Here is a 44,104-nt window from a genome sequence, read left to right as displayed (position 1 = left end):
CGGCGGAAGTTTTCGATGGCATCATAGTCGCTCATGCCTAGACACAGCAGACCCAGGTAGCTCTTGACCACGTCGCTGGTGCGCATACCCAGCGTGGTGGGGAAGCGGCCGTCGATGCTGTCGACGCCGGCGATCTCGATGCACTGCCCGATGATCGACAGCCCGGAATGGCTGGTGAGGGTGCGGCGACTGGCGCGGAACTTTATGTTGGGCATGGCACTGTCTGGGTGAATGGCGATAATGGCTATATTGCCATGCAGGTCAGTGGGTTAGAAGTGCTTCCGGGGGCCGGTCTCACGGATTCAGGTGATAATGAACCTGGTTCAGCTGGAGACGGTCATCGCCTCCAAGGCGGTGCGCGTGGTGCTGGCGGCCCAGGGGCGGCCGGTGATGGACTTCGGGCTGCGCCGCATGCACGGCATCGATGCCACCGTGCGCGGGGTACGCGCCTATCGCACCGCGGGCCTGGCCGGCACCAGCAATGTACTCGGCGGATTGCGCCACGGCATGCCACTCTCCGGCACCATGGCCCATAGCTATATCCTGGCCCACGATGACGAAGCGGCCGCCTTTGCCGCCTTCGCTCGCCATTATCCGGACACGACCCTGCTGGTCGATACTCACGACACCCTGGAAGGGGTGCGCAAGGTGGTCGAGCTGATGCGCGCCGAACCGAGCCTGCGAGTGGGCGCCGTACGCCTCGACTCCGGCGACCTTGGCCAGCTGGCTCGGGAGGCACGGGCCCTGCTCGATGCCGCGGGCCACCCCGAAGTGAAGATTGTCGCCAGCAGCGGTCTGGACGAGTGGCGGATTGCCGCTCTGGTCGAGGCCCGTGCCCCCATCGATGCCTTCGGGGTGGGCACCGAAATGGGCGTTTCCTCCGACGCCCCGGTCATCGACCTCTCCTACAAGCTGGTGGAGTACGCCGGGACACCACGACTCAAGCATTCGCCGGGCAAGACCAACCTGCCCAGTCGCAAGCAGCTCTATCGACGCCACGACGCCGAGGGCCGCTACATCGGCGATACCATCGCGCTGCGCGACGAGCCCGGCATCGAAGGCGAAGCCCTGCTGCGCCCCATGGTGCGCGGCGGTCAGCTGGTCCAGGAGGAAATGGCCCTGGCCGTGGGGGCTCGCGAGCGAGTCATCGACAGCCTGTCCCGCCTTCCCGATGCGCTGAAGCGTCTGGAGGCGGGCCACGGCGACTATCCGGTTGACCTCTCCCCGGCCCTGGAGCGCCTGCGCTCGACCCCCCGAAACGCCATCTGACAACGCCACCGGCAATATGACATCTTGGCGTCATGGGGAACTTCGGGACCCGCAGCGGCTTCTTACACCATGGGTCCTGCGGACCCTCCCTGTTCTCATGATGGAGAGTTGTCATGCCCAAGAGAGCCATGCGGTGGGCACGATCCAGCGGCATGATGGCCGCTCTCGCTCCCTGGCTATTCGCCTGCCTCCCGTTGGTATCCCTGGCCGATGCGCCGGCGACTCCGGCCTCCGGTGATTCCAGCATCGAGGACCGAGGCGCCGCCACCTCGGCTGCCCCACACCCCTTCACCGCGCACTACCGGCTCAAGGTCGAGGGGTGGCCCGCCGCCTATATCGAGCATCGGCTCAGTCGGGACGGTGACTACTGGGAAAGCCTGATGGAAACCGATATCCGTGTCGCCCGGGGTAGTGAACGCAGCCGCTTTCTGCTGCAGAACGAGGGGGTACAGTCGCTGTTCTATGCCAGCGGCTACTCGCTGATGGGCATTGGCGATAGTTATCGGCTCGACGCCGAACCTCTCGAGGCGCTGCCTGACCGCCAGACGGCGCTCTTCTCCTTTTCCCGGCGCATCATCAATGGCGACTGCACCAGCGACACCTGCGATATTCATTACCTGGACCACAAGGGCCGCGAAGAGCTCCTCAGGGCCCGGGTCCAGGGGAATTCACGCGTCACCCTGCCCGCCGGCACCTTCCCGGCGCTTACGGCAGAAGCCTGGGAAGCCGACAAACCGGACCGCCGGCTGTTGTTCCGCTTCCACCCCGAGGTCCCGGGCCTGTTGCTCTCGGTCGACTATCAGCGTGACGGCAAGCGCCACAGCCATTTAGTGCTCAGCGAACTGACCGTCCAGGAGTAGCCTCGCCACTTGGGAACGCCCCGGCCGGCTGCTAGAGTAACCGCTTTTTGCCGTGTCGCTCCCCGGCGGCCACAGAGAAGGGAACCTCCATGCTGAGTGGCCTGCTGATCGTATTGCTGCCCCTGGTGCTGGGTTATCTGGTACCGGTACGTCATGCTGCCGTGCTGACGGCGATCAATCGGGGAGTCAATGCCTCGGTCTACGTGATCCTGCTGCTGATGGGATTCAGCCTGGCCGGCCTCGACAACCTCGCCGGACAGCTGTCGCGCATGGGCGGTCAGGCACTCATGCTGTTCGTGGTGACCTCGGCCTGTAACCTCGCCGGACTCTGGTGGCTATCTCGTCGCCTGGGGCTCACCGCCGATCCCGCTCGCGTGGTACCCGGCGCTCCCACCAGCAAGCTCGCCGCCATGGCCGGCTCGCTGGCACTGGTCGGCGTGGTCGTGCTTGGCGTCGCGCTGGGGCTGGCCGCCGGCCAGCTGGCGGCCACCTCCCTCCATGCCGGGGCCGAGACCCTGGCCGAATGGGTGCTCTATATCCTGCTGGCGCTGATCGGCTGCCAGCTACGCAACTCCGGCATGCCGCTGCGCCAGATTCTGCTCAACCATCACGGCCTGGCCATCGCCCTCACCCTGGCGGCCACCTCACTGGTCGGTGGCCTGATCGCCGCCCCGTTACTCGAACTGCGCTGGAACGAGGGGCTGGCCATGGCCGCCGGCTTCGGCTGGTACTCGCTTTCGGGCATCCTGGTAGGCGACACCTTGGGGCCGGCGCTGGGCGGCGTGGCCTTTTTCAACGACCTCACCCGCGAGCTGGTCGCCTTCGTGCTGATCCCCCTGGTGATCCGCCGGCATGCGGCGCTGGCCATCGGCTACGGCGGGGCCACCTCCATGGACTTCACCCTGCCGGTGATCCAGCAGCATGGCGGGATCGCCTGCGTGCCGGTAGCCGTGGTCTCGGGCTTTCTGCTCTCACTACTGTCGCCACCGCTGATTCTCTTCCTGCTGACACTATGAGTCGCGTCTTGCACACCACTTGCACATTGGGTGTCAATTGACGCCATCTCCCGAGCCCATACTGTCGACTCATACTGACCGTGGCGAGACGACCATGCGCCTGACCCTGCCTCGCCCCGCCATCTCGCGGCTGGGCATCAAGCTGTTTGCGGTAATTCTGGTGGTGAATGTCGCCATCTCCGGCCTGGTGTTCCTGGCGGTATCGAGAAGCCTCGATCAGGGCTTCATCGACTACCTCGACAAGACCCAGACTCAGCGTGCCGAGACCCTCGTCGAGGGCCTCGCCGATGAGTGGTCGCGACGCGGCGACTGGCAGTGGCTGCGCGCCTCGCCCCGTGCCTAGCACCGCCTGGTCCGCCAACAGCTGTGGCCCGGCGCCGGCCCGGCGCCGATCAGCATCGAACACCAGCTCGGCGACCCTCGGGACTTCGTGCTTCACGATGCCGAGGGACTCCCCGTCATCGGCCTGCCACCGGACGATGACGAGGAGGCCGCCACGCTTCGCTGGCTACCCATCGAGCATCAGGGCCAGCGCGTCGGCACCCTCGGCTACCGCCCGCCGGAGCAGCTGATGGCACGCATGGAGCACGTCTTCCTGACTCGGCAGCAGCGCAACCTGAGCATCATCATCGGTGCCCTGGGCCTGGCCTCCCTGCTGCTGGCCGGCGGCCTCTCCTGGTGGCTGGGGCGGCGCACCCGCGGCATGGCCCTGGCCACCCTGCGCCTCACCGAAGGCGACTACGGGACTCGCCTGCCGGAGCGCGGCCGGGATGAACTGTCGCGACTCTCCCGCGACTTCAACGTGCTCGCCGCCACCCTGGAAGCCAGCCGCGAGGCCCGCAGCCGCTGGGTCTCGGATATTGCACACGAGCTGCGCACCCCGCTGGCGGTGCTGCGCGGCGAAATCGAGGCGATGCATGACGGCATTCGCCCTCTGGATCACGAGAGCCTGGACTCGCTCTCCCAGGAGGTGAAGCAGCTCGAGCGGCTGGTGGCCGATCTGCGGCTGCTTTCCCAGAGCGACGCCGGGGCCCTGGAGGTCCAGCTGGCGCCCCTGAATGTTGCCGATAGCCTGCGTCAGCGCCTCGACGGGGCCAGCGGCTGGCTGGAAGATAGCGACCTCTCCCTGGAGTGCCGCATTCCCGACGCGGCCTGGATTCGTGGTGACGCCAGCCGCCTGAGGCAGCTATGGAGCATCCTGCTGGACAATACCTGCGCCTATACTCACCCCCCTGGCCGGCTGCGCGTCGACCTGGAGAACGCTGCCGACGGCATCCGGATTCGGTGGGATGACTCCGCGCCGGGCGTCCCGCCCTCCCAGCTGGCACGGCTCACCGAGCGGCTCTATCGGGTCGAGGGGTCACGCAACCGGGCCAGCGGTGGCAGCGGCCTGGGACTCTCCATCGCCACCGCTCTGGTCAAGGCTCACGGCGGCGACATGACCGCTGCCGCTTCACCACTGGGTGGGTTACGCTGGACGCTACGCTTCCCGCCCTTCGATGACGCCATGCTCAAGGAGGAGACCGAATGACACAGGCCGAACATCCCCCACGGATCCTGATCGTCGAGGATGAACCCAAGATCGCCCGGCTGGTGGCCGACTACCTGGCCGGCAGCGGCTTCGAGCCCCATCACCTGGATCACGGGGACAGCGTGCTGCCATGGCTGGAAGAGACGCGTCGGGCCGATGAGGGGCCCGCCCTGGTGCTGCTCGATCTCATGCTGCCCGGCACCGATGGCCTGACCCTGTGCCGCGAGATACGCCAGCGGTGGCCGGCCCTGCCGGTGATCATGCTGACCGCACGCGTCGAGGAGGTGGATCGCCTGCTGGGGCTCGAGTTGGGCGCCGACGATTATATCTGCAAACCGTTCAGCCCCCGGGAGGTGGTCGCCAGGGTCAAGGCGGTGCTGCGTCGCAGCCAGCTGGCCCGGGAGCCCGACGCTATCGGCAGTGACCTGGTGCTCGATGAGGAGGGCTGGCGAGCCCTGGCCGATGGCCATGATCTCGCGCTTACCGCCGTGGAGTTCAAGCTGCTCAAGGTGATGATGCATGCCCCGGGGCGGATCTTTTCCCGGGAACAGTTGATGGACCATATGTACCGTGATCATCGCATCGTCTCCGAGCGCACCGTCGACAGCCACGTCAAGAAACTGCGCCGAAAAATCGCCGAGACATGGCCGGAGAGGGAAGTGATTCGCTCCGTCTACGGAGTCGGCTACAAGTACCAGCCTGAGGAGTGACCTGCACCACCTTTGCACCTTCGCTGCATGGCCCTTGCACACGGCCGGCACATAATAGTAGCTGTCAACCCGAGATAAACAGGAGCTTTCTCATGCAGACCCGCCTCTCTCGCAAGATCCTCGCCCCCGCCCTGCTCGCCATGGCCATCGCCCCGCTGGCACTCCAGGCCACTGCTGCGCCCGGTGATGGCGAGCGTGCCGAGAATCGTCAGCAATGGCAGGAGGCCCGCGCCGAACGCCACGCCGAGAAGCGTGCGGCGCTTTACGAGCGCGCCGGTCTCGACGCCGAGACGCGCGAGGCCCTGGACAATGCCTACCGCAAGCATGGCGAAGCCATGATGGAGTTGCGCGACGAACATCGCGAGCGCGTCGATGAACTGCTCAGCGATGACCAGCAGGCCGCCCTCGACGAGGCCCGCCGCGAGATGCACGAGACGTATCGCACCGAAAAGCATCAACGGCATGCCGGTGCCCTGCAGAAACGCATGATCGAGATGGTCGACGGCTGGGATCTCTCCGATGAGGACCGTGAGGCTCTGGGCGACCTCCGCCGGGAGCACTACGCCGATATGGCCGAACTTCGCGATCGCGACTTCGACTCCCGTGAAGAGCGCCGCGAGGCTCATCAGGCCCTGCGCGACGAGCATCAGGAAGCGCTGGGCGAGCTGCTGAGCGAAGAGCAGATCGAGGAAATGCAACAGGTCGCCCGTCAGGCCTTCGACAGAGACAGGGGCAACGGCCCCCGCTCTGGCAACGCCAAGGACTGATACGCCAGGCTGATTCAGCCGCTGTAGCGAAAGAGGCCGGGGACTCCCGGCCTCCTTGCGTTGTACCATGGATACCGATCCACATGCACAAGGGCTCGGACACAACCATGAAGACTGATCGCAACCATCAGGGGCTGGCCTTCAAGGTGGCGCTGACCGGAAGCATTCTCGCCATCCTGGCGGCACTCTCCATAGCCGGGTCTGGCCCGGCCTATCGCCTGGACCTGCTGACGCTGGGAAATGCCTTCACCCTGCTCCGCTATGGCGTCTTCGTCGCCCTCGGCGCCGCCGGGCTGGGCCTGGTGGCCCTGATGATTGCCGCCGTCACTCGCCGCCCCCTGCCTGCCCTGCTCGGCAGCCTGGCGATACTGGCCGGCGGCGCCCTGGCCGCCGGACCCTGGCTGCAGCTTCAGCAGGCCCAGGAGGTCCCGCCCATCCATGACATCACCACCGACATGCAGAGTCCGCCCGCCTTCGAGGTCCTGGCCGATGCCCGCAGGGCCGCACCCAACGCGCTGGACTACCCCGGCGAGGCAACCGCTCAACAGCAGCGAGAGGCCTATCCGGCGATCCAGCCACTGGTGGTCGATACGCCTCTCGAGACGGTGCGAGGCGCCGCAGAGGCCGTGGCAAAGGACGCCGGCTGGAAGATCGCCGCACTCGATGACACCCGTATCGAGGCGACCGCCACCACCCGCTGGTTCGGCTTCAAGGATGATGTGGTGATCCGCCTGACCGACGCGGATGGCGGTACACGCGTCGATATGCGCTCCGCCTCTCGGCTGGGCGCCAGCGATGTCGGCACCAACGCGGCGCGCATCCAGGGCTTTATGGAAGATCTGGTACGACACCTGGAGTCAGCTGGCTAACCGGCGTTGGCTCGCCCCGGCGACCCCTGAAATGACCACGGACTCTCCGTCAGGAGAGCCCGTGGTCAATGACGAAGGGGATTGCGCCCTTCACTGCCAGACTATTGGCATGATCCGCAGCAAACGCCATCTTCTCCATGCTTAGGCTTCTTCTCGGCAGTATCGGCGACGGAGTCGGTGGCTGAGTCGACCTCCGCCTGTTTTGCCTCAACGGGCTCATGTGTCTGTACCACCGGTTTTTCGGCACTATCTTTCTTGAATAGATTCTTGAGCAGTCCCATCGAGATGACCTCGCAGCAGCATTAAGATTCATTACACATGCATCTTATTTCGGCCCGAGCATGCCGTCAATGCCATGCGCCGCCTGGCCGAGGAATATCGATCTGCTGTGCTTATCGACGGCCGAGCCCCGGATGCCTCTCAGTCGACGGTCGACGATCCTGCTCGGGTTCGCCGGTCGGCCGGCCCGACACTGCCGGGCCGGCCGAACCGCCTCAGTCGAAGGTGGCGCAGACGTCGGTCTGCTCCTGGGGCCGGTGGGTGTCTTCATGGGTCAACGCCTCGCCGGTCGTGTCCAGCGAGACATTCCACTGATGGTCGGTACCCTTGGGATCACAGACACCTTCGCTGCCGCCGCCGAAGTTGGAGTCGATCCAGTAGTGCACCGCGTAGCTGCCGTCCTCCTTCAGCACGCCGGGAAAGTCGAACGCGAAGGCCGGTGCCTCATCGGCGGAGACGGTGCCGGACTGTGTTGCGGCCACATCGCCGGAATCGGCATCGACAACGGCCACATGGATCTCCTGGCCACCATGCGCGCCATTGAAGCTACCATCCCCCTTGAAGGTGAGGTCATGGCCGTCGGCGGCCAGGGCCAAGGGAGCGGCGAGCAGCAGAGAGAACAACAGGTACCGCAGCGGCGTCGTGCCGGGTAGGATTGACGTTGTCATTTCGCACCTCTTGAACATATTCAGATGGGCGATCGGGTCCGATGGACCTACGCCCAGCGTAGACCATCCTCGGCCCACCAGGCCTCCAGACCCGGTCACGCCCGGCGAAACTCACGCCATCACTGACAGGATACTCCCTGATGCCACGACTTCGCCCCCGGCTCTCCCGCCTGCTGGCCCCTGCCATGGTTCCCCTGCTCCTTGCCGGCTGCGGCAACGACTATGAAGTGGGCGATGTCTCACTGGGCCTGTTCACCACCAAGGACATCAAGATCGAGAGCCTCTCGGATCCCAAGATCCCCGGGGTGACCTGCCATCTCAGCAATGTCGAGGCCGATCTGGACTTGGCCGATCCTTCCGACAGCAGCCTCGCCTGCCGCCAGACCGGCCCCATCACCCCGGCCATGCTGGCCGATATCGACGCCTCGGCGAGCGGTGAACTACTCTACCGCCGCTCCAAGAGCGTACTGTTCAAGAGCCTCAAGGTGCGCCGCATCTTCGATGCCGACAACCAGACGCTGCTGTATCTGATCTACAGCACCAAAGAGAGCAGCGGCAGCTTCAAGCATGCCCTGAGCAGCGTGCCACTCTGGAATACCCAGGCCTGGCAGACGCCCGCCGGCGAGTAAGGCAAGAGGCGTGGCCGGCGGGGAGACCAGGAGGGAAGCTGTCCGGTATGGCACGCCAGAGGCCTTGCGGCACCGCAACATAAAAGCGTAACGTAATAGCCTCGCTCTATTACAAGCCAAGGAGTTGCCATGTCCCGCTCCTCCGACGATGGCGTCGGCTACCGGATTCCGCTTCCCGGCAGCGCCCTGGTGGCCGCCTGGCGCCAGGGGTACGGCCTGGCCGAGCTGCGCCGCGATCTGCTCGCCGGCCTGACCATCGGCATCGTCGCCGTACCACTCTCCATGGCGCTGGCCATCGCCACCGGCGTGCCGCCCCAGCACGGCCTCTACACCGCCATTGTTGCCGGTGCGATCATCGCGCTGACCGGCGGCTCACGCTTCAACGTCTCCGGCCCCACCGCCGCCTTCGTGGTGATCCTGTTTCCCATCGTCGCCAACCACGGCGTCGGCGGCCTGCTGATCGCCACCCTGATGGCGGGAATGATCCTGGTGGCCCTGGGGCTGGCACGACTCGGCAGCCTGATACAGTTCGTGCCCTACCCGGTCGTGCTGGGCTTCACCGCCGGGATTGCCGTGGTCATCGCCTTGCTGCAGCTGCCCGACTTCCTGGGCCTGGAGGTAGAGCTGGGCGAAGGCACACTGGGCAATGCGGCCAGCATTGTCCGGGCAGTACCCCAGCTCGACCCGGCCGAGCTGGGTGTCGGCCTGGTCACCCTGGCGACCCTGATTCTGTGGCCTCGCCTGCGCCTGCCGATACCCGCACCGCTGGCAGGGCTCGCCGTGGGCACCCTGGTGGCCCTGGCCGTCATCCCGCTGGGCATCGAGGTCGATACCATCGCCTCGCGCTTCAGCTGGAGCCTGGAGGGTGAAAGCGGCAGCGGCATTCCGCCCTTCGCCCCCAGCCTGACGCTCCCCTGGCAATTGCCCGGACCGGATGGCACGCCGCTTACGGTGGATTTCGCATTGATTCGTGAACTGATGGGCCCGGCACTGGCCATCGCCATGCTGGGAGCCATCGAATCGCTGCTCTGTGCCGTGGTGGCCGATGGCCTCACCCGCACCCGACACGACCCCAATGCCGAGCTGCTGGGCCAGGGCCTGGGCAATATCGTTGCCCCCTTCTTCGGCGGTATCACCGCCACGGCGGCCCTCGCCCGTACCGCGACCAATATCCGCAGCGGCGCCTTCTCGCCGGTGGCCGCCGTGGTCCATGCCCTGGTGGTACTGCTGGCGGTGGTCCTGCTGGCGGGTGTGCTGGCCCTGGTACCCATGGCCGCCCTGGCCGCCCTGTTGTTCATCATCGCCTGGAACATGAGCGAGGCGCGTCACTTCGTGCATACCCTGAAGAGTGCGCCGGGAAGCGATGTGACAATCCTGGTCATCTGCTTCGCGCTGACGGTGGTGTTCGACATGGTGCTGGCGGTGGCGGTCGGCATGGGGCTGGCGGCGGCACTCTTCATTCGCCGCATGGCCGAGGTGACCCATACTCGCCGACTGGACGAGCAAGGCCATGATGGCAGCGATGACTTGCCCCACGGGATAGCGCTCTATGATATCGACGGGCCGCTGTTCTTCGGTGCCGCCGAGAAGGCCGTCTCCTCACTGCAGGTCGTGGACCCGGACATCCGTGTGATGCTTCTCGATATGCACGACGTGCCCAGCCTGGACGCCACCGCCATCGTCGCGCTGCAGACCCTCGCCGAGGATCTTCACGGCCGCGGCATCGGCCTGGTATTCGTGGGGTTGCCGGCGCGGCTGGTGCTCAAGCTTCGCCGGGCGGGGCTTCGCCGCGAAGCCGGGCAACTGGCGGTAGTGGCCGACCAGCACCGGGCCTTGCGCCTGGCCGAACGCTGGCTGGCCGATGGATCATGCTGAAAAAGGGGGCGCGACATCCGTCGCGCCCCCTTGGCGTGGTCCTGAGCAAGACACCCCTCAGCTCATGTCGAGTACCACACGCCCCTCGATCTTGCCCTCGATCATGCGCTGGAAGATATCATTGATGTTCTCCAGCCTGTCGGTTGCCACGGTAGCTCCCACCTTTCCTTCACCGGCGAAGTCCAGTGCCTCCTGCAAGTCCTGACGGGTGCCGACGATGGAGCCGCGTACGGTGATACCGTTGAGAACGGTATCGAAGATAGGCAGCGGGAAATCACCCGGCGGCAGGCCATTAAGCACCAGGGTACCACCGCGGCGCAGCATGCCCTGGGCCTGATCAAACGCCTTGGGCGACACGGCGGTAACCAGTGCGCCATGCGCGCCACCGATCTCGCGTTTCAGGAAGGCCGCGGGGTCGGTCTTCAGGGCATTCACGGTGACGGCCGCACCGAGCCGTTCGGCGTGGGCCAGCTTGGCGTCATCGATATCCACCGCCGCGACATTGAGCCCCATGGCGCGGGCATACTGAACCGCCATATGACCGAGCCCACCGATGCCCGAGATCACCACCCACTGACCGGGGCGGGTGTCGGTCATCTTGAGGCCCTTGTAGACCGTTACACCGGCACACAGCACGGGGGCGATCTCGAGGAAATCCACATTGTCGGGCAACCGCCCCACGAAACCGGCATCGGCCAGGGTGTAATCGGCGAAGCTGCCGTTCACCGAGTAGCCGGTATTCTGCTGTGATTCACACAGGGTTTCCCAGCCACCCAGGCAGTGCTCACAGTAACCACAGGCCGAATAGAGCCAGGGCACCCCGACACGATCCCCTTCCTTGACGTGGCTCACACCGTCACCCACCGCCACGATATGGCCAACCCCTTCATGCCCCGGAATAAAGGGCGGCTCGGGCCTGACCGGCCAGTCACCGTGGGCGGCATGCAGGTCCGTGTGGCAGACACCGGTGGCGGCCACCTTGACCAGAATTTCGCCCTGCTGCGGCCGAGGTATCGCGGCCTCTTCGATGGCCAGCGGTTCGCCGAACTTGCGCACTACCGCGGCTTGCATCGTCTTGTCCATATCGGTTTTCCTCAGTTGCCGGGCAGCCGGGTGCCGCCCGTTACGCTCAGGTGTCAGGGGAAGAAGTACGGGGGAAGCCGCCCGGATCGGCCGGGCGGCCAGGCCTCAGAAGAAGCCCATGGGATTGATGTCGTAGCTGACCAGCAGGTTCTTGGTCTGCTGATACTGCTCGAGGGCCATCTTGTGGGTCTCGCGGCCGACGCCGGACTTCTTGTAGCCACCGAAGGCGGCGTGAGCCGGATACTGGTGGTAGCAGTTGGTCCATACGCGGCCGGCCTGGATGCCACGCCCCATCCGGAAGGCAACGTTCATGTCGCGACTCCAGACGCCGGCGCCGAGGCCGAACTCGGTATCGTTGGCAATCGCCAGCGCTTCCTCTTCGTCCTTGAAGGTGGTCACCGCCACCACCGGACCGAAGATCTCTTCCTGGAAGACGCGCATCTTGTTGTTGCCCTTGAGCAGCGTTGGCTCGATGTAGAAGCCCTTGTCATAGGCCGGGTCGAAGCTTGCCTTGTCGCCACCGGCGAGAAACTCGGCTCCCTCCTCTCGGGCGATGTCCATATAGGACATGATCTTGTCGAACTGCTCCTGGGAGGCCTGGGCCCCCACCTGGACGTCGGTATCCAGCGGGTTGCCGCGCTTGATCTGCCCGACCTTCTCCATCACCTTGGCCATGAAGGCGTCGTACATGGATTCCTGGATCAGCGCTCGGGAGGGGCAGGTGCATACCTCGCCCTGGTTGAAGAAGGCCAGCACCAGGCCCTCGGCGGCCTTGTCGATAAACGCCGGCTCGGCGTTCATGATGTCGGCGAAGTAGATGTTCGGTGACTTGCCACCCAGTTCCACGGTCGAGGGAATGATGTTCTCGGCGGCACACTTGAGGATGTGCGAGCCCACCGGGGTCGAGCCGGTAAAGGCGATCTTGGCGATGCGCTGGCTGGTGGCCAGTGCCTGGCCCGCCTCGGCGCCATACCCGTTGACGATATTGACCACGCCCGGGGGCAGCAGGTCACCGATGACCTCCATCAGCTTGAGAATCGAGGCCGGCGTCTGCTCGGCGGGCTTGAGCACCACGCAGTTGCCCGCGGCCAGGGCCGGGGCCAGCTTCCAGACGCCCATCAGCAGCGGGAAGTTCCAGGGGATAATCTGGCCCACCACGCCCAGCGGTTCATGAAAGTGGTAGGCCACGGTATTGGCGTCGATATCGGCGGCGGTACCTTCCTGGGCCCGAATGCAGCCGGCAAAATAGCGAAAGTGATCGACGGCCAGCGGAACGTCCGCATTGAGGGTCTCACGAACCGCCTTGCCGTTGTCCCAGGTCTCGGCAACCGCCAGCAGCTCGATGTTCTGTTCGATGCGCTCGGCGATCTTGAGCAGGATGTTGGAACGCTCGGCGGCCGAGGTCTTGCCCCAGGCCGGCGCCGCGGCGTGGGCAGCATCCAGTGCCTTGTCGATATCCTCGGCCCCCGAGCGGGGAATCTCGCAGAACACCTCGCCGTTGACCGGGCTGACGTTGTCGAAGTACTCACCCTTGACCGGCGGAACGAACTCGCCGCCAATATAGTTGCCGTAGCGCTTCTCGAAGCTGACGGGGGAGCCGGGCTGGCCGGGATTAGCGTAGATCATTGAGTATCTCCTGGCTGTTGTGGTTGTGGCGATACACGCCTAGTGTTGGCCAGTTACGCCCGGTGCGACATACTACGGTGGTATGAGAGGGCCTCCTCCTTCGGGAGGAGGTGGAGAGCTCAACGAGATATTGCCCATGCATACCCTGATGGTTGCCGATGACCACCCGCTGTTCCGTGAGGCCATTGCCGCCGTCATCGAGGCAGGCCTGCCCGGCAGTCGTCTGTTGGAGGCGGAGAGCCTGGGCGAGGCCCTGCGGCGCGCCGAGGCCTGTGATGAGCTCGACCTGGTGCTGCTCGACCTCGGCCTACCCGACTCCGAGGGGCTCGAGGGTCTGCGAGTATTGCGTGACACCCTCCCCTGGCTGCCGGTGGCCATCCTCTCCGCGGACCAGGAACGGCGCACCATCCTCGACGCCATCAACCTCGGGGCGGTGGGCTATATCCCCAAGTCGACGCCGCGTCGGGACCTCCTCGCGGCACTGAACCAGCTATTGGAAGGACAGCTCTACCTGCCCCCGGATATCATGCGTCGTCCTCCCCCGCCACGGCCGCCTCCCGTACCGGAGCAGAGCTCCCCCTCATTACGCCTCCACGAGCTCACCGACAAGCAGCTCGAAGTACTGCTGCGCCTGCGCCACGGGGCCTCCAACAAGGTGATTGCCCGGGAACTGGCTATCGCCGAGACCACGGTGAAGTCCCATGTTTCGGCGATCCTGCACAAGCTCGGCGTACCGGGCCGAGTCCAGGCGATCCTCGCCGTGGGTGAGGCCGACCTCGAGGGCCTGCTGGCCGAGCGCCATGGCGTATCACCCTGAGCGACTCCCCAGCAGGTCCAGCAGGAGCATGCGCAATCGCAGCGGCTTGAGGGGCTTGAGCAAGCAACCATAGCCCAGCTGACGGGCCAGGCCCTTGATCGCCGTATCGTGGTTGGCGGTGATCACCACGACCGGGAGCCCAGGTTGACGCTCCCGTAACCTGGCCGCTGCCGCCAGGCCATCAATACCCGCTTCGGCCAGGTGATAATCCACCAGCAAGGCGTCCGCTCGCTCTCCGGCCGCCTTGTTCTCCAGGTCGCCCAGCGAAGTCGCGGTCAAAGTGCGACACCCCCAACCCTCCAGCAGTGCGGCCATCCCCGAGCAGATGCCGGGATCATTGTCGATTACCCAGATCCGCGCCTGCTCCAGAACGCTGGCTTGCCCGGGCCCGGATACCGCAAGAGGCTGGTGGACGACCGGCGACAACCGGCCATGGGGAACCAGGATCGAGAAGAGCGCGCCGCGGCCCGGCACGGTGGTCAGCCGCAGGGGATGAGCGAGCATTCCCGCGATGCGATCGACGATGGCGAGACCCAGTCCAAGGCCACGATCCTCGGCGTCGTGATGGTCGCCCAGGCGCTGAAACTCCTGGAAGATCGTCTCGCGCTGCGCCTCCGGGATCCCTGGCCCGCTGTCCGCCACCAGGACTTCGATTCCCTCGGGGCGGCGACGGCAACCCAACAGGATCTTGCCGCGCCGGGTGTAGCGGAGGGCATTGGTCAGGAAGTTACGCACGACCCGGGCCAGCAAGGCCAGGTCCGAGGCCACTACCGCGCTGCTGCCCACATAGTGCAGTTCAAGCCCCGGAGACGCGACCATCTGGCGATACTCCTCTGCCAGTACGTCGAGCAGCCGGGCGACGGGGAAGGCGGTGATATCCGGCTCGAGCACTCCGGCATCGAGCCGCGAGATATCCACCAGGGTGCCGAGCAGCGCCTCCACGTCCTTGAGTGAACGGTCGATATTGCCGACCAATCGGGTCGAAGGCGCCGGCAGGCGATGCTCTTCCAGGGCACTGGTGAATAAGCGCGCGGCATTCAGCGGCTGCAGCAGATCATGACTCACCGCGGCCAAAAAGCGGGTCTTGGAAAGGTTGGCCGCCTCCGCCTCTGCCTTGGCGGCATGCAGTTCGGCGAGGGTGTGCTGCAGCGTCTCGGTGCGCTCACGAACCTGCTCGGCGAGCAGCACCGCATGCTCGAAGGCTGCATAGGGGGCATCACCCGCCATTCCCGCCGACTCCACACGCTCCATCAGCGCCGTGACGATCCGATGCAGTCGAGCGTTCTCCTCCAGCAACGCCCGCTCCCGCGGGCCGGCGTTATCAGGCGCCTGACGCGGCTGGCCAAGATCCAATGGCAACCCCGGTGAAGGTCTGGTTGATGTGCATGCCATGGTGCTGCTCCCCGTAGGTGTTAAAGCCGATCACCCGCGAACGGGCCAACAGCTGCGAGGCCTGAGCCACCAGCCCCATGGACTCCAGCTCGAGTCGACGCAGGAAGCAGTCACAGCCGATCACCAGCACCGGCTCGCCAAGCCGCGCGGTGAGGCCGGTGAGGACGGCGTCGAGGTCCCCTAGCAGCGGCGCCGGCTGCATGGCGGTAAGCACGATACCGTTCTCCACTGCACAATAGAAACTGAGGCTGGCGTCTTCATTGACCCGCTGAATGGCGCGCACGAAATGGGCATCGCCCAGGCGTACCGCCAGTGGATGGCGGGCAAAGACCTCCGGCGTCAGGGCCTCGACCGGCAGACCCACCAGCCGGGCGTACTCCTCGGCGGCGGGCAAGGCGTTGAGCTCGAGCACCCGGCGGCGTTCGCGGTCGGCACGCGTCACCACCAGTTTCTCGCTTCGTGGCCGAAGATGATGCGTGGTAAAGACCTCGAACGGAAGCCGGGTATTGATCATCACCACCACAGCCGCCTGGCCATGAAAGCGGCCATCGGCATGGACATGGGTGTGGGCCAGGCAGTTGTCGTCGCCAGCGGAGCCCCCGAAACTGGGAATACGTCCCAGGGCGGCATCCAGGGTTGCCAGTACCTGCTCCTCGCAGCTGGAGAGGCCATCGAGAAGAGTCAGCGCGAAGCTGCTTTCCCCCACCGAACCCCGGGCCCGGTCGCGACACTCGTCAAGCAGGCCATCGACCAGCCCCTGGGCCCGGATCAGGTCGAAGCCCGTCAGGTCCTCGATCAAGGCGCAGGAAACGGCGAAGTGGCGACGGTCGAAACCGATGGCAACGATACAGCCTCGTTCGTAGCCCTCCGGTGCGATCTCCCCGGCGGTAGTACAGCCCGCTACCGCCACGCTGTCGAAGGCGTCGTTGAGGGCCGTGGAGAGCTCGTCCAGAGGATATTCGGCACTGCAGAAGAAGAGCACGAAGCCGAGCTCGGCGTGCCCAAGCGATGCGGCCAGCTCCCGCGCCGCCCCATGAGGGTCCTGTCGTCGGCTGATCGCCGTGCGCAGCGGCTGTTCCGTCTCGAGGGAGCCAGGGGCGACGGAGCGGACGGGAGAGAGATCGAACATGTCGGCCTGCCTGTGACGTTTCGGGCAGTGTATGCCACCGCAACAAGCGGCGACAACGCCGGCCTGTGTCGGGAATGGAGATCCGGTTCGGCCCGATCACGCCAGCGCCAGCCTGGGCGCCAGGCCCTCCTTCCCGAAGGACTCGAGCGGGCATGCCGAACCCACGAATAAAGGGCGGGGGCATTGCTGCCCCCGCCCTGCTGCCTGATCGAAGGCGACATGCAAGGCGGGTCAGCGATCGGGTTCCTGCCCTGCGGCCTTGGGCTTGATGATCACCAGGTCTTCATAGGCATGCCAGCTGGCGAAGCCCAGCACAGGCAGGATGAGTGCCAGGCCGATATAGAAGGTCAACACCCCGATCAGCACGCAGCCGGTGAGGATGGCCGCCCACAGCAGCATCGGGCGGAAGTTGACGCTCACGGCCTGAACGCTGGCCTCGATACCTTCCATGAAGGTCAGATCCTGATCCATCAGGGTCGGGATGGCCACCACGCTGATGGTAAAGGCGCCGAACGCCAGGATGGCACCGATCACAGTGCCCACCGCGATCATCGTCAGGCCTTCCCTGGTGGTGATCAGCGCGGCATAAAGCGTCGCCGGATCCGGGGGCTCGGCACCGAAGAACAAGGCGAAGAGCACCATGGCAATATTGAACCAGGCCATCAGCATCAGCGTCAGCATGACCCCCAGCATTGCCAGCTGACCGGCATGAGAGCGCCAGGCACCGAAGGCATCGCCCAGATGCGGGGCGCGACCGGCCTCCAGGGCACGGCTGATGCCGTAGGAGCCTACTGCCACCAGAGGGCCGATAAACATGAATCCCGCCACCAGCGGCAGCAGCCATTGCCACAGTCCCAGATAGAGGGCGCCGGCGGTAATGGCGATGCTCAGCCCTACCCAGAACATGCCATAGGCAAGACTGACGGCGGCGGCCTGCCGAAAGTCCTCGATACCGGCGGCGAGCCAGACCCTGGGACGTTCCATGCCGACCGGCTGGATGGTGATCTTCACGCCGGGCCCTGCCGACGCATCACGTGCTTTCGCGGTTGCCGCACTCATGTGTCACCTCTCTTCCCGATTGCTGCCCGACCGGCTCGGGCGCCGCAAGGATGGTTCCGGCTCGCGTCCGGCCCATCGAGAAACGTTGACGAAGGTTTTCCCCGTTAACTTCCCCTTAATCTAGTTGATCCGCGTCAACCCTGCAGGCAGCCCCTCGGTGCCCTTTTCCACGCTCTGTTCACAGCCCCAACGGCGAAGGGCCCCGACATCGAGTCGGGGCCCTCCACCTGGCCGATTGATACGAGAGAACGTCTCCCTCGTCAGCGCACGATCATCACCGACACCTTGGAGTGGTGCACGACATGTTCCGCATTGGGGCCGAGCACGTAATCGGCGAACTTGCGCTTGCTATGGGAGGCCATCACGATCAGATCCACCTCGAGTTTCTTCGCCGCCTTGACGATCGCCTCCCAGGGCGAGCCATCGACGATGACGCTCTGGACCGCGATGTCCTCGGGCACGTTCTCACGAATGAACTCGTGCTGGGCATCACCGATCGCGGCCCGGGCCTTCTTCGCAAAGTCCTTGGGAAAGTAGGAGCCGACCAGCGGCATGCGATAGTCCGGCAGCACCGTTACCACATGCAACGACGCCCCGAAGCTGCGACACAGCGCCACCGCGGTCGGCAGCGCCTTCTCCCAGGAGGCCTCCTCGTTGAGGTCTACCGTCAACATGATCTTCTGGTACATGTCTCTCTCCCTCAAGCCGAGGCCACGGCGGCACCACGGTCCCGCCGCCGACGCTGCATCATTATGATCAGGCCTAATACCAGGAAGGCCGGAATCCACATCAGTTCCTTGGTCCAGCGATCCACCGGCGCCAGCACCTGGATGATCTCCTGATCGAAGTCGAAGCCCAGATCCGAGGCCTGACTACCGAAGGCCACCATGTCGACCACGGCGGTCTCATCCTCGATGATCAGCTGCAGCCCCAGGTTGTCCAGTCGCTCCTCGCCGGTCTCGCCACTCGGCACCGGCAGCTGCATGTAGGTGGTCAGCGGATCACCGAAGTCATCTTCGCCCAGGATCTGCAGGCGCAGGGTGCTCTCGGCATCGACGTTACCCAGCGCCTCGACGAACTGTGCCGGCGGGATCTCCTGGTAGGGATCATGAATCTGATCCATCCAGAAGCCCGGGCGGAACAGGGTAAAGGCCACCAGCAGCAGCACGATGGACTCGTACCAGCGATTACGCGCGAGCATGAACCCCTGGGTGGCGGCGGCGAAGATCAGCATGGCAATGGTCGAGACCACGAATATCAGCACCCCCTGAAGCCACGAGACATCAATCAGCAGCAAATCGGTATTGAAGATGAACAGGAACGGCAAGGCGGCGGTACGCAGGCTGTAATAGAAGGCCTGGAAGCCGGTGCGGATCGGATCCCCGCCCGACACCGCCGCCGCGGCAAAGGAGGCCAGCCCCACCGGCGGCGTAACATCCGCCATGATGCCGAAGTAGAAGACGAACAGATGGACCGCGATCAACGGTACCAGCAGGCCGTTCTGTTCGCCCAGCTGGACGATCACCGGTGCCAGCAGCGCCGATACCACGATGTAGTTGGCCGTGGTGGGCAGGCCCATGCCGAGAATCAGGCTGAGCACCGCGGTGAAGATCAGGATGAGCATCAGGTTGCCCATGGAGAGGATCTCCACCACGTCGGCCAGCACCAGACCGACGCCGGTCTGGGACACCGCGCCGACGATGATGCCGGCCGTGGCCGTGGCGATACCGATACCGATCATGTTCCGAGCACCGGTGATCAAGCCGTTCCAGAGATCCAGGGCACCCTCACGGAGGTCCGCCGCCGGTGCGCTTTGCCCGCGAAACATCGCCGTGATGGGGCGCTGGGTCAGGATAATGAAGACCATGAACACCGTGGCCCAGAACGCCGACAGCCCGGGCGAAAGGCGCTCCACCATCAGGCACCAGATCAGCACGACCACCGGCAGGATAAACTGCAGGCCAACCATCACCGTGGGTCGGGTCTGAGGCAGCTGGTAGATGGGGGCATCGGGGTCATCGAGCTCCAGCTCGGGATAGTGAGAGCCCACCTTCAGAAGCCCCACATAGATCACCGCCAGCCCAGCGGCCACCACCCAGGGAGTCGCATCACCCAGTACCGGCTTCAACCAGCCCAGGCCGTTGTAGACCACGAGTGCGGTGATCATCATCAGCAGCAGGCCACCCAGGAAGCCGATCGCCTTGCGCACCAGCGGCTTGGGCGGATTACTGCTCTCCAGCCCCTGAAGACCTGCCTTGAGGGCCTCGAGATGAACGATATAGATCAAGGCAATATAGGAGATCAACGCCGGCAGAAAGGCATGCTTGATCACTTCCACGTAGGAAATGCCCACATACTCGACCATCAGAAAGGCCGCAGCCCCCATGACCGGCGGCATGATCTGGCCATTGACCGAGGAGGAGACCTCCACCGCGCCGGCCTTTTCCGAGGAGAAGCCGACACGCTTCATCATCGGCACGGTAAAGGTGCCGGTCGTCACCACGTTGGCGATGGAAGAGCCGGAGATCAGGCCGGTCATGCCCGAGGCCACCACGGCGGCCTTGGCTGGCCCACCCTTGTAGTGCCCCAGCAGCGAAAAGGCGACCTTGATGAAGTAGTTGCCCGCCCCTGCCTTGTCGAGCAGCGCCCCGAACAAGACAAACAGGAAGACGAAACTGGTGGATACCCCAAGCGCGATGCCGAAGACACCCTGTGTCGTCAACCACTGGTGGTTGACCAGGCCGAAGAGGCTGACGCCGCGATGGGACAGGATGCCCGGCATGTAGGGCCCGGCCAGGGAATAGATGATGAAGATCGAGGCGATGATCATCAGCGGCGGACCGAGCGCCCGTCGCGTGGCCTCGAGCAGCAACAGGATACCCGCCACCCCGATGATCACGTCCTGCAGGATCGGCGCACCGGGGCGCTGGGCCAACTGTTCATAGAACATGAACATGTAGGCGCCACAGAAGGCGGCGGCCGTCGCCAGGACCCAGTCCTGAACGGGAATACGATCGCGGGGCGAACGCTTGAGCGCCGGATAGGCCATGTAGGCCAGGAAGAGCGCGAAGGCCAGGTGAATGGAGCGGGACTCGGTGGCATTGAAGACCCCGAAGCCCAGCATGAACGGCAGCGGGGACGCGATCCATAGCTGGAAGAGCGACCAGGCGGCGGCAATGCTGACCAGCAGCTTGCCCGGCGCACCGGCCGGCTTGCGAGCGCCGGTATCACTCGAGGCGACCATATCCTCGAGATCCACCTCATGCCCCGCGGCCCTCTTGTTGTCCTCAGTCATAAGCGTGCCCTGCTCTGTAACATTTACCCTGAGAGGGTCCGGAATGGGGTCTTCCGGTATCCCAAACAGAATGCGCGGCCCCCTCGGGTGACCGCGCATTCCTCATCGAGGGGAGATCCCTCGTATCACTCGATCCAGCCCTGCTCGCGATAGTAGCGAGCCGCCCCTTCGTGCAGCGGTGCGGAGAGGCCGGCAGAGACCATCTCTTCCGGAACGAGGTTCTCGAAGGCCGGATGCAGCTGCTTGAAGCGGTCGAAGTTGTCGAAGATCGCCTTGACGGTCTGGTAGACGATTTCCTCGTCAGCCTGGGCGGTGGTCACGAAGGTCGCCGCCACACCGAAGGTCTCGACATCCTCGTCGTTGCCCTTGTAGAGCCCGCCGGGAATGGTCGACATGAAGTAGTAGGGATACTCGTCGACGATCCCCTGGATCGCTTCGCCATTGAGCGGAACCAGCCGAGAATCGACGGTGGTGGTGGCCTCCTGGATGGAACCGTTGGGGTGACCCACCACATAGGCCATGGCGTCGATATTGTTATCCGCCAGGGCCGAGGCCATTTCGGCGGCATCCAGCTGGGAGGCCAGCGAGAAACTGTCCTCGGTCCAGCCCTTGGCATCCATCACGACTTCCATGGTGTTGCGCTGACCGGAACCCGGGTTACCGATGTTGACGCGCTTGTCTTCCAGGTCATCGAGGGTTTCGATGCCCGAGTCGGCGCGGGCCAGAATGGTCAGCGGCTCCCCGTGGGCACGGAACACCGCACGCAGGTCTTCAAAGGCTTCGTCTTCGAAGTTGCCGGTACCGTTGTAGGCCTGGTACTGGACATCCGACTGCACCACACCCATATCCAGCTGACCGGACTTGATGCCGTTGACGTTAGCCACCGAGCCACCGGTAGAGGGTGCATTACACTTGATGTTGGCGTCGTCCAGACGGTTCACCAGGCGACAGACGGACTGGCCGACCACATAATAGACGCCGGTCTGACCGCCGGTACCGATGGTGATGAACTTCTCTTCGTCCTGGGCCATGGCCGGTGACGCGAACATCGCGGCCCCCAGGATCGCGCCGGTGAAGGCAGCAGCAGAGAATGCATGACGTTTCATGAACATACCTCGTTGACGTTGTCGGCAAGAGAGCGGAAGAGTCGCAACCGCAACGGACTCCAAATTTACCACTCCCCTCTACTTTAGCGAAAAAATTATTCCGGGGATAATAACCGGAGGCAAGGCCGGCAGCTCATGGCCGACAGGTCGATCCATCTTCTGATAATCCATGACCTAGTCTAGCCGCGCCGAGCGTTTATGAAGCGTTAATTTTATGGCGCAACACGACAAGGATGGCACGCGAAGGCTCTTGCCTCCTCTCACGACGCCTTCATGATCAGCGCCTGCTTGTCGTCCTTCATGGCGGCAAACTCGGCCTCATAGAAGAACTCGCTCTCGCCGAAGGCCGGCTCCAGATGGTTGAGCCAGGTGGCTCCCTCGTCGTATTTCGCGAAGAAGGGGCGTTGCACCCAGTCGCTGTCGCGCCCCTGGATCAGGCGCAGCACGAAGACCTTCTCGCCCTTGATCTCGGTGACGCCCTGAATTTCCACCTTGCCGGGATCGGCGGACATCGACGGCCCACGAGCCGTACGCGCCAGGCCCGGCACCTGCTTCATTGCCTCGCGATAGATCTCCCAGGCCCTCACCAGCGGCACCTCGAAGTAATGGCGGGCACCGGTGTCGCGCTCGACAAACATGTAGTAGGGAATCATCCCCAGGCGCACCTGGGTGGTCCACATCTTCGCCCACTGGTCGGCATCGTCGTTGATATGACGGAGCAGAGGCGCCTGAGTGCGAATCTCGGCGCCGGTGGCGCGGATGCGACGGATCGCCTCGCGGCAGATGGGGGTATCCATCTCCTTCCAGTGGTTGAAGTGCGCCATGAAGGCCACGTGCTTGCCGGCCGCGGTCAGCTCGCGGAACAACTCGAGGATATCCTCGGCGTCGGGGTCGGTGACAAAGCGGTAGGGCCAGAAGGTCAGGCTCTTGGTACCGATGCGGATGTCCTGGACGTGATCCAGCTCCGGCGTCATCAGCCCCTCCAGGTACTGACGCAGGTGCTTCGCCTTCATCACCATGGGATCCCCGCCGGTCAGCAGCAGATCGGTGACTTCCTTGTGCTCGGCGAGATAGCGATGCAGGGAGTCGGCTTCATTGGAGGCGAACTTGAGGTCCTTGTCGCCCACGAACTGCGCCCAGCGGAAGCAGAAGGTGCAGTAGCTGTGACATACCTGTCCCTGGCTGGGAAAGAAGAGCACCGTCTCGCGGTATTTGTGCTGCATGCCGGGCACTGGCTCGTCGTCGAGCAGTGGCAGATTGAGATCCATCTGCCCCGCCGGGTGGGGGTTGAGCTCCGAACGGATGCGCTCGACCACCGGCTTCATCTCGGCCACGGCGGCCTCGCGACGCATCAGCTCGGCCACTTCCTCGAAATGCTCGGGTAGCAGCATGCCGCGCTGGGGGAAAGTAAGCTGAAAGACCGGATCCTCAGGCACATTGTTCCAGTTGATCAGCTCCTCGATGACGTACTCGTTGACCCGGAACGGCAGTACCTGGCTGACGACCCGCATATCGAAACGCAGATCGTCAGGCAAGTTCTGGATCGCCTCGATCCTGTCGAGCTGACGATGAGTATAAACCTTGAACTGGCGGGCCTCGAAGGCCTCGGCCGCGGGGCTGCCAAGCTCGATGTTGACGCTCTGGTTCATCTCGCCTCCTCCTGCTGTCACATCCGGCGTACCCAGGCACAAGGGGCCGGGGCTTCCGCCTCGGAAGGCGGTGCCGGCATCGGTTATAAGGGGGAGGCCATTGGTACAGCGGGGAGGCGAAAGTTTCAACTTTCTGCCGCTTTTTGCAACGAATGTCGCGTAAAAAGGGAAAAACGCAACATTTTGTCCAAATATTATCTTCGCTGTCCGACGGGCCGACGAACAAGCTTGGCCGCCAGGCGCTGCAGGCGTGGCGCCCCCACCAGGATCAGCGCAAAAGCGACGGGCCAGGCGATATAGAAGGCACGCCACCAGCGGCCGATAAAACCTTCGCCCAGGCCGGTATTGACCCAGGTAATCACGCAGGTCATCAGGGACACCATATAGAGCGACATCAGCACGGCAAAGACGAAGGGGGCAAGGCGCGGCGGGAAGAACATCGAAACTCCTGATAGCCTGTAAGGAGAGAGTGAAGAGGGAAATGGCGCCGATTATAATCCGTCCATCGCGAATCACACCCGCGCCCCATCGTCGCTTATCTCAGGAGGCAGGATGATCGAGTGCATTCAGGGGGATATCGCCCATCAACCCGACATCGATGCGGTGGTCAACGCCGCCAACGCCCAGCTGCGAACCGGTGGTGGAGTCGCCGGGGCCCTGCATCGCGCCGCCGGCCCGGAGCTCGATCGTGCCTGTCGATCGCTGGCGCCGATCCGACCCGGAGAGGCGGTGATCACCGAAGCCTTCGCCTTACCCAACCGCCATGTGATCCACTGCCTGGGGCCGGTCTACGGCGTCGACAAGCCCGCCGAGGTGCTGCTCGCCGACTGCTACCGGAACGCCCTGGTGCTGGCCGAACGCGAGAGCCTGCGCTCCATCGCCTTCCCGGCACTTTCCGCCGGCGCCTTCGGCTATCCGTTGGAAGAGGCGGCGCGAGTAGCGCTCGAGACGGTGATCGCTACCCTGCCCGACTGTCCTCACATCGAGCGGGTACGCTTCGTGCTCTTCGACGCCGAGAGTACCGTCCTCTTCCAGCGTACCCAGGCCACCCTGCAGAACGAGGGCTGATCCCTTCCCTGGACATCCTACCCCACGTTGTATCCCAGGGTTCGCGGCAGCCACAGGGCGATTTCCGGAAATACGGCGACCAGCCCCAGGGCGGCGGCCATGGCGACCACGAACAGCAGCGCCCAGCCTACGGTCTGTTCCAGGCGAATCCTGGCCACCTCGGTGGTCACCATCAGGTTGACCGCTACCGGTGGCGTAAACTGGCCGATGGCAATATTCATCGCCAGCAGGATCCCGAACCATACCGGGTTCCATTCGAAATGCTGCATCACCGGAATCAGGATCGGCATCATGATCAGATAAATGGAGATGGCATCGAGCAACATGCCGGCGGCCAGTACCGCCAGCATGATCAGCACCAGCAACACGACCCCGCTGTCGGAGAGGGAGATGATCCACTCCGCCAGATGGCGGAAGGTGCCCAGCATGGTGCCCGCCCAGGCGAAGATGCCCGCCAGCGCGATGATCAACATCACCACCCCGGAGATCACCGCCGCCTCGCCGAACAGCGCCCAGAGGTCCTTCATCCCCAGCTCCCGGGTCACGAAGAGACCGACCACCACGCCGTAGGCCACCGCCACCACTGCCGCCTCGGTGGGGGTAAAGAGCCCGGAGCGTAGCCCACCCAGGATCAATACCGGCGCGAACAAGGCCGGTATCGCCTGCTTGAAGGTCTCGCCTACCCGCAGGCGCTCGACGCCCGCCTCCGCAGCGCCGCCCACCCGGCCACGTCCCTCCCAACCATAGCGACGCGAGACCAGCAGCGCGGGGACCAGCAGCGCCAGGCCGGCGAGGACCCCCGGGAAGAGCCCGGCGGCGAACAGCGCCCGCAGATCGACCCCCGGCACGACGATAGAATAGAGAATCAACGCCACCGAGGGCGGAATCAAGATCGCCGTGGAGGCCGAGGCGGCGATCAGCGTAGCGGAGAATGGCTTCGGATAGCCCGCCCGGGTCATGCTGGGCAGCATCACCATCGCCACCGCGGCGGCATCCGCCGGCCCCGAGCCACTCATGCCTCCCATGATCATGCAGACCAGCACCGCCACCAGCGCCAGGCCACCGTGGCGCGGGCCGATCATCGCCTGGGCGAAACGCACCAGGCGCAGCGCGACCCCGGAGCGTTCGAAGATCAGCCCCGTGAGGATAAACAAGGGTATGGCAATCAGCGGATACTTGGCGATGCTGTTGTAGGTATTGGTGCCAAGCGTCGCCAGCATCGCCGGCGACAGCCCGGCCAGGATGCCCGTGGCGCCGGCCAGCCCCAGGGAGAAGGCCACCGGCACCCCGGCAATCAAGAGCCCGGCGAAGGCCAGCAGCATCCACAGGTCAGGACTCATCCTCGAGACCCCCACGCAGTCGGTCACGAACCTGTTGCAGCTGGCGAACCAGCATCAACGCCGCCAGCATCGGCAGCCAGACGATATACCACCACTGCGGCAGCCCCAACCCCGGCGAGAGGGTCTCCCACTGGTACTCCTGCCAGGCCAGCCTGGCGCCGAACCAGGTGATCAACCCCAGTACCGCGACCCCACAGATACCCTGGAAGAGCACCAAAAAACGACGTGGCCCCGATGGCAGGGCACGCTCCAGCATGCCGATGCGAATATGGCCGTCGCGCCGCAGCGCCACGGCGGCGCCGCCGAAGGTCAGCACCACCAGCAGGAACACCGAGAACTCTTCGGTAAAGGCCAGCGAGCCACCGGTAATGTAACGGGTCACCACATTGCCGAGACTGATCAGCGCGATGACCACCAGGGCCAGGCTCGCCAGCCAGCGCTCCGGCCTGGCATCCGGGAAAGGCGTCATGCGTCACCTCTCAAGGCGGCGGCCGGCCACGCGGGCCGACCGGTAACGGGAAGGACAGGCGGGAATCAGCGTGACTCGACGGCGACGCGAGCGGCCTCGACGATCTCCGCCCCGATCTTCGGCACCCATTCATCATGCACGCTGGAGGTGGCCTCGACGAAGGCATCGTACTGGGCATCCGAGAGTTCCGTCACGGTGACGCCACGCTCCTGGATGGCGGCCAGGCGCTCGCTCTCTTCCTCCCGGGTCATGGCCATCTCCCACTCGCCCGCCTCCACGGCGGCCTCGCGCAGCATCGTCTGGTCGCCCTCGTCCAACGACTCCCAGACCTGGCGATTGACGGCGAAAATCAGCGGATCGTTCATGTAGTTCCACAGGGTCAGATGCGCCTGGCCCACCTGATCGATGCGCGCCACGTCGAATACCGAGAGCGGATTCTCCTGACCATCCACCGCCCCGGTCGTCAAGGCCGGCTTGGCATCGGCCCAACTCATCTGGGTCGGATCGGCCCCCAGGGCATCGAAGGTATCCTGAAACAGCGGCGAGCCCACCACTCGAATCTTCAGCCCCTCGAGGTCCTGGGGCTCATCGATCGCGCCACGCGAGTTGGAGAGCTGGCGGAAACCGTTCTCGCCCCACCCCAGCGGGATGACATCCCTGGATTCGATGGCCGCGAAGATCCTCTCACCCGCCTCACCGCCGGTAACGGCATCCACCGCCGCCTCGTCGGGCAGGAAGAAGGGCAGGGAAAAGAGATTGAGCTCCGGCACCTGGGGCGACCAGTTGATCGTGGAGCCCACCGCGGCGTCGATCAGCCCGGAACGCATGGCGGAAAACTCCCGGGTCTGATCCCCGTTGACCAGCTGGGAATTGGGATAGACGCGCATGGTGATGCGCCCATCGGAGCGCTCCTTCACCAGCTCCGCCCACTTCTCGGCGGCCTGGCCCCAGGGGAAGGCATCGGAGAGCACGGTGGAAACGGCGATTTCGCGCGCCTGGACAGAGAGCGAGGCGGTGAGTACGGCGGCACCGGCCAGGGCGGCGGCCAGCTTGGCAAGCGATCGATACGTTGTCATGGCGTGTCCTTGCAGCGACGCCCCATCCGGCGCGGCGCGGTTATGGTTATGAGTAACACGATGTGTCGGCGCGGTGGGCCGGCAGCCGTGGACGAGCCTGTCGGCAAGCCTGACGCCACCCCAGCCCATTCTAAGGGGCCCAGCGTTGAATATCAGCCCGAACACTCATTCGCAGCGTGCCTCGTGGCCCGGCCAGGCGACACAGTCCCCGGCGCCGATGCCATGCGCTTCGAAGAGGCCGGCATTGACCTCCAGCGCGGCCCGATAGGGCATTCCCGGCCGCGTCACCGGACACCCGGCAGGAGCATCCGAGCCGCAGGGCGTCATGGTATGGGTCGAGACGATGAGCCCCTCCCCGTCGATAAAGGCGATATCCAGTGGAATCAGGGTATTATACATCCAGAAACCGCTGCTGCCGGGCTTCTCCGTAGCGTAGAGAAACAGCATTCCTGCGTCCTCGGCGAGTTGCTCGCGGCCCATCAGGCCACGGCTGCGCTCGGCCGATTCGTCCGCCACCTCAACGCGGAATTCGTGTGGCCCCGTGTCGGTAGAGACGGTGAGCGGCAGGCGCTCCACGCCCGTCTCGGCAACGCTTGCCGAGACGGGCGAGAGAAGAGCCAGGGCAAGGATGGCGGTAGTCACGCAATTCTTCATGGCAAACTCATGGGTCATCGCCGGAGATGGTGGCGTCCGGCATCAGGTGGATCCCCGCGGCGAGCAGCGAGACCTGTACCGCCTCCCCCCGGGCCAGGCCATTACGGCGGGCGGCATGGGTGGCGATCTCGAAGCCGAGCCGCCGGGGCGTGTGATCGAAGGCCAGGGTAACCGAGGCCATCCCGCCGAGCACGACCAGCTCCTCGACCCGGGCTTGCACCGGATTCTCGCGCTCGCCCAGCGAGGGACGCCCCCGACGGTGCAGCACCACATCCGAGGACGGCAAATACCAGGCCACGCGGGTGCCCGGCGCCAGTGACTCGAGTCCCTCGGCCACCTCCAGGCGCCAGGGCCCCCAGGCCAGACGGCGCTTGCCGCCTACCGCCACCACCTCGCCTGCGAAGACATTGTGGCGATCGAGCAGCCGGGCCACCTGGGGTGAGGCGGGGCGCCGAAACAGCGACTCCGGTGGGCCGGCCTGAAGCGTGCGCCCGGCGTGCAGCACACAGAGGCGGTCGGCCAGCGCCGCCGCCTCATCGAGGTCATGGGTGACCAGCACGATGGGGATGGCGATCTCCTCGCGCAACAACGCCAGCTCGCGCTGCAAGCGGCGCCGAGTCACCTGATCCACCGCCGAGAAGGGCTCGTCGAGCAGCAGCACCCGGGGCTCGCGTGCCAGCGCCCGGGCCAGCGCCACCCGCTGACGCTGGCCGCCGGAGAGTTCGCTCGGATGACGCCCGGCCAGCCCTTCCAGCCGCACCCGGGCCAGCCATTCCTCGGCCCGATGGCGCCGCTCGGCGGCCGGCAGATGATGCAGGGCCACCATGACGTTACCCAGCGCCGTGAGGTGGGGGAACAGCGCATAGTCCTGGAACACCAGGCCCAGGCGGCGACGCTGGGGCGGCAGTGCCAGTCGTCTGTCGGCATCGAACCAGACCGCCTCGCCACAGGCGATGCGCCCGGCGGCCGGGCGATAGAGGCCGGCGATACTGCGCAGCAGGGTGGTCTTGCCGCTGCCCGAGGGCCCCACCAGGGCCAGCAGTTCGCCGGCCCCACAGCGAAAGTCCGCCGCCAGCGGGATGGGGCCCGACTGATGCAGGCTGACATCCAGGGGAGCCGGGGCCGCTGTGGACTCAGGCACGACGCCACCTCCTGCGTCCCGCGAGGCCGTAGACCACGCCAATGGTGATGAAGGACACCAGCAGCAGCATCGCCGACATGATGGCCGCCCCACTCTCGTCGAAGGCCTGCACTCGATCGTAGATGGCGATGGCCAGGGTGCGGGTCTCGCCATCAATGGAGCCACCCACCATCAGGATAACCCCGAATTCCCCGAGGGTATGGGCGAAAGTGAGCGCCATGGCCGACACGATGCCCGGCCAGACCAGCGGCAGCTCGATGCGCCACAGGGTGTGCAACGGCGACAGGCCGCTGCACCAGGCCGCCTCGCGCAGGTTGGCGGGCACCGCCTCGAAGGCACGCTGGACCGGCTGGACCGCGAAGGGCAGGTTAGCCACCAGGGAGGCGAGCAGGATGCCCTCGAAGGTGAAGTTGAGCCCCTCGCCGAACCATCGTGCCCAGAGCCCCCCGAACGGGGCTTCGCTGCCAAAGGCCTGCATCAGATAGAACCCCAGCACCGTGGGCGGCATCACCAGCGGCAGGGCGATCAGCGCCTCCCCCAGGGGCTTGGCGCGCAGGCGGCTGGCGGCCAGGGAGCGCCCCAGCCATACGCCCACCGGCAACAACAGCAATGCCGTGAGGCCAGCCAGGTGCAACGAGACCGAGAGCGCCGTCCAATCCATCAGCGTGGCTCGGCCTCGGCGATACGGAAACCGTAGTCGGCCAGGATCCGGCGCGCCTCTTCCCGCTGAAGCCAGGCATAGAAGGCCCGCGCGGTCTCACCGGCCCCTTTCACCAGCGCCATGCGCTGCACCAGGGGCCGATGCCACTCGGCCGGGATCATCACGAACTCGCTGCGTGCCGCCACGGCCGGCGCCAATGCCTGGGACCAGGCCACCAGGCCGCCGCGGGCATCCGCCGAGAGGGCAAAGCGGGTCGCCTGGGCGACGTTCTCCCCCAGCACTCGCAGTGGCTCGCTGGGCTCCCAGAGCCCGGCATGGGCCAGTGTCTGTCGTGCCGCCACGCCGTAGGGGGCATGCTCGGGATTGGCCAGGGCGATACGCGCCCGCCCCTCTCCGGCGGCATGCGCCGCGACCGCCTCTCGCACCGCCGCCAGCGAGTCTTCCTCGCTGGGCAGGCGCCCCGGTTCCTGCTTTCTCTGCAGCCAAACCAGCCGCCCCTCTGCATAGACCCGCCCCGCGTCCTCGAGGCGGCCCGCCTCGTGCAGCGCCAGCACATAGGCCTCATCGGCGGAAAGGAAGAGCTCGAAGGGAGCGCCCTGGCCGATCTGGCGGCGGAAATTACCCGACGAGCCGAAGTTGACCCGTAGCGACTCGCCTGTCTCGGCTTCGAATGCCTCGGCGAGGTGCGGAAAGACCGCCTGCAGGGAAGAGGCCGCCGCCACGATAGGTGGCTTGGCCAGAGTCGGTGTGGACAGCAGTAGCGCAAGGCCCATCAGCAGGGCGCAATATCCTGAGCGTATAAAGGGCCGCATGGCGGGGCTCCGCAAGGCATGAGTGGACGCATTGTCCGACAGCCCGCCGGTGCCCACAACCCACACCACCGTGAAGCCCAGTAACGATGGGGGTCAGATGCAAGCGAACCAGCCCCACCCGGGACAGGCACGGCACTCAGCTCGTGGCAACACCGGCGAAGATGCTGTGCAGGTCCGTCTCTTCCTCGCGAAGACCGAGGTCGAGCAACGCCTCGAGACTCGCCAGGTGCGCAACGATAGCCTCCCTCGCTCCCTCGGCATCGTCCTTGCCCTGCCGGAGGGCAGCCAGCAGCGAGGGATGATCTCCCTTCAGGTAGCAGGTGCCGAGATTCGGCCGCTTGTAGAGGGCAATCACGATGGAGGTGCGCAGGATCAGGTCGGTGAGCATCGTGCCCAGTACGCGATTCGGTGACTGGTCCGCCAGCAGGTGATGGATCGCCAGGGAGTGCTCGATACGCGCCGGCTCATCGCCGCGCTCGTGGGCCTCGATCTCGCGTTCGATCTCGCGCTCGAGGCGCGCCGCCGTGACGGTGTCGAGGCCACCGGCCAGCAACGCGGCCACCTCGCCCTCGACCAGACGCCGGGCGGCGAAGGTCTCGCGGGTTTCCTCGATGCTCGGCGCGCGGACCCGTGCCACCTGGTTGGGGCGCTGGTCCACCACGTGCTCGGAGGCGAGACGAGTCAGGGCCTTGCGCACCACCGACCGACTGACCCCGAAGACCTCGCCCAGCGTCACCTCCGGCAGACGCGTGCCCGGAGGGAGGCGCTGCATCAACACGGCGCGACGCACCTGGTCGACGATAAAACGATCGCTGATCCGATTGCCGGCCCTGGCGGCGGCCGCAACCTCTTCCTGCCAGGCACTGCTCATGGGCGCGCCCCTCCCGCTGCGTGACGAAAGGCCTCAGCTTGGCATGTTTTCCCATGGTGGACCACAGCCTGCGGGCATTCTGTATACAAAAATAATATAAGCCGGCGCTAGCCATCACGCGACAGTTTCTTCGGGACCTCGAGGCACCTGAATCGATCCGCAGCATTCACTTTCGAAACCAGCGCCGGGCGAGTGTTGCATTAAGAACATCTGTATCGCAGTCTTCCCTGCAGAATACTCCGTATCGTTCATACTGGGAGATTCTATCGCACCATCGATCGGGAAGAGCCCGATAGAAGCGTCGAGCCCCGGGCCTGCTCGCCGTGGTTACGCTTGGCGCAAGCATGGGGGCCTGGGGTCCTCACAATGACAATATGGAGACAATGCCATGGCTGCAAAACGCATCCTGATGCTGGTCGGTGACTTCGCCGAAGACTACGAGGTAATGGTTCCCTTCCAGGCACTGCTCATGGTAGGCCATCGAGTGGACGCCGTCTGTCCCGGCAAGGAGGCAGGCGACAAGATCAAGACCGCCATCCATGATTTCGAGGGTGATCAGACCTATACCGAGAAACGAGGCCATGATTTCATCCTCAACGCCACCTTCAAGGACGTGGAGGTAACGAACTACGATGCCCTGGTGATCGCCGGCGGGCGTGCTCCCGAGTATCTGCGCCTAGACCCCGAGGTCCTCGCGATGGTTCGCCACTTCGCGGAGGAAAACAAGCCACTCGCCGCCGTCTGCCACGGCGCCCAGGTACTCGCCGGGGCGGAAGTGATCGAGGGGCGGCGCGTGTCGGCCTACCCGGCCTGCGCTCCCGAGGTGCGACTCGCCGGCGGAATCTACGCCGACATCGCGATCGATGCCGCCGAGACCGACGGCAACCTGGTCACGGCACCGGCCTGGCCTGCCCACCCGGCCTGGCTCGCGGCCTTCCTGGAGGTACTGGGCACCCGCATTTCCCCTTGATCGCTCCCTGTCATCAGCTCCGCGAGCGCCGATCATCGGCGCTCGCGGTCGCTCCTGCCCTCCTCCTCAACGGCCACCGCGCCAGCGACACTTCCGGCTCACCAGCCATGCCAGCCGCGGATCCGAGCCCTCTCTTGACTTCCTCCCATTCCCTCGCACGACTCGAGACCTCATGCGAAGTTGTCAATCGAACAAAGAGCGCCTTTTGACTTTCAAAAAAGCAGAAAAGCGCTAATACCATGCCAGACGGCTTAGCATTAAACGAAAGCATAACCCTATAAAAACAGATTTAAAACAATACTTTAAACACAGAAACGATTGACGGCCGAGAAAGATATTGCAATGTTCGCTACCAACTCTTAGTTTTCAAAAACGAACTACACTTGCTCCCAAAACGACAATCCAAGGAACCATCATGACTCCCTTACTAGGCGAAGTCTTAGGCACCATGATCCTGATCATCTTCGGCGGCGGCGTCGTCGCCGGGGTGGTTCTCAAGCATTCCAAGGCCGAGGCAAGCGGCTGGATCGTCATCACCTTCGGCTGGGGCATGGGGGTCGCCATGGCAATCTACGCGGTCGGTCAGTTCAGTGGTGCCCACATCAACCCCGCGGTTACCATCGCACTGGCGATCAACGGTGATTTTCCCTGGTCAAGGGTGCCGGGTTATGTCCTCGCCCAGCTGCTCGGCGCCTTCATCGGCGCGATGGTGGTCTGGCTGCATTACTACCCTCACTGGGAAAAGACCGATAACCAGGACGCCAAGCTGGCCGTCTTCTCTACCGACCCCGCCATCACTCATACGCCTTCCAACCTGATGAGCGAGGTCATCGGGACCTTCGTGCTGGTGCTGAGCGTTCTGGCCATCGGCGCCAATGACTTTACCGAGGGACTCAACCCCCTGATCATCGGCCTGCTGATCCTTGCCATCGGCCTGTCACTCGGCGGCACCACCGGTTACGCCATCAACCCGGCCCGAGACCTGGGGCCGCGCCTGGCTCACTGGATCCTGCCCATCGCCGGCAAGGGCGGATCAAACTGGAAGTATGCCTGGGTCCCCGTCGTGGGGCCATTAATCGGCGGCGCTGCCGGCGGGCTCTTCTATCGCTACGTCTTTATCGAGGGAAGCTCACTGGCACTGGCGATTGCCTTGTCCGTGGTCCTGGCATGCCCGGTCATCGTGTCCCTCTTCGCGCAGCGCCGCAAGAAGCTGCATTCCCTCCCCGAGATGCCGGCGACTGGCGCCCTTGGCGCCGCCGATGTTCATCACCAGGGCTGATGGATAGCGCCACCGCAAGACGACAGCAACCGATATCCAACAAGAGCAAGGAACACATCATGGAACAACGCTATATCATGTCGTTCGATCAGGGCACCACCAGCTGCCGTGCCATCCTCTTCGACCGAGATGCCCAGATCGTGGGCATCGCCCAGAAGGAATTCAGCCAACACTACCCCACACCCGGCTGGGTCGAGCACGACGCCATGGAAATCTGGGGCAGCCAGATGGGCGTGGCCCGTGAGGTCCTGGAAACCCAGGGCATCAAGCCTTCCGAAATAGCCGCCATCGGCATCACCAACCAGCGCGAGACCACCGTCGTCTGGGATCGTCACACCGGAAAGCCCATCCACAACGCCATCGTCTGGCAGGATCGCCGCACCGCGGCCCTATGTGACGAGCTCAAGGCGCGTGGACTGGAAGATTATATTCGCGAGACCACCGGCCTGGTGGCGGATTCCTACTTCTCGGGCACCAAGATCCGCTGGATCCTCGACAACGTCGAAGGCGCTCAGGAGCAGGCCGAGCGCGGCGATCTTCTGTTCGGCACCATGGACACCTGGTTGGTGTGGAACCTGACCCGCGGCGAGCGCCATATCACGGATGTCAGCAATGCCTCGCGCACCCTGCTCTATAACATCCATAGCCTGGAGTGGGACCAGCGCATGCTCGAGGAGCTGAACATTCCGGCCGCCATGCTGCCGGAGGTGCGGCCCTCGAGCGAGGTCTACGGCACCACGGGGGCCGAGATGTTCGGCGGCGCCCGGGTGCCCATCGCCGGCATCGCCGGCGACCAGCAGGCCGCCCTGTTCGGCCAGACCTGCTTCGAGAAGGGCATGGTCAAGAATACCTACGGCACCGGTTGCTTCTTGCTGATGAATACCGGCGAGACGCCCGTACCCTCCAAGTCCGGCCTGTTGACCACCATCGCCTGGGGAGTGGACGGCAAGGTCGAATATGCCCTGGAGGGCGCCATCTTCATCGCCGGGGCGGCCGTGCAATGGCTGCGCGATGAACTCAAGCTCATCGACTCCGCCGAGGACTCGGAATACTACGCCGGCAAGGTGGAAGATGCCGGTGGCGTCTATGTGGTCCCGGCCTTTGCCGGGCTGGGGGCCCCTTACTGGGACATGTACGCCCGGGGGGCGATCTTCGGGCTCACCCGCGGTACCCGCAAGGAACACATTACCCGGGCCACCCTGGATTCCCTGGCCTACCAGACCCGGGATGTCATCGACGCCATGCAGGCCGACTCCGACATCACCCTGAAGTCCCTGCGGGTGGACGGTGGCGCCGTGGCCAACAATGTCATGATGCAGTTCCAGGCCGACATGCTCGGGGTAAACGTGGAGCGTCCCGTCGTCACCGAGACGACCGCCCTGGGAGCGGCCTACCTGGCCGGCATCGCCGTCGGCGTGTGGACCAAGCCTGAGGTGGTCGGCAAGGGCAGGCTGGAGCGCACCTTCGAGCCACACATGGACGACGAGCTGCGCGAGCGTAGCTACAAGGGCTGGAAGAAGGCCGTCCGCCGCAGCATGGAGTGGGAGCGGGAAGACGCGGAATAAATGCCGCGCCCCCTGCGCTTGCCGCGGGGGGCAGCCCAACCTCAAGGCCAGCCCCTTCCCCGCAGGGCCTCGGCTGTGTCCGCCGACCGGTGCAGAAAGCCCCATATACTCGTGATTGGAGCCCCCATGAAACTGCGTGACAGCAATATCGATAAACTGGCCAACGAGACCTTCGACGTGCTGATCATCGGCGGCGGCATCAACGGTGCCTCCGCGGCGGCGGCGCTGGCCGGCAAGGGCGTCAAGGTGGCACTGATCGACCGCGGTGACTTCGCCGGCGCCACCAGCATGCACTCCTCCAACCTGGTCTGGGGGGGCATCAAGTATATGGAGAGCTATGATTTCGCACTGGTCCGCAAGCTCTGCAAGAGCCGTAACCACCTGATCAAGAGCTTTCCCTCCACGGTCCAGGAAATCCGTTTTTCAACCACCATCGCCAAGGGCTTTCGCTATCGCCCCCGTTACCTGTGGGCGGGAACCTGGCTCTACTGGCTGATGGGCAATGGCTTCACCAAAATCCCACGCTTCTTGACGCCCTCGGCCATCAAGGCCCGGGAGTCGATTATCGACACGCGCGACACCGTGGGGGGCTTCGAGTATTCCGATGCCTACCTGCACGACAATGATGCACGCTTCGTCTTCAACTTCATTCGCAGCGGCTTGAACCACGGCGCCGTGGCGGCCAACTACGTCGAATCCCGAGGAGGAAGGCGTGAGGACGGCAGCTGGCTCATCGATGCCCGCAACGTCATGAACGACGATACCTTCGAGATCCGCGCGAAGGTGGTCATCAATGCCGCCGGCCCCTGGGTCGACCAGCACAATGCCCTGACCGAGCAGCAGACGCCGCATCAGCACGCCTACTCCAAGGGTATTCATCTGATCGTGCCCCGGCTCACCGACAGCCAGCGCGTGCTGGCCTTCTTCGCCGATGACGGCCGGCTGTTCTTCGTCATCCCCATGGGGCAACGCACCTGCATCGGCACCACCGACACGCGGATGGAAAGCCCCGAGGTACAGGTCACCGACGAGGATATCGACTTCGTACTCGACAATATCAACAAGCGCCTCGACCTGGACCAACCCCTCGAGAAGGACGACATCATCGCCACCCGCTGCGGGGTGCGCCCCCTGGCGGTCAAGCCCAGTGCCGGCGGCGCCCGAGACTTCCTGCAGCTTTCCCGCAAGCATGCCATCGACACCGATGAAGCGACGGCCCATATCAGCATCTTCGGCGGCAAGTTGACCGACTGCCTGAACGTGGGAGAGGAGATCGTCGAAGAAGTGCGGCGGCTGGGCGTGACCGCCCCCTACCCCGATGCCCTCTGGTACGGCGAGCCTCCCGAATCGGTCAGGCAGGAATTCCTGCACCAGGCACGATTGATGGACCTCGACGCCATGACCCCGCCGGAAGCCCCCGAGCCGCTGTCCACACGGCTATGGCGGCGCTACGGGATCCATGCCCTGGACATGCTCGAAGAGATCCGTGAGGACCCGCGTCAGGGCGAGCTGCTGATCGAGGGCACCGAGTACATCCGCTGCGAGCTGCGCCAGGCACAGCGCCGCGAAATGATCACACGACTCGAGGACTTCCTGCGTCGTCGCTCGAAGATCTCCCTGGTGGTCAGCAACGAGCGTATCCGCCACTCCCCCGGCCTGATGGAGGCCTGCGAGATCCTGTTCGGCGACAAGGCCCAGCAGCGCTTCGACGAGTACTTCGACGATCGGGGCGATGCACCCCAGGAGACGCTGAGCGCCTCCACCGAGGCCCATAACCCGGCGCGTTCCGAATCGCTGAAGTGGTGACCCTCTCCCCGGATTGAGCCCAGGAAAAGCGACGGGGTCATGCCTTCAACGGCATGCCCCCGTCACATCCGCCATCATCCATGGTGGTCTTTCACATCGAGGATCTTCAGCGTGTTGGTGCCGCCATGGGCGTTCATCTCGTCGCCCCGCGTCAGCATCACGTGGTCTCCCGGCTCGGCGATGCCCTTCTCCACCAGCAGCGCCAGGGCCCGGTCGTTGAGCTCCTGGGCCGTCATCTCGCTGGTGTCGAAGGGCAGCGACACCACGCCGCGATAGAGCGCCATGCGGCGCTGGGCGATGGCGCTATGGGCCAGGCCGATGATGGGCAGCCCCGAGCGGATACGCGAGGCGATCAGCGGCGTGTAGCCGGTCGATGTCATGCAGGCGATGGCCGCCACGCCGGAGAGATGGTTGGCGGCATACATGGCGGAGAGCGCGATGGTCTCGTCGACCTGGGTGAACCCCTCGTGGATGCGGTGGCCCGATTCCTGGGCGATCCTCTCGCGCTCGGCGCCCAGGCATACCCGGTCCATGGCCTCGATGGTCTCCACCGGGAAGTCGCCGGCGGCGGTCTCGGCGGAGAGCATCACCGCATCGGTGCTGTCGAGAACGGCGTTGGCGACGTCGAACACCTCGGCACGGGTGGGCAGCGGCGACTCGATCATCGACTCCATCATTTGGGTGGCGGTGATCACCGCGCGGTTCAGGCTGCGTGCCCGCTTGATGATGCGCTTCTGGGTGCCGATCAGCTGTTCGTCGCCGATCTCCACGCCGAGATCGCCGCGGGCCACCATCACCGCCTCGCAGGCCTCGATGATGCCGTCCAGCGTCGCATCGTCGGCCACCGCCTCGGCGCGTTCGAGCTTGGCCACCAGGCCGATCTCCTTGCCGGCCTCGCCCAGCAGCTCCCGCGCCTCGGTCATGTCGGCGGCGTGGCGGGGAAAGGAAACCGCCAGATAGTCCACGCCGATGTCGACGGCGGTGGTCAGGTCGGCCCTGTCCTTGTCGGTCAGCGCCGGCGCCGAGAGCCCGCCGCCCAGCTTGTTGATGCCCTTGTTGTTGGAGAGCCTGCCGCCCACCGTCACCGTGGTATGAATCTCCTGACCCACCACGGCGGTGACGTCGAGCACCAGCCGGCCATCATCGAGCAGCAGGCGGTCGCCGGGGGCGACGTCGTCGATCAGCTGCTGGTAGTCGCAGCCCACACGCTCCGCGTCGCCGTCATCGCTGCCCAGTGCCATGTCGAGGATAAAGGAAGCGCCCTCGGCGAGCTCTACCGCGCCCTCGCGGAAGCGGGCGGTGCGGATCTTGGGTCCCTGCAGGTCGCCCAGGGCGGCGACGCTGCGGCCCTGCCGGGCGGCGATCTCGCGGACCCGCTCGAGGCGGCGACGATGATCGTCGGCGCTGCCATGGGAGAAGTTCAGGCGCACCACATCGACGCCGGCGTCGATCATGGCCTCGAGCACGCCGTCGTGGTCGCTGGCGGGGCCCAGGGTGGCCACGATCTTGGTGCGGCGGATGGGGTCGTGAATGGGGGCATGGGGGGGAAGTGTCATGGCGTCCTCGGCAGGATCAGGATGGCACGGAAGTCGTTGACGTTGGTCCGCGTGGGGCCGGTCACGATCAGACGGCCCAGCCTCTGGAAGAAAGTATAGGCATCATTGCGTGACAGAAAGGCGGCCGGGTCAAGTCCCAGGCGCTCTGCCCGTGCCCGGTCACCCGCGGCAAACAGCGCGCCGGCATTGTCTTCCGAACCGTCGATGCCGTCGGTATCGATGGCCAGGGCATGAATGCCTGCCTTCCCCTCCAGCGTCTCGAACAGCCCCAGCAGGTACTCGACGTTGCGCCCGCCGCGACCATTTCCCCTCACGGTGACGCTCGTCTCTCCCCCGGACAACAGTAACAGCGGGCTCGTCGCCTCCTGCTGACAGTCGAGCGCCAGGCGCGCCTGGTCGCGGCCCAGGTCACGGGCCTCGCCTTCGAGATCATCGCCGAGCATGCGCACCTCGATACCACTCGCCTCCGCGGCCAGGCGGGCGGCCTCCAGGGCGTCGGAGGCGCGCGCCAGCACCCGGGGACGGTCGTGCTGGAAGCCTGGATCCTCCGGCGCCGGCGCCTCGCCGGTCGTTTCCAGGTGACGGCGGACCTCATCGGGAATCTCGATGCCATGGCGCTCCAGAATGGCCAGGGCATCCGCCGGAGAGCTGGCATCCGGCAGCGTAGGCCCCGAGGCGACCAGGGTGGGATCGTCGCCGGGCACATCCGAGATCAACCAGGTCAATACCCGAGCCGGATGCGCCGCCGCGGCCAGGCGCCCGCCCTTGATGGCCGACAGGTGGCGGCGCACGGTATTGATCTCGCGGATCGGTGCCCCGCAGCGCAGCAGCGCCTGGTTGAGGGCCTGCTTGTCCGGCATGCCGATGCCCGGCGGCGGCAGGCTCATCAAGGCCGAGCCGCCGCCGGAGACCAGCGCGATCACCAGATCATCCTCGCCCAGCGGCTCCACCGCCTCGAGCATGCGCCGAGCGGCCTCCTCGCTGAGGCCATCGGGCATCGGATGCGAGGCCTCGAGGACCTCGATGCGCTCACAGGGAGCCCCCGGATCTTCGGGGCCATGGCCGTAGCGAGTCACGACCAGCCCCGCCAGCGGCGCCTCGGGCTGATGGGCCAACCAGGCCCGCTCCAGCGTCACCGCCATGGCGGCGGCGGCCTTGCCGGCGCCCACCACCAGGGTACGACCGGCGGGCGGTGACGGCAGTTCGCCGGGCAGCAGGCTATCGGGATGAACGGCACGCACGGCGGCGTCGGCCAGGCTGCGCAACAACTGCAGGGCCTGTGCCTCGGACAGCGCGGCGATGGCCTCGGGGGAGGATGAGGACGGCGTGGTGACCATGAGAGTTCTCCTCTGTGGCTAATGGCCCCCGCCCGGGCGCTATCGATATTCGGGGGGCGTAAAAAAAGTCCCGGTGACGGGTCGCCCCTACCACCGGGAAGGGCCGCCATGGGCGACCCGGGAGGCGTGCAACGATCTAACACTTGCCTCCCGGAACCCGTCAACCTCGACCGGCCACTGACGACCGGCTCGGCCTCGACGGGCTCCACGGGGAGCAGTCACCTCCCCTGTCGTCGCTGACCCAGCACCGGGTCAGCAAGCGATCTCATTGCTGACCCACCTCGTGGTTGGCCAGTGTCTCCAGGGCGCGCAGGATGCCGGCGTGATCCCAATCGGCGCCACCGTTGGCGGCACAGGCCTGGAACAGCTGCTGGGCGTTGGCGGTGCCGGGCAACGACAGATCGAGGGTGCGCGCCCCTTCCAGTGCCAGGTTGAGGTCCTTCTGGTGCAGCTTGATCTTGAAGCCGGGGTCGAAGGTGCGCTGGATCATGCGCTCGCCGTGGACGTCGAGGATCTTCGACTGGGCCAGGCCACCGAGCAGCGACTCGCGCACCTTGGCCACATCGGCGCCGGCCTTCGAGGCAAACAGCAGCCCCTCGGCGACCGCCTCGATGGTCAGGGCAACGACAATCTGGTTGGCCACCTTGCAGGTTTGACCGGCGCCATGACCGCCGATGTGGGTGATCGTCTTGCCCATCACCTCGAGGATAGGCGAGGCCTGCCTGAAGCCCTCGTCGGTGGCCCCGACCATGATGGTCAAAGCGGCATTGATGGCGCCGCCTTCCCCGCCGGAGACCGGCGCATCCACGTACTCGCCGCCGGCCTCGGTGATGCGCTTGGCGAACGTCTGGGTCGGGATCGGCGCGATGGAGCTCATGTCGATCACCAGGGTGCCCGGCTTGAGGCCCTCGATGACGCCGCCCTCACCGAACAGCACCTCCTCGACGTTGGGGGTATCCGGGACCATGGTGATGACCACCTCGGCCTCGGCGGCCACCGCCGCGGGGTTATCGAGTTCGCGCATGCCTTTCTCGGCCAGGGCGGCATCCAGGGTGCCGCGCCTGACGGTGACCAGTTCGTGGCCGGCGTCCAGCAGATGCCCCGCCATGGGGCGCCCCATGATGCCCAGTCCGATAAAACCGATCTTGCTCATGATGATTCTCCTGTCACTTCACTTGCGTGATGCGTCGCTTCGTTTCTCGATCTTTCCTGGTGCGAAACGCGTTACGTTTCAGCGAACGTCGTCCAGCCAGCCCAAGCCTTCCTGGGTGCCCGCCTGGGGCTTGTACTCGCAGCCGATCCAGCCGGCGTAGCCGAGACGCTCGAGATGGTCGAACAGAAAGGGGTAGTTGATCTCACCGGTTCCCGGTTCGTGGCGACCCGGGTTGTCGGCCAGCTGCACATGGGCAATACGGTCGAAGTGCTTCTCGATGGTCGGGGCCAGGTCGCCTTCCATGATCTGCATATGGTAGATGTCGTACTGCAGCTTGAGATTGCGGGAGCCCACCTCGTCGAACAGCGCCAGCGCCTGCTCGGTACGGTTCAGGAAGAAGCCTGGGATGTCGCGAGTATTGATGGGCTCGGCGATCAGCAGGATACCGGCGGCCTCGAGCCTTTCGGCGGCGTAGCGCAGATTCTCGACCAGGACCCGACGCGCCTCGTCATCGTCGACGCCGCCGGGCTGGATGCCGGCCAGGCAGTTGACCTGGGTGTTGCCCAGCACCTGGGCATACTCGATCGCCTTGTCGACGCCGGCGCGAAACTCCTCGATGCGATCAGGATGACAGGCGATGCCGCGCTCGCCGGCCCCCCAGTCCCCCGCCGGCAGGTTGAACAGCACCTGCTCCAGGCCGTTGTCGTCGAGGCGGCGCTTGATCTCGGCGGCCTCGAAGTCATAGGGGAAGAGATATTCCACGCCCTTGAAGCCGGCCTCGGCGGCGGCCTGGAAGCGGTCGAGAAAGTCCACCTCGGTGAACAGCATGCTGAGATTGGCGGCAAACTTGGGCATATCGAACTCCTTGAGTCGTCTGTCATTGCTCGGGGTTATCTGGCGACCACCCGGGGCTGATCCGGCGACAGGTCTACGAGGAGGCGCTGTGAATACATCCCTGTACGCTACCGATTCCCTCCCTGGAATCGGACCTCCTCTTCGACCTGCCCCCGGCGCCCCTCGTCGCATCTTATCGACGTATCAGCGCAGTGCGGCGATGGAACTCGGCGCGTCGGCGGTGTTCTCGGCCAGGGCCTCGAACTCGTTGACGCCGCCCAGGTCGGTGCCCATGGAGATGTTGGTGACGCGCTCGAGGATCACTTCGACCACCACCGGCACACGGTACTGGCGCATCAACTCGCGGGCCTGCTCGAGGGCCGGCGCGATCTGGTCGGGCTCGGTAACGCGGATCGCCTTGCAGCCCAGCCCCTCGACCACGGAGACATGGTCCACCCCGTAGCCGTTGATCTCGGGGCAGTTGATGTTCTCGAACGACAGCTGCACCTGGTAGTCCATCTCGAAGCCGCGCTGGGACTGACGAATCAACCCCAGGTAGGAGTTGTTCACCAGGACGTGGATATAGGGCAGATTGAACTGCGCCCCCACCGCCAGCTCCTCGATCATGAACTGGAAGTCATAGTCGCCGGACAGGGCCACGATCTCGGTGTCCGGGTCGGCGCGACGCACGCCCAGGGCAGCCGGAATGGTCCAGCCCAGCGGGCCGGCCTGGCCACAGTTGATCCAGTGGCGGGGCTTGTAGACGTGCAGGAACTGGGCGCCGGCGATCTGCGACAGACCGATGGTGCTGATGTAGCGGGTGTTCTTGCCGAACACCTTGTTCATCTCTTCGTAGACGCGCTGTGGCTTGACCGGCACGTTGTCGAAGTGGGTCTTGCGCAGCAGGGTGCGCTTGCGCTCCTGGCACTCCTCGGCCCAGGCGCTACGGTCCTTGAGCCTGCCTTCGGCCCGCCATTCCCTGGCCACCTCGACAAACAGCTTCAGGGCCGCCCCGGCGTCGGAGACGATGCCGTAATCCGGGCCGAAGATGCGGCCGATCTGGGTCGGCTCGATATCCACGTGAACGAACTTGCGGCCCTCGGTGTAGGTATCCAGAGCACCGGTATGTCGATTGGCCCAACGGTTGCCGATGCCCATCACGAAGTCGGATTCGAGCAGGGTCGCGTTGCCGTAGCGATGCGAGGTCTGCAGCCCCACCATGCCGGCCATCAGCGGATGGTCGTCGGGAATGATGCCCCAGCCCATCAGGGTCGGGATGACCGGCACACCGGTCAGCTCGGCAAACTCGGTGAACAGCTCGCCGGCATCGGCGTTGATGATGCCGCCACCGGCGACCAGCAGCGGCTTGTCGGCGTCATTGAGCATGGCCAACGCCTTCTCGACCTGGGCGCGGCTGGCGGCGGGCTTGTAGGTCGGCAGCGGCTCGTAGGTATCCGGATCGAACTCGATCTCGGTCATCTGCACGTCGATGGGCAGGTCGAGCAGCACCGGCCCCGGACGCGCGCTGCGCATCAGGTGAAAGGCCTGCTGGAAGGCGCGCGGCACCTGGGCCGCCTCGAGCACGGTGACGGCCCACTTGGTCACCGGGCCGGCGATGGCCTGGATGTCCACCGCCTGGAAGTCTTCCTTGTGCAGCTTGCCGGTCGGCGCCTGGCCGGTGATGCACAGGATGGGGATGGAGTCCGCCGAGGCGGAGTAGAGCCCGGTGATCATGTCGGTACCGGCCGGGCCGGACGTGCCGATGCACACACCGATGTTGCCGGCCTCGGCCCCCAGTGTCAGGATGAGTGTCGCACCCTCTGATACCCTGTTCTTATAAACCGACCAGGGGGCGAAAGGAGACACTCATGCCTCGTTACTCC

Annotated in this window: 39 protein-coding genes and 2 pseudogenes; 15 read left to right on the top strand and 26 right to left on the bottom strand. The window is 65.1% G+C overall.

From position 1 onward, the window contains the following. Window positions 1-215, bottom strand: a pseudogene (locus Q358_RS0112605) (IS1380 family transposase); the annotation flags it as partial. 97 nt (window positions 216-312) lie between these two features. Here Q358_RS0112605 and Q358_RS17440 point away from each other — a divergent pair. From Q358_RS17440 to Q358_RS0112570, 7 genes and pseudogenes are all read left to right on the top strand, one after another. Further along, window positions 313-1,269, top strand: coding sequence for a nicotinate phosphoribosyltransferase (locus Q358_RS17440; RefSeq protein ID WP_051530371.1), 957 nt, complete (start codon window positions 313-315; stop codon window positions 1,267-1,269). Between the two features lie 113 nt (window positions 1,270-1,382). Beyond that, entirely contained in the window at window positions 1,383-2,129 is a 747-nt protein-coding gene (locus Q358_RS0112595) for a hypothetical protein (RefSeq protein ID WP_156940918.1), read from the top strand. 89 nt (window positions 2,130-2,218) lie between these two features. Further along, window positions 2,219-3,145, top strand: a complete 927-nt coding sequence (locus Q358_RS0112590; RefSeq protein ID WP_027962333.1) for a LysO family transporter — start codon at window positions 2,219-2,221, stop codon at window positions 3,143-3,145. A 94-nt stretch (window positions 3,146-3,239) separates the two neighbouring features. After that, window positions 3,240-4,676: pseudogene (locus Q358_RS17435) on the top strand (ATP-binding protein). Then, on the top strand, window positions 4,673-5,386 hold the full coding sequence (locus Q358_RS0112580; RefSeq protein WP_027962332.1) for a response regulator: 714 nt from the start codon (window positions 4,673-4,675) through the stop codon (window positions 5,384-5,386). The pseudogene Q358_RS17435 and the gene Q358_RS0112580 overlap by 4 nt, the downstream one beginning before the upstream one ends. Before the next feature lie 92 nt (window positions 5,387-5,478). Beyond that, on the top strand, window positions 5,479-6,153 hold the full coding sequence (locus Q358_RS17985; RefSeq protein WP_051530370.1) for a hypothetical protein: 675 nt from the start codon (window positions 5,479-5,481) through the stop codon (window positions 6,151-6,153). A gap of 107 nt (window positions 6,154-6,260) precedes the next feature. After that, a complete protein-coding gene (locus Q358_RS0112570; RefSeq protein WP_027962331.1) occupies window positions 6,261-7,022 on the top strand; it encodes a DUF1499 domain-containing protein in 762 nt (253 codons plus the stop codon). Between the two features lie 101 nt (window positions 7,023-7,123). Here the strand turns inward: Q358_RS0112570 and Q358_RS19130 are convergent, their stop codons facing one another. Together Q358_RS19130 and Q358_RS0112560 are read right to left on the bottom strand one after the other, a co-directional pair. Beyond that, window positions 7,124-7,303, bottom strand: a complete 180-nt coding sequence (locus Q358_RS19130) for a CCGSCS motif protein (RefSeq protein ID WP_084286552.1) — start codon at window positions 7,301-7,303, stop codon at window positions 7,124-7,126. 213 nt (window positions 7,304-7,516) lie between these two features. Next, entirely contained in the window at window positions 7,517-7,969 is a 453-nt protein-coding gene (locus Q358_RS0112560; protein ID WP_051530369.1) for a hypothetical protein, read from the bottom strand. A 140-nt stretch (window positions 7,970-8,109) separates the two neighbouring features. Between Q358_RS0112560 and Q358_RS0112555 the strand changes: the two genes are divergently transcribed. After that, the gene (locus Q358_RS0112555) at window positions 8,110-8,598 is read left to right on the top strand and encodes a CreA family protein (protein WP_156940917.1); all 489 of its coding nucleotides are present in this window, start codon (window positions 8,110-8,112) and stop codon (window positions 8,596-8,598) included. A 129-nt stretch (window positions 8,599-8,727) separates the two neighbouring features. After that, window positions 8,728-10,473, top strand: a complete 1,746-nt coding sequence (gene dauA / locus Q358_RS0112550; RefSeq protein WP_027962328.1) for a C4-dicarboxylic acid transporter DauA — start codon at window positions 8,728-8,730, stop codon at window positions 10,471-10,473. 57 nt (window positions 10,474-10,530) lie between these two features. On the opposite strand, the gene adhP is transcribed toward dauA, so the two are convergent. Beyond that, the gene (gene adhP / locus Q358_RS0112545) at window positions 10,531-11,556 is read right to left on the bottom strand and encodes an alcohol dehydrogenase AdhP (RefSeq protein ID WP_027962327.1); all 1,026 of its coding nucleotides are present in this window, start codon (window positions 11,554-11,556) and stop codon (window positions 10,531-10,533) included. Window positions 11,557-11,661: 105 nt separating this feature from the next. After that, complete coding sequence (gene exaC / locus Q358_RS0112540; RefSeq protein WP_027962326.1) at window positions 11,662-13,182, bottom strand: acetaldehyde dehydrogenase ExaC; 1,521 nt, start codon at window positions 13,180-13,182, stop codon at window positions 11,662-11,664. Between the two features lie 136 nt (window positions 13,183-13,318). On the opposite strand from exaC, the gene Q358_RS0112535 reads away from it, so the two are divergent. Beyond that, on the top strand, window positions 13,319-13,999 hold the full coding sequence (locus Q358_RS0112535; protein WP_027962325.1) for a response regulator: 681 nt from the start codon (window positions 13,319-13,321) through the stop codon (window positions 13,997-13,999). Here Q358_RS0112535 and Q358_RS0112530 read toward each other — a convergent pair. The 8 genes from Q358_RS0112530 to Q358_RS0112495 form a co-directional block, all read right to left on the bottom strand. Beyond that, window positions 13,991-15,391 carry an ATP-binding response regulator gene (locus tag Q358_RS0112530; RefSeq protein ID WP_051530368.1) on the bottom strand — a complete coding sequence of 467 codons (1,401 nt, stop codon included), beginning with the start codon at window positions 15,389-15,391 and terminating at the stop codon, window positions 13,991-13,993. The two genes, Q358_RS0112535 and Q358_RS0112530, sit on opposite strands and share 9 nt — an antisense overlap. Continuing rightward, entirely contained in the window at window positions 15,321-16,520 is a 1,200-nt protein-coding gene (nosP, locus tag Q358_RS0112525; protein WP_051530367.1) for a nitric oxide-sensing protein NosP, read from the bottom strand. The genes Q358_RS0112530 and nosP overlap by 71 nt, the downstream gene beginning before the upstream one ends. 231 nt (window positions 16,521-16,751) lie before the next feature. Next, window positions 16,752-17,579: a DUF2189 domain-containing protein gene (locus tag Q358_RS0112520; protein ID WP_027962322.1), complete on the bottom strand. Its 828-nt coding sequence runs from the start codon at window positions 17,577-17,579 to the stop codon at window positions 16,752-16,754. A 260-nt stretch (window positions 17,580-17,839) separates the two neighbouring features. Then, window positions 17,840-18,268, bottom strand: coding sequence for a universal stress protein (locus Q358_RS0112515; RefSeq protein WP_027962321.1), 429 nt, complete (start codon window positions 18,266-18,268; stop codon window positions 17,840-17,842). An 11-nt stretch (window positions 18,269-18,279) separates the two neighbouring features. Beyond that, complete coding sequence (locus tag Q358_RS0112510; RefSeq protein ID WP_027962320.1) at window positions 18,280-20,874, bottom strand: TRAP transporter permease; 2,595 nt, start codon at window positions 20,872-20,874, stop codon at window positions 18,280-18,282. Between the two features lie 125 nt (window positions 20,875-20,999). After that, window positions 21,000-21,980: a TAXI family TRAP transporter solute-binding subunit gene (locus Q358_RS0112505; RefSeq protein WP_027962319.1), complete on the bottom strand. Its 981-nt coding sequence runs from the start codon at window positions 21,978-21,980 to the stop codon at window positions 21,000-21,002. 260 nt (window positions 21,981-22,240) lie between these two features. Beyond that, a complete protein-coding gene (locus tag Q358_RS0112500; RefSeq protein ID WP_027962318.1) occupies window positions 22,241-23,629 on the bottom strand; it encodes a KamA family radical SAM protein in 1,389 nt (462 codons plus the stop codon). 194 nt (window positions 23,630-23,823) lie between these two features. Beyond that, the gene (locus Q358_RS0112495) at window positions 23,824-24,069 is read right to left on the bottom strand and encodes a DUF2798 domain-containing protein (RefSeq protein WP_027962317.1); all 246 of its coding nucleotides are present in this window, start codon (window positions 24,067-24,069) and stop codon (window positions 23,824-23,826) included. Between the two features lie 112 nt (window positions 24,070-24,181). Here Q358_RS0112495 and Q358_RS0112490 point away from each other — a divergent pair, with 112 nt between their 5' ends. Then, the gene (locus Q358_RS0112490) at window positions 24,182-24,697 is read left to right on the top strand and encodes a macro domain-containing protein (RefSeq protein ID WP_043488282.1); all 516 of its coding nucleotides are present in this window, start codon (window positions 24,182-24,184) and stop codon (window positions 24,695-24,697) included. Between the two features lie 17 nt (window positions 24,698-24,714). On the opposite strand, the gene Q358_RS0112485 is transcribed toward Q358_RS0112490, so the two are convergent. The 8 genes from Q358_RS0112485 to Q358_RS0112450 form a co-directional block, all read right to left on the bottom strand. After that, entirely contained in the window at window positions 24,715-26,037 is a 1,323-nt protein-coding gene (locus Q358_RS0112485; protein WP_027962315.1) for a TRAP transporter large permease, read from the bottom strand. Then, the gene (locus tag Q358_RS0112480; protein ID WP_027962314.1) at window positions 26,027-26,506 is read right to left on the bottom strand and encodes a TRAP transporter small permease; all 480 of its coding nucleotides are present in this window, start codon (window positions 26,504-26,506) and stop codon (window positions 26,027-26,029) included. Before Q358_RS0112480 ends, Q358_RS0112485 begins: the two co-directional genes overlap by 11 nt. A gap of 65 nt (window positions 26,507-26,571) precedes the next feature. Then, the gene (locus Q358_RS0112475) at window positions 26,572-27,582 is read right to left on the bottom strand and encodes a DctP family TRAP transporter solute-binding subunit (RefSeq protein ID WP_027962313.1); all 1,011 of its coding nucleotides are present in this window, start codon (window positions 27,580-27,582) and stop codon (window positions 26,572-26,574) included. Window positions 27,583-27,747: 165 nt separating this feature from the next. Next, the gene (locus Q358_RS0112470) at window positions 27,748-28,236 is read right to left on the bottom strand and encodes a DUF192 domain-containing protein (protein WP_027962312.1); all 489 of its coding nucleotides are present in this window, start codon (window positions 28,234-28,236) and stop codon (window positions 27,748-27,750) included. A gap of 7 nt (window positions 28,237-28,243) precedes the next feature. Further along, complete coding sequence (locus Q358_RS0112465; protein WP_027962311.1) at window positions 28,244-29,377, bottom strand: ABC transporter ATP-binding protein; 1,134 nt, start codon at window positions 29,375-29,377, stop codon at window positions 28,244-28,246. Beyond that, window positions 29,370-30,038, bottom strand: coding sequence for a molybdate ABC transporter permease subunit (gene modB / locus Q358_RS0112460; RefSeq protein ID WP_027962310.1), 669 nt, complete (start codon window positions 30,036-30,038; stop codon window positions 29,370-29,372). The genes Q358_RS0112465 and modB overlap by 8 nt, the downstream gene beginning before the upstream one ends. Next, entirely contained in the window at window positions 30,038-30,850 is an 813-nt protein-coding gene (gene modA, locus Q358_RS0112455) for a molybdate ABC transporter substrate-binding protein (protein WP_027962309.1), read from the bottom strand. Before modA ends, modB begins: the two co-directional genes overlap by 1 nt. A 136-nt stretch (window positions 30,851-30,986) precedes the next feature. Further along, the gene (locus tag Q358_RS0112450) at window positions 30,987-31,721 is read right to left on the bottom strand and encodes a GntR family transcriptional regulator (protein WP_027962308.1); all 735 of its coding nucleotides are present in this window, start codon (window positions 31,719-31,721) and stop codon (window positions 30,987-30,989) included. A gap of 388 nt (window positions 31,722-32,109) precedes the next feature. Between Q358_RS0112450 and Q358_RS0112445 the strand changes: the two genes are divergently transcribed. The 4 genes from Q358_RS0112445 (at window position 32,110) to Q358_RS0112430 (ending at window position 37,341) form a co-directional block, all read left to right on the top strand. Continuing rightward, window positions 32,110-32,691 (top strand): DJ-1/PfpI family protein, encoded by a 582-nt coding sequence (locus Q358_RS0112445; protein ID WP_027962307.1) that lies wholly within the window; start codon window positions 32,110-32,112, stop codon window positions 32,689-32,691. 415 nt (window positions 32,692-33,106) lie between these two features. Beyond that, window positions 33,107-33,970 carry an MIP/aquaporin family protein gene (locus Q358_RS17425; protein ID WP_051530365.1) on the top strand — a complete coding sequence of 288 codons (864 nt, stop codon included), beginning with the start codon at window positions 33,107-33,109 and terminating at the stop codon, window positions 33,968-33,970. Between the two features lie 59 nt (window positions 33,971-34,029). Then, entirely contained in the window at window positions 34,030-35,535 is a 1,506-nt protein-coding gene (gene glpK / locus Q358_RS0112435; RefSeq protein WP_027962306.1) for a glycerol kinase GlpK, read from the top strand. A 126-nt stretch (window positions 35,536-35,661) separates the two neighbouring features. Next, window positions 35,662-37,341: a glycerol-3-phosphate dehydrogenase/oxidase gene (locus Q358_RS0112430; protein WP_027962305.1), complete on the top strand. Its 1,680-nt coding sequence runs from the start codon at window positions 35,662-35,664 to the stop codon at window positions 37,339-37,341. A gap of 74 nt (window positions 37,342-37,415) precedes the next feature. Here the strand turns inward: Q358_RS0112430 and pyk are convergent, their stop codons facing one another. The 5 genes from pyk to gcl all read right to left on the bottom strand — a co-directional run bounded on the left by pyk (window position 37,416) and on the right by gcl (window position 44,027). Continuing rightward, window positions 37,416-38,897 (bottom strand): pyruvate kinase, encoded by a 1,482-nt coding sequence (gene pyk / locus Q358_RS0112425; protein WP_027962304.1) that lies wholly within the window; start codon window positions 38,895-38,897, stop codon window positions 37,416-37,418. Then, window positions 38,894-40,234, bottom strand: a complete 1,341-nt coding sequence (locus Q358_RS0112420) for a glycerate kinase type-2 family protein (protein WP_084286551.1) — start codon at window positions 40,232-40,234, stop codon at window positions 38,894-38,896. Before Q358_RS0112420 ends, pyk begins: the two co-directional genes overlap by 4 nt. 265 nt (window positions 40,235-40,499) lie before the next feature. Then, window positions 40,500-41,387 (bottom strand): 2-hydroxy-3-oxopropionate reductase, encoded by an 888-nt coding sequence (locus Q358_RS0112415; RefSeq protein WP_027962302.1) that lies wholly within the window; start codon window positions 41,385-41,387, stop codon window positions 40,500-40,502. A gap of 78 nt (window positions 41,388-41,465) precedes the next feature. After that, window positions 41,466-42,242 (bottom strand): hydroxypyruvate isomerase, encoded by a 777-nt coding sequence (hyi, locus tag Q358_RS0112410; protein ID WP_027962301.1) that lies wholly within the window; start codon window positions 42,240-42,242, stop codon window positions 41,466-41,468. Window positions 42,243-42,425: 183 nt separating this feature from the next. Beyond that, window positions 42,426-44,027, bottom strand: coding sequence for a glyoxylate carboligase (gene gcl / locus Q358_RS17420; protein ID WP_425402558.1), 1,602 nt, complete (start codon window positions 44,025-44,027; stop codon window positions 42,426-42,428). Between the last annotated feature and the right edge of the window lie 77 nt (window positions 44,028-44,104).

The sequence above is a fragment of the Halomonas halodenitrificans DSM 735 genome, assembly GCF_000620045.1.
Taxonomy (GTDB): Bacteria; Pseudomonadota; Gammaproteobacteria; order Pseudomonadales; family Halomonadaceae; genus Halomonas; species Halomonas halodenitrificans.
Note: the sequence above shows the minus strand (reverse complement) of the source record. Positions and strands in the feature narration are given on the sequence as shown.

Excerpts from the sequence above, each read along its gene's own strand:
- Q358_RS17440 (WP_051530371.1), top strand. The coding sequence starts at position 313 with ATGAACCTGGTTCAGCTGGAGACGGTCATCGCCTCCAAGGCGGTGCGC.
- Q358_RS0112595 (WP_156940918.1), top strand. The coding sequence starts at position 1,383 with ATGCCCAAGAGAGCCATGCGGTGGGCACGATCCAGCGGCATGATGGCC.
- Q358_RS0112590 (WP_027962333.1), top strand. The coding sequence starts at position 2,219 with ATGCTGAGTGGCCTGCTGATCGTATTGCTGCCCCTGGTGCTGGGTTAT.
- Q358_RS0112580 (WP_027962332.1), top strand. The coding sequence starts at position 4,673 with ATGACACAGGCCGAACATCCCCCACGGATCCTGATCGTCGAGGATGAA.
- Q358_RS17985 (WP_051530370.1), top strand. The coding sequence starts at position 5,479 with ATGCAGACCCGCCTCTCTCGCAAGATCCTCGCCCCCGCCCTGCTCGCC.
- Q358_RS0112570 (WP_027962331.1), top strand. The coding sequence starts at position 6,261 with ATGAAGACTGATCGCAACCATCAGGGGCTGGCCTTCAAGGTGGCGCTG.
- Q358_RS19130 (WP_084286552.1), bottom strand. The coding sequence starts at position 7,303 with ATGGGACTGCTCAAGAATCTATTCAAGAAAGATAGTGCCGAAAAACCG.
- Q358_RS0112560 (WP_051530369.1), bottom strand. The coding sequence starts at position 7,969 with ATGACAACGTCAATCCTACCCGGCACGACGCCGCTGCGGTACCTGTTG.
- Q358_RS0112555 (WP_156940917.1), top strand. The coding sequence starts at position 8,110 with ATGCCACGACTTCGCCCCCGGCTCTCCCGCCTGCTGGCCCCTGCCATG.
- dauA (WP_027962328.1), top strand. The coding sequence starts at position 8,728 with ATGTCCCGCTCCTCCGACGATGGCGTCGGCTACCGGATTCCGCTTCCC.
- adhP (WP_027962327.1), bottom strand. The coding sequence starts at position 11,556 with ATGGACAAGACGATGCAAGCCGCGGTAGTGCGCAAGTTCGGCGAACCG.
- exaC (WP_027962326.1), bottom strand. The coding sequence starts at position 13,182 with ATGATCTACGCTAATCCCGGCCAGCCCGGCTCCCCCGTCAGCTTCGAG.
- Q358_RS0112535 (WP_027962325.1), top strand. The coding sequence starts at position 13,319 with ATGCATACCCTGATGGTTGCCGATGACCACCCGCTGTTCCGTGAGGCC.
- Q358_RS0112530 (WP_051530368.1), bottom strand. The coding sequence starts at position 15,391 with ATGGCATGCACATCAACCAGACCTTCACCGGGGTTGCCATTGGATCTT.
- nosP (WP_051530367.1), bottom strand. The coding sequence starts at position 16,520 with ATGTTCGATCTCTCTCCCGTCCGCTCCGTCGCCCCTGGCTCCCTCGAG.
- Q358_RS0112520 (WP_027962322.1), bottom strand. The coding sequence starts at position 17,579 with ATGAGTGCGGCAACCGCGAAAGCACGTGATGCGTCGGCAGGGCCCGGC.
- Q358_RS0112515 (WP_027962321.1), bottom strand. The coding sequence starts at position 18,268 with ATGTACCAGAAGATCATGTTGACGGTAGACCTCAACGAGGAGGCCTCC.
- Q358_RS0112510 (WP_027962320.1), bottom strand. The coding sequence starts at position 20,874 with ATGACTGAGGACAACAAGAGGGCCGCGGGGCATGAGGTGGATCTCGAG.
- Q358_RS0112505 (WP_027962319.1), bottom strand. The coding sequence starts at position 21,980 with ATGAAACGTCATGCATTCTCTGCTGCTGCCTTCACCGGCGCGATCCTG.
- Q358_RS0112500 (WP_027962318.1), bottom strand. The coding sequence starts at position 23,629 with ATGAACCAGAGCGTCAACATCGAGCTTGGCAGCCCCGCGGCCGAGGCC.
- Q358_RS0112495 (WP_027962317.1), bottom strand. The coding sequence starts at position 24,069 with ATGTTCTTCCCGCCGCGCCTTGCCCCCTTCGTCTTTGCCGTGCTGATG.
- Q358_RS0112490 (WP_043488282.1), top strand. The coding sequence starts at position 24,182 with ATGATCGAGTGCATTCAGGGGGATATCGCCCATCAACCCGACATCGAT.
- Q358_RS0112485 (WP_027962315.1), bottom strand. The coding sequence starts at position 26,037 with ATGAGTCCTGACCTGTGGATGCTGCTGGCCTTCGCCGGGCTCTTGATT.
- Q358_RS0112480 (WP_027962314.1), bottom strand. The coding sequence starts at position 26,506 with ATGACGCCTTTCCCGGATGCCAGGCCGGAGCGCTGGCTGGCGAGCCTG.
- Q358_RS0112475 (WP_027962313.1), bottom strand. The coding sequence starts at position 27,582 with ATGACAACGTATCGATCGCTTGCCAAGCTGGCCGCCGCCCTGGCCGGT.
- Q358_RS0112470 (WP_027962312.1), bottom strand. The coding sequence starts at position 28,236 with ATGAAGAATTGCGTGACTACCGCCATCCTTGCCCTGGCTCTTCTCTCG.
- modB (WP_027962310.1), bottom strand. The coding sequence starts at position 30,038 with ATGGATTGGACGGCGCTCTCGGTCTCGTTGCACCTGGCTGGCCTCACG.
- modA (WP_027962309.1), bottom strand. The coding sequence starts at position 30,850 with ATGCGGCCCTTTATACGCTCAGGATATTGCGCCCTGCTGATGGGCCTT.
- Q358_RS0112450 (WP_027962308.1), bottom strand. The coding sequence starts at position 31,721 with ATGAGCAGTGCCTGGCAGGAAGAGGTTGCGGCCGCCGCCAGGGCCGGC.
- Q358_RS0112445 (WP_027962307.1), top strand. The coding sequence starts at position 32,110 with ATGGCTGCAAAACGCATCCTGATGCTGGTCGGTGACTTCGCCGAAGAC.
- Q358_RS17425 (WP_051530365.1), top strand. The coding sequence starts at position 33,107 with ATGACTCCCTTACTAGGCGAAGTCTTAGGCACCATGATCCTGATCATC.
- glpK (WP_027962306.1), top strand. The coding sequence starts at position 34,030 with ATGGAACAACGCTATATCATGTCGTTCGATCAGGGCACCACCAGCTGC.
- Q358_RS0112430 (WP_027962305.1), top strand. The coding sequence starts at position 35,662 with ATGAAACTGCGTGACAGCAATATCGATAAACTGGCCAACGAGACCTTC.
- pyk (WP_027962304.1), bottom strand. The coding sequence starts at position 38,897 with ATGACACTTCCCCCCCATGCCCCCATTCACGACCCCATCCGCCGCACC.
- Q358_RS0112420 (WP_084286551.1), bottom strand. The coding sequence starts at position 40,234 with ATGGTCACCACGCCGTCCTCATCCTCCCCCGAGGCCATCGCCGCGCTG.
- Q358_RS0112415 (WP_027962302.1), bottom strand. The coding sequence starts at position 41,387 with ATGAGCAAGATCGGTTTTATCGGACTGGGCATCATGGGGCGCCCCATG.
- hyi (WP_027962301.1), bottom strand. The coding sequence starts at position 42,242 with ATGCCCAAGTTTGCCGCCAATCTCAGCATGCTGTTCACCGAGGTGGAC.